The 56917-nt window shown below is 68.4% G+C and carries 56 protein-coding genes and 1 pseudogene (1 of these 57 cut by a window edge); 27 read left to right on the forward strand and 30 right to left on the reverse strand.

Features of this window, described 5'->3' with window-relative positions:
• Positions 1-22: 22 nt before the first annotated feature.
• Positions 23-484 (reverse strand): MerR family transcriptional regulator, encoded by a 462-nt coding sequence (locus A37U_RS0124295; protein ID WP_026197547.1) that lies wholly within the window; start codon positions 482-484, stop codon positions 23-25.
• A gap of 153 nt (positions 485-637) precedes the next feature.
• Between A37U_RS0124295 and rmuC the strand changes: the two genes are divergently transcribed.
• Complete coding sequence (gene rmuC / locus A37U_RS45135; protein WP_020499274.1) at positions 638-1618, forward strand: DNA recombination protein RmuC; 981 nt, start codon at positions 638-640, stop codon at positions 1616-1618.
• A 115-nt stretch (positions 1619-1733) separates the two neighbouring features.
• Complete coding sequence (locus A37U_RS51880; protein ID WP_157183009.1) at positions 1734-3053, forward strand: DUF6542 domain-containing protein; 1320 nt, start codon at positions 1734-1736, stop codon at positions 3051-3053.
• 108 nt (positions 3054-3161) lie between these two features.
• Here the strand turns inward: A37U_RS51880 and A37U_RS0124310 are convergent, their stop codons facing one another.
• Entirely contained in the window at positions 3162-4136 is a 975-nt protein-coding gene (locus tag A37U_RS0124310) for a 4-hydroxy-3-methylbut-2-enyl diphosphate reductase (RefSeq protein ID WP_026197548.1), read from the reverse strand.
• Positions 4137-4262: 126 nt separating this feature from the next.
• On the opposite strand from A37U_RS0124310, the gene A37U_RS0124315 reads away from it, so the two are divergent.
• The 3 genes from A37U_RS0124315 (at position 4263) to A37U_RS0124325 (ending at position 6455) form a co-directional block, all read left to right on the forward strand.
• Positions 4263-4913: a lipid droplet-associated protein gene (locus A37U_RS0124315; RefSeq protein WP_020499277.1), complete on the forward strand. Its 651-nt coding sequence runs from the start codon at positions 4263-4265 to the stop codon at positions 4911-4913.
• Positions 4910-6145 (forward strand): exodeoxyribonuclease VII large subunit, encoded by a 1236-nt coding sequence (gene xseA / locus A37U_RS0124320; protein ID WP_020499278.1) that lies wholly within the window; start codon positions 4910-4912, stop codon positions 6143-6145. Before A37U_RS0124315 ends, xseA begins: the two co-directional genes overlap by 4 nt.
• 70 nt (positions 6146-6215) lie before the next feature.
• Entirely contained in the window at positions 6216-6455 is a 240-nt protein-coding gene (locus A37U_RS0124325; protein WP_020499279.1) for an exodeoxyribonuclease VII small subunit, read from the forward strand.
• A gap of 7 nt (positions 6456-6462) precedes the next feature.
• On the opposite strand, the gene A37U_RS48530 is transcribed toward A37U_RS0124325, so the two are convergent.
• Positions 6463-7086, reverse strand: a complete 624-nt coding sequence (locus A37U_RS48530; protein ID WP_020499280.1) for a DUF4245 domain-containing protein — start codon at positions 7084-7086, stop codon at positions 6463-6465.
• Positions 7087-7162: 76 nt separating this feature from the next.
• On the opposite strand from A37U_RS48530, the gene glpX reads away from it, so the two are divergent.
• A complete protein-coding gene (gene glpX, locus A37U_RS0124335) occupies positions 7163-8206 on the forward strand; it encodes a class II fructose-bisphosphatase (protein WP_020499281.1) in 1044 nt (347 codons plus the stop codon).
• 24 nt (positions 8207-8230) lie between these two features.
• On the opposite strand, the gene A37U_RS50080 is transcribed toward glpX, so the two are convergent.
• The 4 genes from A37U_RS50080 to A37U_RS0124355 all read right to left on the reverse strand — a co-directional run bounded on the left by A37U_RS50080 (position 8231) and on the right by A37U_RS0124355 (position 11271).
• A complete protein-coding gene (locus tag A37U_RS50080) occupies positions 8231-8956 on the reverse strand; it encodes a hypothetical protein (protein WP_020499282.1) in 726 nt (241 codons plus the stop codon).
• Between the two features lie 146 nt (positions 8957-9102).
• Positions 9103-9507, reverse strand: coding sequence for an acyl-CoA thioesterase (locus A37U_RS0124345; RefSeq protein WP_020499283.1), 405 nt, complete (start codon positions 9505-9507; stop codon positions 9103-9105).
• Positions 9476-10279, reverse strand: coding sequence for a helix-turn-helix domain-containing protein (locus A37U_RS53885; protein WP_020499284.1), 804 nt, complete (start codon positions 10277-10279; stop codon positions 9476-9478). The genes A37U_RS0124345 and A37U_RS53885 overlap by 32 nt, the downstream gene beginning before the upstream one ends.
• Positions 10279-11271, reverse strand: a complete 993-nt coding sequence (locus A37U_RS0124355) for an NAD(P)/FAD-dependent oxidoreductase (RefSeq protein ID WP_026197550.1) — start codon at positions 11269-11271, stop codon at positions 10279-10281. The genes A37U_RS53885 and A37U_RS0124355 overlap by 1 nt, the downstream gene beginning before the upstream one ends.
• 103 nt (positions 11272-11374) lie before the next feature.
• On the opposite strand from A37U_RS0124355, the gene A37U_RS0124360 reads away from it, so the two are divergent.
• From A37U_RS0124360 to A37U_RS0124385, 6 genes are all read left to right on the forward strand, one after another.
• A complete protein-coding gene (locus A37U_RS0124360; RefSeq protein ID WP_020499286.1) occupies positions 11375-12766 on the forward strand; it encodes a class II fumarate hydratase in 1392 nt (463 codons plus the stop codon).
• A 24-nt stretch (positions 12767-12790) separates the two neighbouring features.
• Positions 12791-13768 (forward strand): aldo/keto reductase, encoded by a 978-nt coding sequence (locus A37U_RS0124365; protein ID WP_020499287.1) that lies wholly within the window; start codon positions 12791-12793, stop codon positions 13766-13768.
• A 245-nt stretch (positions 13769-14013) separates the two neighbouring features.
• Positions 14014-15510, forward strand: coding sequence for an ATP-dependent DNA ligase (locus A37U_RS0124370; protein ID WP_020499288.1), 1497 nt, complete (start codon positions 14014-14016; stop codon positions 15508-15510).
• Positions 15511-15618: 108 nt separating this feature from the next.
• Entirely contained in the window at positions 15619-16311 is a 693-nt protein-coding gene (locus A37U_RS0124375; RefSeq protein ID WP_026197552.1) for a TetR/AcrR family transcriptional regulator, read from the forward strand.
• Between the two features lie 12 nt (positions 16312-16323).
• Positions 16324-17499 carry a cytochrome P450 gene (locus A37U_RS0124380; RefSeq protein ID WP_020499290.1) on the forward strand — a complete coding sequence of 392 codons (1176 nt, stop codon included), beginning with the start codon at positions 16324-16326 and terminating at the stop codon, positions 17497-17499.
• A gap of 1 nt (position 17500) precedes the next feature.
• Positions 17501-18934 carry a GuaB1 family IMP dehydrogenase-related protein gene (locus A37U_RS0124385; RefSeq protein WP_020499291.1) on the forward strand — a complete coding sequence of 478 codons (1434 nt, stop codon included), beginning with the start codon at positions 17501-17503 and terminating at the stop codon, positions 18932-18934.
• A 4-nt stretch (positions 18935-18938) separates the two neighbouring features.
• Here the strand turns inward: A37U_RS0124385 and A37U_RS45155 are convergent, their stop codons facing one another.
• The 3 genes from A37U_RS45155 to A37U_RS0124400 all read right to left on the reverse strand — a co-directional run bounded on the left by A37U_RS45155 (position 18939) and on the right by A37U_RS0124400 (position 22176).
• A complete protein-coding gene (locus A37U_RS45155; RefSeq protein ID WP_205623011.1) occupies positions 18939-19577 on the reverse strand; it encodes an alpha/beta fold hydrolase in 639 nt (212 codons plus the stop codon).
• 191 nt (positions 19578-19768) lie between these two features.
• Entirely contained in the window at positions 19769-21049 is a 1281-nt protein-coding gene (locus A37U_RS0124395) for a PhoH family protein (protein WP_020499292.1), read from the reverse strand.
• Between the two features lie 344 nt (positions 21050-21393).
• Positions 21394-22176, reverse strand: a complete 783-nt coding sequence (locus A37U_RS0124400) for an isoprenyl transferase (RefSeq protein ID WP_026197553.1) — start codon at positions 22174-22176, stop codon at positions 21394-21396.
• 122 nt (positions 22177-22298) lie between these two features.
• Here A37U_RS0124400 and trhA point away from each other — a divergent pair, with 122 nt between their 5' ends.
• The gene (trhA, locus tag A37U_RS0124405; RefSeq protein ID WP_020499294.1) at positions 22299-22976 is read left to right on the forward strand and encodes a PAQR family membrane homeostasis protein TrhA; all 678 of its coding nucleotides are present in this window, start codon (positions 22299-22301) and stop codon (positions 22974-22976) included.
• A gap of 14 nt (positions 22977-22990) precedes the next feature.
• Here the strand turns inward: trhA and A37U_RS0124410 are convergent, their stop codons facing one another.
• A complete protein-coding gene (locus A37U_RS0124410; RefSeq protein WP_020499295.1) occupies positions 22991-23188 on the reverse strand; it encodes a hypothetical protein in 198 nt (65 codons plus the stop codon).
• 110 nt (positions 23189-23298) lie between these two features.
• Between A37U_RS0124410 and A37U_RS0124415 the strand changes: the two genes are divergently transcribed.
• Positions 23299-23877: a TIGR03086 family metal-binding protein gene (locus tag A37U_RS0124415; protein WP_020499296.1), complete on the forward strand. Its 579-nt coding sequence runs from the start codon at positions 23299-23301 to the stop codon at positions 23875-23877.
• Here the strand turns inward: A37U_RS0124415 and A37U_RS0124420 are convergent.
• From A37U_RS0124420 to mca, 5 genes are all read right to left on the reverse strand, one after another.
• Entirely contained in the window at positions 23874-24479 is a 606-nt protein-coding gene (locus A37U_RS0124420) for a GNAT family N-acetyltransferase (RefSeq protein WP_240437671.1), read from the reverse strand. The two genes, A37U_RS0124415 and A37U_RS0124420, sit on opposite strands and share 4 nt — an antisense overlap.
• A 30-nt stretch (positions 24480-24509) precedes the next feature.
• On the reverse strand, positions 24510-25043 hold the full coding sequence (locus tag A37U_RS0124425) for a hypothetical protein (protein WP_020499298.1): 534 nt from the start codon (positions 25041-25043) through the stop codon (positions 24510-24512).
• A gap of 71 nt (positions 25044-25114) precedes the next feature.
• Positions 25115-27097: a thioredoxin domain-containing protein gene (locus A37U_RS0124430; protein WP_020499299.1), complete on the reverse strand. Its 1983-nt coding sequence runs from the start codon at positions 27095-27097 to the stop codon at positions 25115-25117.
• 22 nt (positions 27098-27119) lie between these two features.
• A complete protein-coding gene (locus tag A37U_RS0124435) occupies positions 27120-27443 on the reverse strand; it encodes a hypothetical protein (protein ID WP_020499300.1) in 324 nt (107 codons plus the stop codon).
• Entirely contained in the window at positions 27440-28318 is an 879-nt protein-coding gene (gene mca, locus A37U_RS0124440; protein WP_020499301.1) for a mycothiol conjugate amidase Mca, read from the reverse strand. Before mca ends, A37U_RS0124435 begins: the two co-directional genes overlap by 4 nt.
• Before the next feature lie 117 nt (positions 28319-28435).
• Here mca and A37U_RS0124445 point away from each other — a divergent pair, with 117 nt between their 5' ends.
• Positions 28436-28864 carry a DUF4307 domain-containing protein gene (locus A37U_RS0124445; protein ID WP_157183011.1) on the forward strand — a complete coding sequence of 143 codons (429 nt, stop codon included), beginning with the start codon at positions 28436-28438 and terminating at the stop codon, positions 28862-28864.
• 165 nt (positions 28865-29029) lie between these two features.
• On the forward strand, positions 29030-29518 hold the full coding sequence (gene greA, locus A37U_RS0124450; RefSeq protein ID WP_020499303.1) for a transcription elongation factor GreA: 489 nt from the start codon (positions 29030-29032) through the stop codon (positions 29516-29518).
• A 47-nt stretch (positions 29519-29565) separates the two neighbouring features.
• On the opposite strand, the gene A37U_RS0124455 is transcribed toward greA, so the two are convergent.
• Positions 29566-30033, reverse strand: a complete 468-nt coding sequence (locus A37U_RS0124455; RefSeq protein WP_020499304.1) for an Lrp/AsnC family transcriptional regulator — start codon at positions 30031-30033, stop codon at positions 29566-29568.
• A gap of 141 nt (positions 30034-30174) precedes the next feature.
• On the opposite strand from A37U_RS0124455, the gene hppD reads away from it, so the two are divergent.
• The gene (gene hppD, locus A37U_RS0124460) at positions 30175-31359 is read left to right on the forward strand and encodes a 4-hydroxyphenylpyruvate dioxygenase (protein ID WP_026197557.1); all 1185 of its coding nucleotides are present in this window, start codon (positions 30175-30177) and stop codon (positions 31357-31359) included.
• 3 nt (positions 31360-31362) lie between these two features.
• On the opposite strand, the gene A37U_RS0124465 is transcribed toward hppD, so the two are convergent.
• The 4 genes and pseudogenes from A37U_RS0124465 to A37U_RS45160 form a co-directional block, all read right to left on the reverse strand.
• Positions 31363-31983 (reverse strand): GTP-binding protein, encoded by a 621-nt coding sequence (locus tag A37U_RS0124465; RefSeq protein ID WP_020499306.1) that lies wholly within the window; start codon positions 31981-31983, stop codon positions 31363-31365.
• A pseudogene (locus tag A37U_RS53890) lies at positions 31964-32365 on the reverse strand (DUF742 domain-containing protein); the annotation flags it as partial. The pseudogene A37U_RS53890 and the gene A37U_RS0124465, both read right to left, overlap by 20 nt.
• A gap of 121 nt (positions 32366-32486) precedes the next feature.
• The gene (locus A37U_RS0124475) at positions 32487-32900 is read right to left on the reverse strand and encodes a roadblock/LC7 domain-containing protein (protein ID WP_020499308.1); all 414 of its coding nucleotides are present in this window, start codon (positions 32898-32900) and stop codon (positions 32487-32489) included.
• A 2-nt stretch (positions 32901-32902) separates the two neighbouring features.
• On the reverse strand, positions 32903-35665 hold the full coding sequence (locus tag A37U_RS45160; RefSeq protein ID WP_020499309.1) for a sensor histidine kinase: 2763 nt from the start codon (positions 35663-35665) through the stop codon (positions 32903-32905).
• Between the two features lie 318 nt (positions 35666-35983).
• Here A37U_RS45160 and A37U_RS0124485 point away from each other — a divergent pair, with 318 nt between their 5' ends.
• Complete coding sequence (locus tag A37U_RS0124485) at positions 35984-36898, forward strand: glutamate ABC transporter substrate-binding protein (protein WP_020499310.1); 915 nt, start codon at positions 35984-35986, stop codon at positions 36896-36898.
• A 149-nt stretch (positions 36899-37047) separates the two neighbouring features.
• Positions 37048-37284, forward strand: coding sequence for a hypothetical protein (locus A37U_RS45165; RefSeq protein WP_020499311.1), 237 nt, complete (start codon positions 37048-37050; stop codon positions 37282-37284).
• Positions 37285-37365: 81 nt separating this feature from the next.
• Here A37U_RS45165 and A37U_RS0124495 read toward each other — a convergent pair whose 3' ends face one another.
• The 4 genes from A37U_RS0124495 to A37U_RS0124510 form a co-directional block, all read right to left on the reverse strand.
• Positions 37366-38505 carry a cystathionine gamma-synthase gene (locus A37U_RS0124495; protein ID WP_020499312.1) on the reverse strand — a complete coding sequence of 380 codons (1140 nt, stop codon included), beginning with the start codon at positions 38503-38505 and terminating at the stop codon, positions 37366-37368.
• Positions 38506-38556: 51 nt separating this feature from the next.
• Positions 38557-39162: a hypothetical protein gene (locus A37U_RS0124500; RefSeq protein ID WP_020499313.1), complete on the reverse strand. Its 606-nt coding sequence runs from the start codon at positions 39160-39162 to the stop codon at positions 38557-38559.
• 115 nt (positions 39163-39277) lie between these two features.
• Positions 39278-40693, reverse strand: a complete 1416-nt coding sequence (locus A37U_RS0124505; protein WP_020499314.1) for a hypothetical protein — start codon at positions 40691-40693, stop codon at positions 39278-39280.
• A 95-nt stretch (positions 40694-40788) separates the two neighbouring features.
• Positions 40789-42156: a cystathionine beta-synthase gene (locus A37U_RS0124510; protein ID WP_020499315.1), complete on the reverse strand. Its 1368-nt coding sequence runs from the start codon at positions 42154-42156 to the stop codon at positions 40789-40791.
• Positions 42157-42266: 110 nt separating this feature from the next.
• Here A37U_RS0124510 and A37U_RS0124515 point away from each other — a divergent pair, with 110 nt between their 5' ends.
• From A37U_RS0124515 to A37U_RS0124535, 4 genes are all read left to right on the forward strand, one after another.
• Positions 42267-42509, forward strand: a complete 243-nt coding sequence (locus tag A37U_RS0124515) for a hypothetical protein (protein ID WP_020499316.1) — start codon at positions 42267-42269, stop codon at positions 42507-42509.
• Between the two features lie 40 nt (positions 42510-42549).
• Positions 42550-43284 (forward strand): YidC/Oxa1 family membrane protein insertase, encoded by a 735-nt coding sequence (locus A37U_RS45170; RefSeq protein WP_020499317.1) that lies wholly within the window; start codon positions 42550-42552, stop codon positions 43282-43284.
• Positions 43269-44489: an acetyl-CoA C-acetyltransferase gene (locus A37U_RS0124525; RefSeq protein WP_026197558.1), complete on the forward strand. Its 1221-nt coding sequence runs from the start codon at positions 43269-43271 to the stop codon at positions 44487-44489. Before A37U_RS45170 ends, A37U_RS0124525 begins: the two co-directional genes overlap by 16 nt.
• Before the next feature lie 237 nt (positions 44490-44726).
• The gene (locus A37U_RS0124535; RefSeq protein ID WP_020499319.1) at positions 44727-45560 is read left to right on the forward strand and encodes a hypothetical protein; all 834 of its coding nucleotides are present in this window, start codon (positions 44727-44729) and stop codon (positions 45558-45560) included.
• A 46-nt stretch (positions 45561-45606) separates the two neighbouring features.
• On the opposite strand, the gene A37U_RS0124540 is transcribed toward A37U_RS0124535, so the two are convergent.
• The 3 genes from A37U_RS0124540 to A37U_RS0124550 form a co-directional block, all read right to left on the reverse strand.
• Positions 45607-46818 carry an ABC transporter permease gene (locus tag A37U_RS0124540; protein ID WP_020499320.1) on the reverse strand — a complete coding sequence of 404 codons (1212 nt, stop codon included), beginning with the start codon at positions 46816-46818 and terminating at the stop codon, positions 45607-45609.
• Positions 46815-47732 carry an ABC transporter ATP-binding protein gene (locus A37U_RS0124545; RefSeq protein WP_020499321.1) on the reverse strand — a complete coding sequence of 306 codons (918 nt, stop codon included), beginning with the start codon at positions 47730-47732 and terminating at the stop codon, positions 46815-46817. Before A37U_RS0124545 ends, A37U_RS0124540 begins: the two co-directional genes overlap by 4 nt.
• A gap of 295 nt (positions 47733-48027) precedes the next feature.
• The gene (locus A37U_RS0124550; protein WP_020499322.1) at positions 48028-48843 is read right to left on the reverse strand and encodes a Bax inhibitor-1/YccA family protein; all 816 of its coding nucleotides are present in this window, start codon (positions 48841-48843) and stop codon (positions 48028-48030) included.
• A 472-nt stretch (positions 48844-49315) separates the two neighbouring features.
• On the opposite strand from A37U_RS0124550, the gene A37U_RS0124555 reads away from it, so the two are divergent.
• The 4 genes from A37U_RS0124555 to A37U_RS45175 all read left to right on the forward strand — a co-directional run bounded on the left by A37U_RS0124555 (position 49316) and on the right by A37U_RS45175 (position 54857).
• Positions 49316-50737 (forward strand): Ig-like domain-containing protein, encoded by a 1422-nt coding sequence (locus tag A37U_RS0124555; protein ID WP_020499323.1) that lies wholly within the window; start codon positions 49316-49318, stop codon positions 50735-50737.
• A gap of 5 nt (positions 50738-50742) precedes the next feature.
• Positions 50743-51477: a class F sortase gene (locus A37U_RS0124560; RefSeq protein ID WP_020499324.1), complete on the forward strand. Its 735-nt coding sequence runs from the start codon at positions 50743-50745 to the stop codon at positions 51475-51477.
• 120 nt (positions 51478-51597) lie between these two features.
• A complete protein-coding gene (locus A37U_RS0124565; protein ID WP_020499325.1) occupies positions 51598-53589 on the forward strand; it encodes an SDR family oxidoreductase in 1992 nt (663 codons plus the stop codon).
• Positions 53590-53723: 134 nt separating this feature from the next.
• A complete protein-coding gene (locus A37U_RS45175; RefSeq protein WP_020499326.1) occupies positions 53724-54857 on the forward strand; it encodes a coiled-coil domain-containing protein in 1134 nt (377 codons plus the stop codon).
• Here A37U_RS45175 and A37U_RS45180 read toward each other — a convergent pair.
• Positions 54832-55830: an alpha/beta hydrolase gene (locus A37U_RS45180; protein WP_083933823.1), complete on the reverse strand. Its 999-nt coding sequence runs from the start codon at positions 55828-55830 to the stop codon at positions 54832-54834. The two genes, A37U_RS45175 and A37U_RS45180, sit on opposite strands and share 26 nt — an antisense overlap.
• A 440-nt stretch (positions 55831-56270) precedes the next feature.
• On the reverse strand, positions 56271-56917 hold the 3' portion of the coding sequence (locus A37U_RS0124580) for a Gfo/Idh/MocA family oxidoreductase (protein WP_020499328.1). Its footprint extends 361 nt past the window's final position; the window shows 647 of its 1008 coding nt (coding positions 362-1008); its start codon lies beyond the right edge, outside the window — the gene reads right to left on this strand; the stop codon is at positions 56271-56273.

The following is a 56917-nucleotide window of genomic DNA, read 5'->3' on the forward strand; positions in this document are numbered from 1 at the left end:
TCGTACTGCGCGGCAGTGCTGGTCATGGCTGGTGTACCTCCTGATAGACAGCGATCTTGTACTCGGTAGCGGCAAGGGCGAGCTGCAGTCCGGCGATCCGGGACCGCAAGATGTCCCGGTGCTCCAGCAACAGGTCCATACGCTCGGACACGGTGTCCTGGCCGGAATCGACGAGGTCGATGTAGTGACGCAGATCGCTGATCGGCATGCCCGAGGTACGCATCCGGGTCAGGAACACCAACCGGCGCACCGCAGGCGCGCCGTAGCGGCGGTGACCAGCCGCATCACGGGCAACCTGAACCAAACCGATGCGCTCGTAATACCGCAGCGTGTGCGGACTCACCCCGAGATGCTTCGCCGTCGTGGCGATGTCCCACTCGGTCGCATCGTCACGCGCAAGCGCACGCAGCGCCTCGATCGAAACCCCGCCGGGCGGATCCACCGCCAGACGCAGGGCCCGGCGCAGCATCTCATCCTCTCCCATACCGACCGACCGTAGGGGTGTGAGCGCACTCAAACGCAAGGACGCGCTCGAGCAAGGCGCCGATCAGGACAGCCAGGGCTCGCCTGAACTGCGATTTCCGATTCTGTCGGTGCCATGGTGCACGCTGAACGTGACCGACCGAGGAGGGATTGCATGGCGACGACGGTGCTCGCGACGGCGAGCTCGGTGATCGCGATCGTGCTGCTCGTGGCGATCGCGCTGCTGTGGCGGCTCTACGCGCAGAGTGTCCAGCGGACCGATGCCGCGCTCGCCGCGGTCCGGGAGGAGCGCACCCGGGCCGATGAGCGCCAGGACGCGCTGCGCCGCTACGAGGTCGCCTTCGCCTCGGTCTCCGGGCGCGGCGAGCTCGGCGAGCAGGTGCTCGTGGAGACCGCGCGCGCACTCGGGCTGCGCGAGGGCGTGCACTTCACGCTGCAGACCGATGTCGCCGGTGGCGGTGCGGTGCGTCCGGACATGGTGCTCGCGGTCGGCGGCGGACGACAGGTCCCGGTGGACGCGAAGATGACCCTCGCCTGCTGGGCGGAGGCGGTGGAGACCGATGACGTCGCGGAACGCTACGAGGCGCTGCGGGTGCACGCGCGCAATATCCGTTCCCGCGCCGCCGACCTGGCCGGAAAGCAGTATCAGCGCTGGGCGGACGCCATCTACGGCACCATCATGTTCGTGCCATCGGACGCGGCCGTGGTCGCCGCTCTGGACACGGACACCGACCTGCTCCGCTGGCTGATCGACCGGCGGGTGTTCCTGTGCGGGCCGACCGGCTTCGCCGTCATCGCCTCGGCGACCCTGTTCGCGGCGACCGAGAGCGCGCTCTCCGCGGATGTGGACCGCATCCGGGAGCAGGCGGTCGGTGCCCACCGTGCGGCCTCGGGGGCGGTTGACGCGGTCAACCTCTCCAGCACCCATCTGCAGCGGTTCCTCTCCGCCCGGCGGCGAGAACTCGACGCGCTCGAGGGATTCCGCGCGGCCGTGACCCCACTCACCGAGACCTCGGGTACCGCGAGCCCGGTCGCCCAGGTCCGCCGCAACGACGAACTGGCCGCGCACCAGGCCACGAACGGGCAACAGGGCAGCGCGGCCACGCGTTCGGGAGAGGAGGCGCCGATACGCTGAACGGGCATAACACGATGGTCGTTCCATGTCCGAATGTGCCGTTCGTGAAGTCCGAGTGACCGCTGGGGCCTCCGACCGACTGCATTTTCACGAAGAACAGCTACCGTGTAGACCCGTGACCGCAGTACGCGATCGGCGAGACGCACTCGACAAGCCACGTGACGGTACATCCGCACGCCCGGGCAAGGGCGGCGATGCCCGCTCCTCGTGGGGCCAGCAGATGGCGTTCGGGCAGGCGAACGGGGTGCCCTGGTGGGGCGCCGTGATCGTGGCGCTCGCGCTCGCGATCGTCGGTGCGCTCATCAACCACGTGATGACCGGCGAGTTCGGCATCGTGTTCCAGGGTGCCTACTTCATCGGCTGCGTCGGGGCCATTTGCATGGCACGCCGGCAGAACATGTTCGCCCCGATGGTGCAGCCGCCGCTGATCCTGGCCCTCTCGGTGCCACTGGTCGGCCTGGTCGTCGGCGGCGGCAACGCCGGGATGAAGGCGAAGCTGATCACCATCGGCACCTCCCTGATCAACCAGTTCCCGGTCATGGCGATCACCACGGTGATCACGGTCGGGATCGGTATCGCGCGGGTGTACCTGCAGAAGCGCCCGACCACACGCGCCGCCTCCCCCAGGCCGACCGGCGGTTCCGGGCGCGCCCCCGCACGCCACGGGCAGCGCAGTGGGTCCACCACGGCGAGCCAGGCGCGGCCGGGAGCGGCGGCGGCCGGTGCCGCGGCTACCCGTGCCGCTGGTGCGGGCTCGCGTACGGGCCCCCCGCAGGACCGCCCGGCCCGCCCCCAGCAGCGCCCCGGTGACCAGCAACAGCGCCCCGGCGACCAGCAGCGGACCGCGGCACAACCACGGCCTGCCGAACAGCAGCGGCGCGCGCCGGATCCGACCCGCCGCGGGGCGGCCCCGGCACGCGGCCAGCAACCACAGCGCGGCCAGCAGCCACAGCGGGACCAGCAGCCACAGCGGGACCAGCCGACCCGTGCCCAACCGCAGCAGCCACGCCAGCAGACCACGGCGCGCAATCCGGTCCGCGGCGAGGACGAGCGTCCGCGCAGGCGGGAGCAGCCGCCCGGAAGGGAGCGCGCGGCCGGCGCCGACCCCAGGGCACGCGGTGATCAGGGCACCCGGCGCTCCCCCGCACCCGGCGGGCAGCCACCGCGGCGGGACCAGGGCACCCGGCGCGCACCGGACCCGCAGCGGGGCGGCGAACCGCCGCGCAGGCGGGCCCGCCAGGACGAGACCCAGGAGCCACCACGGCGGCGCAACCCCGGGCGGGGCGAGCAGCCGCGCGGACGAGGCGCGGAGTCGGCGAACAACGCCCGTGAGCGCGCCAGGCAGATCCGGGAGAACACCGAACGCGAGGCGCGCCGCCGGGCCGACGAGGGGCAGCGCCAGCAGCCACGTTTCCGCCGCCGCGACGACCAGTGATCCGGTACCGGCAGTGATCCGGTACTGAACGCGACAGCGGCGCCGGGCGAATCGGATCGCCCGGCGCCGCTGTCGTTCGTCTAGCAGCAGTCAGCTATGTGACACGACTCACTCCCGCGCGCCGCCGAGGTTCTTCCGCAGTTCGCGGGGCAGGGCGAAGGTGATCTTCTCGTTCGCCGTGGTCACCTCGGACACGTCCGCCCAGCCGCGCTCGGCGAGGTACCGCAGCACCTCCTCGACCAGCAGCTCGGGTACCGAGGCCCCGCTGGTCACGCCGACCGTGCGCATCCCCTCCAGCCAGGTCTCGTCCAGTTCGCCCGCATGGTCGACCCGGTGGGCGGTGCGCGCACCCGCATCGAGCGCGACCTCGACCAACCGCACCGAGTTCGAGGAGTTGCCCGAACCGACGACGATCACCAGATCGCACTCCGGTGCCATGGTCTTCACCGCGACCTGGCGGTTCTGGGTGGCGTAGCAGATGTCGTCGCTCGGCGGATCGGACAGTTCGGGGAACCGCTCGCGCAGCGCGTCGACCCTGCGCATGGTCTCGTCGACGGACAGCGTGGTCTGGGAGAGCCACACGACCTTGGACGGGTCCCGCACCTCGACCGAGGCGACGTCCTCCTCGGTGTCCACCAGCTGGACGTTCTCCGGGGCCTCCCCCGAGGTGCCCTCGACTTCCTCGTGCCCGTGGTGCCCGATGAGCAGGATGTCGTAGTCGTCCCTGGCGAACCGCTTCGCTTCCTGGTGCACCTTGGTCACCAGCGGGCAGGTCGCGTCGATCGCCCGCAGTCCCCGCTCGTTCGCGCTCTCCCGCACCGCGGGCGAGACCCCGTGCGCGGAGAACACCACGTGCGCTCCCTCGGGAACCTCCTCGGTCTCCTCGACGAAGATCGCCCCGCGCTCGGTCAGCGTGCGCACCACGTGCTTGTTGTGCACGATCTCCTTGCGCACGTACACCGGCGCGCCGTAGCGTTCGAGTGCCTTCTCCACGGTTTCCACTGCACGGTCCACACCTGCGCAGTAGCCACGAGGCTTGGCGAGGAGTACACGCTTGCCGGGGTTGTCCTGCTCGACGGTCATACCTTCAGGGTAGGGCGCAACGGCGAACAGGTCGAAGACGACCGCGAAGATCACGTCGGCACCGGCGGGCACGGTATCGCGGTGCCGGTGCGCCCGGCCGCGCGGACGAGGATACTTGGAGCTGTGATGAAACGACTGCCGTTCGGCGTACGCCTCGCCGCGGGGATCACCGCGACGATGGTCGAGAACGCCCGCACGCTGCCGACCAAGCTGCTCGGGCTTCCGGTCACCGTGGTCAGTGAGGCGCTGCAGTACACGATGCGGCTGCAGCAGGGCCTCACCGAGCTGGCGATCAAGGGCGATACCGCGCTCGCCGGGCTGCGTCCGGTCGAGACGGCTCCCGCCTGGGCGACCTTTGACGAGGATCTGCTCGACGACGAAGGCTCCGGCGACTCCTACGGCAGCGCACCGATCGAGACCGCGGGCATCGAGGAACGCGAGATCGCGAAACTGCGCGCCGACCTGACCCGCTATGACCAGCGCGACCCCTCGGCGCTGAGCGCCTGGGATGCGGTCGCCCGCCAGCTCGCCACCCAGACCGAGGAACGCCCCGAACCGGCCGAGCCCGAACCGCCGCGCGCCTTCCCGAACTACCCCGAGCTCTCGGTGGCACAGCTGCGTGCCCGGCTGCGCCGGTTCTCCGTCGAGGACCTCGGCGAACTGCTCGAGTACGAACTCGCCACCCTCGACCGGGCCGACTACGTGCGCATGCTGCGCAACCGGATCGAGACGGTGCGCCAGGACAGCGCCGAGAATCCGGGCGATTCCGCCACGTGAGCACTCCGACCACGACCGCGGAGAACCCGTGGCCGGTTCGCACCGTCGCACGCAAGATCGGCGACTGGATCGGCAGGCTCGGCGAGGTCTGGATCGAGGGCCAGCTCACCCAGGTCAACGCGCGCCGGGGCACTTCGACCGCTTTCCTGACCCTGCGCGATCCGGCCGCCGACGTCTCGCTCACCCTGACCTGCCCGATGCGGCTGCTGCAGGCGCTCGAACACAAGCCCGCCGACGGCGACCGCGTCGTCGTGCACGGCAGGCCCTCTTTCTGGGCGGGCCGGGGCACCCTGTCGATCAGGGTGGACGAGATCCGCGCCGTCGGCATCGGTGAACTACTCGCCCGCATCGAGCGATTGCGCAAACTGCTCGGGGCCGAGGGACTGTTCGATCCGCGGCGCAAACAACGGCTTCCCGTGCTGCCCCGGCGAATCGGCCTGATCACCGGGCGCGCCTCGGCCGCCGAACGCGATGTGCTCAGCAATGCGCACGCCCGCTGGCCGCAGGCGCGGTTCGAGATCCACAACGTCGCCGTGCAGGGCCCGAACGCGGTGCCCCAGATCAACCGCGCCCTTTCCACGCTGGACATGAGCGAGGACGTGGACGTGATCGTGCTCGCCAGGGGCGGCGGCAGCGTCGAGGACCTGCTTCCCTTCTCCGACGAGGCACTGTGCCGGGCGGTGTCCGGCTGCCGCACCCCGGTGGTCAGCGCGGTCGGCCACGAACCGGACTCACCACTCTGCGATCAGGTCGCCGACCTGCGGTGCTCCACCCCGACCGATGCGGGCAAGACGATCGTGCCGGACATGACCGAGCAGGTGCGCGCCCTCGGAATCCTGCGGGACCGCGCACGCCGGGCCTTGGCCGGATGGGTGGACCGCGAACGCAAGCTGCTCGAGGCGCTGCGCAGCCGCCCCGCGCTCGCCGATCCGCACGCCGGGCTGCGGCGCCGCGCCGAGGAGATCACCGGGCTGCGGATGCGCGGCCGCCAGGCCATCCTCACCAGACTGGGCGCCGAACGCACCCAGCAGGCGAACCTGCGCGCTCAGCTGTCCACCCTCGGCCCGGCCGCGACCATGGCGCGCGGCTATGCGATCGTCGGCGTGCTCGGGGCGTCCGAGCAGACCGTGCTGCGTTCGGTCGCCGAGGTCACCGAGGGTGCCGAGCTACGCATCCGGCTCGCCGACGGTGCACTGCGTGCCGTGGTGAACGAGGTGAAGAAGACGGAATGAGCGAACTCGCGAGCGAATCATCGACACAGTGCCTGTGCGAAGCACCGAGCTCCGTCAGGGAGCGAGGGGCATGAGCACCGAGGAAAACGAACCGGAACTCGACTACGAGTCGGCGCGCGACCAGCTCGCCGAGGTCGTCGCCAAGCTCGAGGCGGGCGGGCTCTCGCTCGAGGACTCGCTCGCCCTGTGGGAACGCGGGGAGGCCCTGGCCGCGCTGTGCGAGCGCCATCTCGCCGGTGCCCAGGAACGGGTGGATGCCGCGCTCTCGGTCGTGGTGGACGAGACGGCCGCGGAAACCGAAGAGTCCTGAGCGAACGCTACTTGGCCGGACGCGGGACCGGCTGCGCGGTGGCCATCGCCGTGGCCAGCGTGCGGAACTGAGCCTCGCTCGCGTTCCCGGTGATCAGGATCCGCACCGCCCCGGTGTCCCGGATCCAGGTCTGCTCGTTGCGCACCGCGGGGTAGGTCCGCCACGGCACCCCGCCCGCCTGCTGGGTCCCGGTCGCCGAAGGGGTGCTGTCCTTCGCTTCCGCGGCCTCGGCCACGAGCGGGCCGGTCGGCGCGTCGCTCTGCACCAGCCGCAGATAGCCGTTCTGCGGGGTGACCCAGCCCGTGCGCACCTCCGTCAGTCCGCCGAGTGGGCTGACGTCGCCGGAGTTGGACCACCAGTCCCCGGGCAGCTCGGGCACCCGGATCGGGAAGTGCATGTCCTGCGCCACCGTGGTCAGCTGCTTGTGCGCGTCCTGGCGTGGCTGCACCGACTCGTCCACCGAGGCGTGCCCCGGGGAGAACGACCAGCCGCCGAGCAGCCCGACGAGCACGAGCACGACCACCGCGAGTACCACCATCGTCAGCATCATGTCGCGGGTACCGAGGCGAAGACGCTGCGTCCGTCGATCCTGCGCTTGTGGGTTCTGCGCTCCCGGGTTCTGCTCGGTCACTTTTCCATCGTGTCACCCGAGGGGCGGCGCGGGCATCTGGGAGGATCAACGCCACAGACCGCAAGGAGGCCACAGGATGACCACACCGGCTGACCACAGGACAGAAGCACCGGATCGCAACCTCGCGCTCGAACTCGTCCGCGTCACCGAGGCAGCGGCGATGGCCGCGGGCCGCTGGGTGGGGCGGGGCGACAAGAACGGCGGCGACGGTGCGGCCGTCGACGCCATGCGCGAGCTGATCGGCACCGTGAGCATGCACGGAGTCGTGGTGATCGGCGAGGGCGAGAAAGACGAAGCCCCGATGCTCTACAACGGCGAGCACGTGGGCAACGGGGACGGGCCCGACTGCGATGTCGCCGTCGACCCGATCGACGGAACCACCCTGATGTCCAAGGGGATGCTCAACGCGATCGCCGTCATGGCCGTCTCCGAACGCGGCGCGATGTACGACCCGTCCGCGGTGTTCTACATGGAGAAGATCGCCGTCGGCCCGGAAGCCGCCGACGCGATCGATCTGAACCGGTCCATCGAGGAGAACATCCGCGCCGTGGCCGAGGCCAAGCATTCCGATGTCACCGATGTCACCGTGTGCATCCTCGACCGGCCCCGGCACGGCTCCATCGTCGAAGAGGTCCGCCAGGCCGGGGCGCGCATCCGGTTCATCTCCGACGGCGATGTGGCCGGGGCGATCTCCGCGGCCCGCCCGCACACCGGTGTCGACATGCTGCTCGGTATCGGCGGCACCCCAGAGGGCATCATCGCCGCCGCCGCGCTCAAGTGCATGGGCGGCGCCATCCAGGGGCGGCTGTGGCCCAAGGACGACGCCGAGCGCCGGCGCGCCATCGACGCCGGGCACGACCTCGACCGGGTGCTGCACACCGATGACCTGGTCGGCGGCGAGAACACCTTCTTCTGCGCCACCGGGATCACCGACGGCGACCTGCTCCGCGGTGTCCGCTACGGGGCGGGCGGCTGCACGACGCACTCCATCGTGATGCGCTCCAAATCCGGGACCGTGCGCATGGTCGACGGCTTCCACCGGCTGAACAAGCTGCGCACCTATTCCGCCGTCGATTTCGACCGCTCACGCAATTCCGAGGAGCCCCCTCCGCTGCCCTGATCATCCGGCGCCGATCACGCGGATTCAGCGTAGGCGCCCGGCGAACTCCCGCAGTCCGTCCGAGAGCAGCGGGACGCCGAAGGTCTCCAGCACCGGCTCACGAGCCGGGCAGGCCGCGAAGTTCGGGCAGATCAGCGGGATCAGCACCCGGAGCACACTGGTCAGCTGGCCCGTCGGCAGCGCGGCGGAGACCACGGCGTTGCGCCCGTAGGTACCGACCGCGGCGAAGGCCTCCGCGAGAAACGCGGGCGCGCCAGCGGCGAGCAGCGTCTCCCGCAACGGGTCGCGCAGCTTGCCCGCATAGGTGCCCGGGGTGATCGCCTTGGCTGTGCCGTCGAGCCGGCGGCACAGCCAATGCCCACGCCGCCGGTGCACCGGCAGGGTCGTGAGCAGCCGGTCGGCCAGGCGCGTGTAGAGCCGCTCCGGATCGAAGGCCAGCGCGACCGCGTCCTGGTACACCTCGCCGGACCGGTTCACCAGCTCCTGTCTCGCCCGGTCCCGCGCACGCGCCTGCCGTGGCCTCGGCCGCCTGCGCCATGGCTGGTCCGCCGACTGCTCCGGCGGCCGCATCCACCGCTGTTCCGGTTGCCGCGCACCGAGATGCGCGATCCGGTGCTCCCTCGGCCACGTCGTCGTGCTCGGGGTACCGCGCCGCGCGCATTCGGCGCCGCGCTGCGAATCGAAGCGATGCCGACCACCGCAGTACTCACACTCGTACTGGTTCCTCGGAAGTCTTCGATAGCTCGCCATGAACCGCTACGGTAAGCCCGGCCGGGGTGCTCGTCTGTCGGCCAAGCAGGTAGCTCCTCTCCCGATGATCATGCCTCAGTGTCAGTTCCCCGGCATGTGGGTGACCGCGGCACGGGCGGGGTGACTCACACGGAGCAGTGTGCGGCTCAGAGCCCGAGCAGTCCGGGTTCGGTCGCGAACGCTCCGATCCGCTCAGCGTCCGGAACCAGGCGGCGGGTGCGCAGATCGAGCAACCCCGTGACGCTGTGCACCGTGGCCAGCCGGGTGCCGTCCGCGCTCAGTTCCTGGTGCACCCGCCCGGTCTTGCCGTGATACGCGAACTCGGTAACCACCTCGATCTCCCCGCCGCGGATCTCGCGCTCGAAGCGGATGGTCGTCTCCAGGTTCACCGGACCGAGGTGAGCCCCGGCGAGCGCGTCGAGGCAGACTCCGGCGGCCCGTACGCATTCCCAGCGCGCGTGGTCGGCGTACTCGAGGTATTTCGGGCCGCACACGTGCCCGTTCGTGTCGAAGTCGGCGTTACGCACCTGAATCCGCACGGTGAACGTCATACAGCCCATGCTCACCGGCTCCGCGGCTCCGGTCTTGGATGTTCCGGCCAGCGCGCCGGATCCACGGCCGCCCGGCCAGCTCTCCGGGTCTCGCCGCGGCGAGCTCGGCGCATTCCCGTGCCAGGTGCGCCTGGTCGGCGTAACCGGCGAGCGCCGCGGCGTCCGCGAGCCGCTCCCCGCGTTCGGTCGCCGCCAGGAAGGCCTGGAATCGCAGTATCCGGTGCAGCTGCTTCGGTCCCAGCCCGAGCTGCTCGACGCACCTGCGGCGCAGGGTCCGCTCGCTGGTCCCCAGCCGCGCCGCCGTGGCAGCGGGCCCGACCGTGCCGAGCAGCCGCGCGGCACCGAGGACGAGGGCATCGACGCCGGTCAGCCGCTCGGACACCAGGGCGCACAGTGTCCCGGCCACATCCTCGGCGGTGGCGAGCCGCCACTCGGCATGGTCGGCGGCAGCGCCCCAGACCTCGCACAGCCGGAGGCTGGCCGGCATCCCGCGCGGGCTCTCCCCGAGCACGCTGGCCACGAGCCCGGGGCGCAACCGCACTCCGAGATGTATCGCACCGGCGGCGACCGGGAACCGCACCGGGTTCGCGTTCGGGACGGCCGCATGCAGTTCCGAACCGGTCCACACCAGATCCAGGCAGCCATCGGGCAGCACCCGCAACCTGCGGTCCCAGCCGCCGTTGCCGATCCACACGCACCGGACCGGGCCGGGTCCGGCCGGCCGCTCCCGATACCGGCTCGGCCCCGCGACCCGGCGGACGGGAACGCCCATCAGCCCGCGTTCGAGGAGTGCCCAGGGAACAGGTGGGCGTCCGGGTCGAGCAGGACGGCGATGTTGTTCACCGCGGTCGCCGCCTCGCCGAATCCGGTTGCGATCAGCTTGACCTTGCCCTCGTACTGGGCGACGTCCCCGGCCGCGTAGACCCGCTCACGTGCCGTCCGCATCGTCGTGTCCACCTGGACGGCGCGGTGGTCGATCTCCAGTCCCCAGTTCTCCAGCGGACCGAGGTCGGCGATGAACCCGAGCGCGGCGACAACCGTCTGCGCGGGAAGTACGTGCACCTTGCCCTTGTCCGGCCCGCGTTGCACGGTCACCTCGACCTCGTCGAGTGCCGCGTTTCCGCGCAGCGCGGTCACCTCTCCGTCGGTGATGATCGGCACACCGAGCTCGGACACCTGGCGGACCGTCGCGGGAAGGGCGCGGAACTTGGCACGGCGGTGCACGAGCGTCACACTCGCCGCGATGGGGTGCATGGCCAGTGCCCAGTCCAGCGCCGAATCCCCGCCACCGACGATCACCACGTCCTTGTCCGTGTGCTCGTCCAGCTTCGGCACGAAGTGCACCATTCCGTTGCCCAGCCAGCCATCCCCGGCCGGGAGCGGGCGCGGGCGAAACTCGCCGATCCCCGCGGTCAGCAGCACCGCGCGCGCACTGATCACGCTCCCGTCGTCCAGCGTGACCAGCAGGGCCTGATCGGTATCGGTGAGTTCGCGCGCCTGCCTGCCCAGCAGGTAGCGCGGTTTGGCCTGGTCGGCCTGCTCCACAAGGGATTCCACGAGATCGCGCCCGCGCACCGAGGGAAACCCGGCGACATCGAAGATCTGCTTCTCCGGGTACATGGCGGTGACCTGGCCACCCGGCTCGGGGAGCGCATCGACGATCGCGGTGCTCAGTTCGCGGAATCCCGCATAGTAGGCGGCGAACAAGCCGGTCGGCCCGGCTCCGATGATCAACAAGTCGACTTCTGAGTCCGGTTGGGACATGACACGGCCTCGTTTCACGGTGCAGGTGGTGGACTGCGAGACCGACATTACGCGTGTGGTAGGCAACGGTTCGAGTGCTCGATCGGAGTGCAAGACTGTCGCCATGGCTGAATACCGCATCGAGCACGACACGATGGGCGAGGTCAGGGTGCCCGCCGACGCCCTGTACCGCGCGCAGACCCAGCGTGCCGTGGAGAACTTCCCCATCTCCGGACACGGCCTCGAGCGCAAGCAGATCCGCGCGCTCGGCCTGCTCAAGGGCGCCGCCGCACGAGTGAACCAGCGGCTCGGCGTACTCGAGGCCGAGGTCGCCGGGGCGATCGCCGAGGCCGCGGACGAAGTGGCCGAGGGCCGTCACGATGAGCACTTCCCGGTCGACGTGTTCCAGACCGGATCCGGCACCTCCTCGAACATGAACGCCAACGAGGTGATCGCGACCCTGGCGACCACCAGGCTCGGCCGGGATGTGCACCCGAACGACGCGGTGAACGCCTCGCAGTCGTCCAACGACACCTTCCCGACCTCCGTGCACCTCGCCGCTACCGAGGCACTGGTCGCCGACCTGATTCCCGCGCTCGAGCACCTCGCCGCGGTGATCGAGGGGCGCGCCACCGAGTGGGCCGATGTGGTCAAGTCCGGCCGCACGCACCTCATGGACGCCGTGCCGATCACGCTCGGTCAGGAAGCGGGCGGCTGGGCCGCGCAGGTGCGCTATTCGATCGAGCGCATCAGCGGCACGCTGGCCCGGGTCGGTGAGCTCCCCATCGGCGGCACCGCGGTGGGCACCGGGCTGAACACCCCGGAAGGGTTCGGCGGCAAGGTCGCCGAGGAACTCGCCACCGCGACCGGACTTCCGGTGACCGAGGCGCGCGATCACATGGAAGCGCAGGCGAGCAGGGACGGGCTCGTGGAAGCCTCCGGAGCGATGCGCGCGACCGCGGTCTCGCTGTTCAAGATCGCCAACGATGTGCGCTGGCTCGGGTCCGGCCCGCGTACCGGGCTTGCCGAGCTCGCACTCCCGGATCTGCAGCCGGGCTCCTCGATCATGCCCGGCAAGGTCAACCCGGTGATCTGTGAGGCCACGATGATGGTCGCCTCCCAGGTGATCGGCAACGACTCGGCCGTCGGATTCGCGGGTGCGCAGGGCAATTTCGAGCTGAACGTGATGATCCCGGTCATGGCGCGCAACGTGCTCGAGTCGGCCCGGCTGCTGGCGAACACCGCGGTGCTGCTGGCCGACAAGGTGTTCGCCGGTGCGCAGCCGGACGCCGAGCGGGCCCGCGAGTACGCGGAGTCCTCCCCCTCGATCGTCACCCCGCTCAACCGGTACATCGGTTACGAGGAGGCAGCAGCGATCGCGAAGCAGGCGCTCAAGGAACGCAAGACGATCCGCCAGGTCGTCATCGAGCGTGGACACCTCGAGTCGGGCAAACTGACCGAGGCGCAGCTCGACGAGGCACTTGACGTGCTGCGCATGGCGGGCGGCGGGCACTAGGACGAACCACGTCAGGAGGTACGCATGCGCACGATCCGACTCGGCCGGTCGGAGCTGAACGTCTCCAGGATCGCCTTCGGCACCTGGCAGATCGGCGGTGACTGGGGCTCGTTCGAAATCGAGACGGTCAAACAGGCCATCCGGTACGCACGCGAGGCGGGCATCAACTTCTTCGACACCGCACAGGCCTACGGGTTCGGTGCCTCGGAGCGGTTGCTCGGCGAGGCGCTGCGCGAGGAACTGCGCGGCAATCGGGATGAGCTGGTGATCGCCACCAAGGGCGGCATTCTTCCCGGAGCCGAGCGCAGCAGGCTCGCCACCCGGGCGAACCTGCGGGACGGCGTGGAGCAGAGCCTGCGCGCCCTCGGTGTCGAGCACATCGACCTCTACCAGGTGCACTGGCCGGATCCGGACACGCCTGCCGAGGAGACCGCGAGCGCGCTGCAGGAGCTCGTGGCCGAAGGCAAGATCCGGCACGCCGGGGTCTCGAACTACGACGCCGGACAGCTCGCGGCCTTCGACGCGGTACGGCCGGTGGAAACCCTGCAACCGCCGTATCACCTGCTGCGCAGGGAGATCGAAGGTTCCGCGCTGCCGTACGCCCGCGAACACGACATCGGGGTGCTCGTCTACAGCCCGCTCGGCAGTGGCCTGCTCACCGGCTCGTGGACCGCCGAGATCAGCTTCGCCGATGACGACTGGCGGGCCAAGGCGAGCGCGTTCACCGGGGACGCGCTGCGGCGCAACCTCGAGGTCGTCGAACGGCTCAAGGAGTTCGGCGCCGCGCGTGGCCTCTCGGTGGCTCAGGTGGCGCTCGCCTGGGTGCTCGCCAAGGACGGCGTGCACGTTGCCATCGTCGGATCGCGGCGCAGGGAGAGCATTGCCGACAGCGCCGCAGCAGCCGAGGTCGAGCTCTCGGCCGCGGACATCACCGAGATCGAGCGCATCGCGGCGGATGGTGTACAGATCGAACAGCAGGCCACCCCGGAGGGCATCCTCTGAAGGTCCCACCCACATCTGTTCCCCAGGCGGTGGAGCGCTCCGTGTCACGGAGCGCTCCACCGTTTTCTCTGTTGCCCCACAGGTCTTCTCGCGCATATCGCTCCCCAGCGGTTCGTCTCCGGCACCCGGCCTGAGTCGAGAATAGGGCGCGGTTTCCGGGGATCGCACGGCGAAAAGCGCGTGAATGGTGCCATTCACGCGCTCGTGCCCGGGCATCTGTCGGTGTACCGGTTCACAATGGCGTTGTGTTGTTCATCGATGTCGTCACCGCGTCCGCCACGATCGCGGCCACCAGGTCCCGGCGGGCCAAGATCGCCACACTGGCGGAGCTGCTGCGCGCCGCGGCCCCGGAGGAGATCGCCGTCGTCACGGCGATACTCGCGGGCACGCCGGTGCAGGGGCGGATCGGCATCGGCTGGCGCACCCTCGCCGACAATCGGACCGCCCCGGTGGCCGCGCCGGGGATCACGGTTCTCGAGATCGACGCGGGGATCAGCGAGCTCGCCGGGCTGAGCGGTTCCGGGTCCGCCGCCCGGCGCAGGGAGGTGCTCGGGAAACTGTTCGGCCGGTGTACCGAAGCCGAGCAGGAGCTGCTGTTCCGGCTGCTCACCGGCGAACTGCGGCACGGAGCGCTCGAAGGGATCATGACCGAGGCGATCGCGGCGGCCGCCGAACTACCCGCCGAGGACGTGCGCAGGGCCTTCATGCTGTGCGGTCACCTGGCCGAGACCGCCCGCGCGGCACTGGGCGGCGGCGCACCGGCACTCGCCGCGTTCGGGATCGAGCTCGGCCGCCCGGTGCGCCCGATGCTCGCCTCCCCGGGCACCGGTATCGAAGAGGCGATCCAGGAACTCGGCGCGGTCAGCATCGAGTACAAGCTCGACGGCGCACGGATCCAGGTACACAAGGACGGCTCGGATGTCGCCGTGTTCACCAGGACACTACGGGAGATCACCGCATCCGTGCCCGAACTCGTCGCCCTGGTCCGCGATCTTCCGGGAAACCGGTTCATCCTCGACGGGGAATCGCTCACGCTCACCGAGGAGGGCAAACCGCGGCCGTTCCAGGAGACGATGAGCCGCTTCGGAGCCGAATCCGAACGGGATGTGTTGCTGCGCCCGTACTTCTTCGACGTACTGCACCACGATGGCACCGATCTGCTCGACGAGCCGCTCCGGCAACGTCAGTCCGTGCTGCGTGAACTGGCGCCCGGGGACGTCATCACCGGAAGCACCGACCCGGCTGCGGCCACCCGGGTGTTCGACGACGCGCTCGCCGCGGGGCACGAGGGCATCGTGATCAAATCGCTGGACTCGGTGTACGCGGCCGGTCGCCGAGGGGCGAGCTGGCGCAAGATCAAACCGGTGCACACGCTCGATCTGATCGTGCTCGCCGCTGAATGGGGGCACGGTCGCCGCACCGGCACCCTGTCCAATCTGCACCTCGGCGCTCGCAACCCGGACGGCGGCGAACCGATCATGGTCGGCAAGACCTTCAAGGGGCTCACCGACGAACTACTCGCCTGGCAAACCCAGGCGCTGCAAGAGATCCAGCGCTCCACCGACGGCTGGACGGTGACCGTCGCCCCCGAGCTCGTGGTGGAGATCGCGCTCGATGGAGCGCAACGCAGCACGCGCTACCCTGGTGGGCTGGCGCTGCGATTCGCCCGTGTCGTGCGCTATCGGCCGGACAAGACACCAGGTGAGGCCGACACCATCGACGCAGTACGTGCCCTGCGCTGACCTGGCATTCCACTCCCTCTTGCCACCGCCCCAGGGAAGGCGTAGCTTCGGTCGTGACCAGATGAACGAATTTGGTCATACAGTCAGAAAGCGGGAATGGACACCGAGATGAACGCCAAGAGAGCCCGCGCCGATCAGATACTCGACGCCGCGGCCGAACTGCTCGTCACCGTGGGACATCGCAAGGTGACCATCGATGAGGTGGCCGAACGGGCGAACGTCGGTAAGGGCACCGTGTACCTGCACTGGCGCAGCCGCGACGAACTCCTGCTGGCCACGCTCGCGCGCGAAGGCGCCACGCTGATGGACGAGATCGTCGCGGCGGGACGAACCGATCCGGCGACCTTCCTGCCGCACCGGTTCTTCCGGCTGATCCTGCGCAGGGTACTCGACCGTCCACTGCTGCACGGCATATACACAATGGACAGTCAGGTACTCGGGAAGCTGTCCAGCACCGCGAGCGGAACGAACATCCGGAATATCAAGATCCTCACATTCGATGAGTACTTTGGTCTGCTCTCGGACAACGGGATCCTCCGTGCCGATCTGTCGGTCACCGCCATCACCTACGGCGTCACCGGAATACTCCTCGGATACGTGACCATCGATCCGATGCTCCCCGAGGAATGGGAGCTGACACCGGACGACAAGACCGACATCCTCGCCGAATCGATCCGCTCCGCATACGAAAACGAGCAGCCGGATCATGGGGCCCTTGCCGCTCTCGCGCCGAAACTACTCGTCCAGTTCGACGAGCTCGCCTCGTCCTACCGGGAATTCGTATACCAAAAGGCCAATTGAGAAAGGCCCGAAATGACCACCACAACGATGAGCTACCAGCAGATGCACGAATGGATGCACGGGATGCGCGAAAAAGCGCCCGTGCACTTCGATCGGGAATCGAATGTGTACGCCCAGGTTTTCGGTTACGCCGAGGCGTTCACCGCTCTCACCGAATACAAGGACTTCTCCTCGGACCTCAGCGACCTCAGCCCCGAGAAGCCGGAATTCGAACTGTTCCGGGAGGGAAGTTTCATCAACCTCGACCCGCCCGTGCACGACCAGCTGCGCGGCACCGTGAGCAAGGCGTTCACCCCCAAGGTGATCGCGGACCTCGAGCCACGGATCGCCACGGTCACCGACGAACTGCTCGAGCAGGCGGGCACCGAGTTCGACCTTGTCGAGCAGCTGGCCTATCCGCTGCCGGTGATCGTGATCGCCGAGCTGCTCGGCATCCCGACCAGCGACCGCCCGCTGTTCCGCAAGTGGGCCGATACCCTGCTCTCCCAGAACATCGCCGCGGACGATGTGGTCGACGATGCCCTCGTCGAGGCCGTTCTGCCGACCATGCACGAGATGAACGAGTACCTGCTCGACCACATTCGCAGCCGCCGACGCAATCCGGGAACGGACCTGACGAGCCACCTGACCCTCGTCGAGTCCGAGGGGCGCACCCTGACCGACAGCCAGATCGTCGGTTTCGTGGGGCTGCTGCTGATCGCCGGGCACATCACCACCACCGCCCTGCTCGGCAACAGTGCCATCCTGCTCGACGAGCGTCCGGAACTCCTGCCCGAACTCCGCGCGAACCGCGAGCTCGTTCCGCAGGCGATCGAGGAGTTCCTGCGCATCCGCTCACCGTTCCCCCGACTCGCCCGCAAGGCGCGGCACGACCTCGAACTCGGTGGCGTGACCGTGCCCGCCGGAACTCCCCTGCTGCTCTGGATCGCCTCGGCCAACCGGGACACCGCGCAGTTCAGCGCCCCGGACGCGCTGGACATCCACCGGCACCCGAACCGTCACCTGGCCTTCGGTAAGGGCATCCACTTCTGCATCGGCGCACCACTGGCCCGCCTGGAAGCGCGGGTGGCACTGAACCGCCTGCTCGACAAGTACTCCGGCCTCGCGGTCGCGGGCGAACCGCAGTTCTTCAACCCGATGAGCATCACCTCCGCCAAGTACCTCCCGGTCTCGGGTAGCCTGGCATGACGTGCAGCTGATTCAACGGCCAAGCCACGAGCTGACCTACGACGACGTCTTCCTCGTGCCGAACCGCTCCGCGGTCGCGTCCCGCTCCGATGTGGACCTCGCGACCTCCGACGGGACCGGCACCACCATCCCGATCGTGGCCGCGAACATGACCGCGGTCGCCGGGCGGCGCATGGCGGAGACGGTGGCCAGGCGCGGTGGCATCGTGATCCTTCCCCAAGACGTCGATTCCGAGGCGGTCGCCGAGATCGTGTCCTGGGTGAAGGCACGCGACACCGTCTGGGACACCCCGCTCACCCTCGCCCCCGGCGACGCGGTCGCGGACGCGCTGAACCTGCTCCCCAAACGCGCGCACGGAGCGGTCGTGCTCGTCGACGAGGGGAGCCGTCCGGTCGGCGTGGTCACCGAGGCCGCATGTGCCGGAGTCGACCGGTTCGCCCGGCTGGGCGATGTCGCCGATACCGACCTGCTCACCCTCGATCTGTCCACCAAACCGCGCGAGGTGTTCGAGCATCTGCACGGGCGCACCAACCGGATCGCGCTCGGGGTGGACACCGATGGCCGGCTCGCCGGGGTACTCACCGAGGTCGGTGCGCTGCGCGCGGAGCTGTACCGGCCTGCGCTCGACGCACGGGACCGGCTCCGGGTCGCCGCGGCGGTCGGGGTGAACGGCGATGTCGCGGAGAAGGCAGGCGCCCTGCTCGAGGCCGGAGTGGACACCATCGTGGTGGACACCGCGCACGGCCACCAGGAGAAGATGATCACCGCGCTGGGCGCGGTGCGGTCCTGCGCACCGACGGTTCCGGTGGTCGCGGGCAATGTGGTGACCGCGGCGGCGACCCAGGACCTCATCGAGGCCGGGGCCGATGTGGTCAAGGTCGGTGTCGGTCCGGGCGCGATGTGCACCACCCGGATGATGACCGGGGTCGGCAGGCCGCAGTTCTCCGCCGTTGCCGAATGCGCCGAGGCCGCCCGCGAACTCGGCAAGCACGTCTGGGCCGACGGCGGGGTGCGGCATCCGCGCGATGTGGCGCTCGCCATCGCCGCGGGTGCGGCGAACGTGATGATCGGCTCGTGGTTCGCCGGAACCTACGAATCCCCGGGCGACCTGCAGCGGGACGCCGAGGGACGGCTGTACAAGGAGTCCTTCGGCATGGCCTCCAAGCGGGCGGTCAGCGCGCGCACCAGGACCGACAGCGCCTTCGACCGGGCCCGCAAGGCCCTGTTCGAAGAGGGCATCTCGGCCTCCCGGATGAAGCTGGACCCCACGGCCCCCGGTGTCGAGGACCTCATCGACGGCGTCTGCTCCGGGGTGCGTTCCGCGTGCACCTACGCGGGCGCGGCCACCCTCGACGAGCTCACCGAACGCGCGGTGGTCGGGGTGCAGTCGGCGGCCGGGTTCGCGGAAGGGCGCCCGTTGCCGGGCGGCTGGTGACCCCTCACCCCGGGTGAAAGGCCAGGAGCACCTCGGCGATGGCTTCCGGATCGGCGACGTGTCCCTGACCGGCGAATGTCCTGTGCCTGGAGTGCGGGACGCTGCCGGCGATCGCGTCGGCGGCCGGGCCGAAGAACCCCGCGCCGAGTTCCCCATCGAGCACCAGGACCGGTCGGCTGATCGTGGCAAGCCGTTCGGTGGCGGGCGCCCCGGTGCCGAGACAGGTCACGTCGTAGACGAGCGTCGGGGCCAGTTCGAGCAGGCCCGGCCACATCGGGGTGTGCCGCGCCGCCTCGATCTGGTCCTCGGGTGAGCCCCAGTTCCGCATGGCGTGGACGAGCGCGCCTTCGGAGTCCCCGCTCTCGACCAGGGCGCGCAGCCGTTCGGCAAAGGCGTGCTGGTGGCGGGGCGCTCCCCCGGTCATGTCGTACGGCACCTCGTACACCGAGAGCGTGCTGACCGGAAGCCCCGCGGCCACCGCCTCGAGTGCGAGCGCACCGCCTGAGGAGACGCCGGGCAGGTGCGCGCTCCCACCCGCCTCGGACACCAGCGCGGGCAGGTCCTCGACCTCCCTGGCGAGGGCGTAGGGCGCGGTGTCCCCGCTCCCCCACGGCCCCGGCGCGCGTAGTTGAACACGGTGCACGAGCGCGCCGGTTCCTCAGCGAGCGGCACGTTCTCGGATCCGTCGTCCAGTGCCCGCCGACCAGGATCACAGCCGGACCCGAGACGGTGCGCACACAGCTGATCCGGGTGCCGTCCTTCGAGATCACCGTTGCCCTATCGATCCATCCCCCGTCCGGTCCCCGCGGCGCCGCGGGGACCGGACGGCGATGATCAGGGCGCGTCGTGCTCGAGCATCTCGGTCACCAGCGCGGCGACCGGGGAACGCTCCGAGCGGGTCAGCGTGATGTGAGCGAACAGCGGATGCCCCTTGAGCTTCTCGATCACCGCGGCCACCCCGTCGTGCCTGCCGACGCGCAGGTTGTCCCGCTGTGCCACATCGTGGGTGAGCACCACCCGCGATCCGGTTCCCAGCCGGGAAAGCACGGTGAGCAGCACATTGCGCTCCAGCGACTGGGCCTCGTCCACGATCACGAACGCGTCGTGCAGCGAACGGCCGCGGATGTGGGTCAGCGGGAGCACCTCGAGCATGCCGCGGTCGATGACCTCGTCGACCACGTTCTGGCTGACGAGCGCGCCGAGCGTGTCGAAGACCGCCTGTGCCCAGGGAGCCATCTTCTCGTTCTCCGCGCCGGGCAGATACCCGAGATCCTGGCCACCGACCGCGTACATCGGGCGGAACACGACCACCTTGCGATGCTTGCCCCGCTCGAGTACCGCCTCGAGACCGGCGCAGAGGGCGAGTGCGGACTTCCCGGTGCCTGCCCTGCCGCCGAGCGAGATGATGCCGACCTCGTCATCGAGCAACAGGTCGAGCGCGATGCGCTGCTCCGCGGACCGCCCGTGCAGGCCGAACGCCTCCCGGTCGCCGCGCACCAACCGCACCTGCTTGTCCGCGGTCACCCTGCCGAGTGCGCTCGAGGTGCCCGCGAGCAGCCGCACGCCCGTGTGGCACGGCAACTCGATCGCGTCCTCGAGGTCCACATTCCCCTCGGCGAAGAGGTCGTCGACGTCCTGCGGGGACACCTCCAGATCGGTCATCCCGGTCCAGCCCGAGGAGATCACGTCCTGTGCGTGGTACGCATCGGCGGACAACCCGACGGCGGCCGCCTTCACCCGGAGCGGGACATCCTTGGTGACCAGGGTGACCTCGGTGCCTTCCGCCGCGAGGTTCAGCGCGCAGGCGAGAATCCTCGTGTCATTGCCGTCGGTGCGAAAACCCGGCGGCAACACGGTCGGATCGGAATGATTGAGCTCCACCTGGACAGTGCCGTCCTCGTCGCCGATCGGCACCGGCGTGTCGAGGCGCCCGTAGCGCACACGCAGGTCGTCGAGCAGGCGTAGGGCCTCGCGTGCGAACCACCCCAGTTCCGGGTGGTGTCGCTTGGCCTCCAGCTCACCGATCACCACGAGCGGGAGCACGACAGCGTGTTCGGCGAACCGCTGCGGCGCCCACGGATCGGAAAGCAATACCGAGGTGTCCAGCACGTACATGTGCCGGGGCACAGGGGTTTCGGAAGCGTGCGGAGCAGTCACGAGCTCTCCCTTGCGAACGCGGCACCACGTCCGCTGATCGTTGGGGCGAGGCAGGCTCCGCAAGTCCGGGCGTCCCATCGAGGACACCCGGCCAGAGAGCCGGTGCCGGCCCCCTCGCGCTCGCTTGCACGTTTGCGGGCCTCCCGGCGAACCGATCTGGGCATCGATCCGTCACCCGCAAGCTACCCGTGATACGGGCCGTTCGGTACGTGCCACACAGGTGATTTCCCAATTCGTCATGTTCGGCTGCACTGTGTGTAACCTGACACGCGGAATTACCCTGGGTCACGCCCCGGAAAAGCCTAGGAACCGAAGCGACGGTGCCTGATCGCGTAATCGCGCATCGCACGCAGGAAATCGGTGCGCCGGAACTCCGGCCAGTAGGCCTCGGTGAACCAGAATTCGGAGTGCACCGACTGCCAGAGCATGAACCCGGAAAGGCGCTGCTCACCAGAGGTTCGGATGAGCAGATCCGGATCGGGCTGCCCGGATGTGTACATGTGCTCGGCGATGTGGTCCACGTCGAGCACCTCGGCGAGCTCCTCGATCGTGGTGCCCGCCTCCGCGTGCTGCTGGAGCAGTTTGCGCACCGCGTCCGCGATCTCCTGGCGGCCGCCGTACCCGACCGCGATGTTGACCTGCATCCCCGGCTTGTCCTGGACGATGTTGACCGCCTCGATGAGCCGGGTCGCGATCTTGGTCGGCAGCACATCCATCGCGCCGACCAGACGCATCTGCCACTGGTTGCGCGAACCGGACAGATCGTCGACCACGTCCGCGATGGTGTCCAGCAGCGGGCCGACCTCGGCCGAGTCCCGATTCAGGTTGTCCGTGGAAAGCAGCCAGAGGGTCACCACCTCCACCCCGGCCTCGTCACACCACTCGAGGAACTCCTCGATGTGCGCGGCACCGGCGCGGTGTCCATCGGCTACATCGGTCAGTCCGGCGCGGCGGGCCCACCGGCGATTGCCGTCGAGCACGATGCCGACATGCCGCGGCCGACGACTCGCCCCGTTGATCTGGGCGTGAAGACGCCGTTCATACAAGCCGTAGACGACATGCGCAACCCGCGATCGCAAACTCACGTCCGACGAGCTTACACCGCGCACGGCAAGCCGGGTCGAGAAATGGTTATGAAAACGTTCACTTTTGTAGCCCGGGTTGAATCCACAGGTGGCTCTCAGCATCGTTTCGTAGCCTTGTTCCCGTGACCGCAGCCTTCCCGTCGCGCACCCCGATCGCCTTCGAGCGCCCCCGCATGCGTGGCGTACTGCATGCCTGGTCGTTCTTCATCAGCATCGCCCTCGGTGCGACACTGATCTCCCTCGCCGCCGCCACCGTCTCCGGACTCGCCGCGCTGGCCACGTCCATCTACGGCGTCACCGTGCTCGCCCTGTTCGGCACCAGCGCTCTCTACCATCGGCGCACCTGGCGAAGCGAATTCGCCTACACCTGGATGAAGCGCCTCGACCACTCGATGATCTTCCTGTTCATCGCGGGCACCTACACCCCGTTCACCCTGCTCGCGATGGACCAGCCGACCGGATACATCATCCTCGGCATCGTCTGGGGCGGCGCACTCGCCGGGGTCGCGCTGAAACTCGCCTGGCCCACCGCTCCACGCTGGCTCGGGGTGCCCATCTACATCGCGCTCGGCTGGGTCGCCGTCTTCGTCTTCCCCCAGCTCGTGGAACACGCCGGGGTCGGTGCCCTCGTGCTGCTGCTCGTCGGCGGAGCCTGGTACACCCTCGGCGCGATCTGCTACGCCACCCGCTGGCCCAACCCGTGGCCACGCACCTTCGGCCACCACGAATTCTTCCACGCCGCCACCGTCATCGCGGCAATCTGCCATTACATCGCGATCTGGCTGGCCATGTACTCCTAGACAGAGGCTCCGCTCTAGGGACGGTTCCAGTGCTTGTCGGCCGGGACCAAAATGACCGCGAGGGCCAGGAAGATCGCGGCTCCCACGAAGAATCCGCCCACCGCGCACAGGATCGCGAGCAATGCCAGTGCGGCCAGCGCGAACCAGCAGAACGGGTCCAGTTTCCCGAATCGCTTTCTCCCGCTGCGTGTGCCGGTGGGTGTAGCCGCCATCTGTTTTCGCCTCCCGAAGCAGTCTGTCGCAAAAGGGGACGCGGCGACAGCTTTTGCGTGACGTGATTCGGCACCCGGTTTTTGTCGGTCACCCGGCCTACGATGCGCGCATGATCGACACGATGAACCGAATCGGCGCGGCGGCCACCGAGGCATTGGACCTGTTCATCGCGGCGGTGGAGCAGATCCCACAGGAGAACTGGGACAGGCCGTCGAATCTGGCGGACTGGACCGTTCGCGAACTGGTGGGCCATGCGACCGGGAGCGCGGCGAAGGTGGTGACGCTCATCGAGGGCGGGAAGCTGTGGAATCGGCCTTCGGAGCCCGCGGACTGGATCTGCGCGGACCTGGCGGCACGACTACGAGAATTGGCCGCCCGGCTGCGGGATGCCTTGCCGCACGCGGAATTGGACGCGCCGCGACCGTCCCCGGACGGCGAGGCTCCGCTGCACCGGGCGCTGGCTTTCCCGGTCGCGGACCTGGCCATGCACAGCTGGGATGTGCACCGCAGTCAGGGCAGGTCGGTGGAGCTCCCGGACGATCTCCTGGCGTTCTGCCGTGCCCTGACGGAGTCGATCCCGGAGGAGGTACTGCGCCAGCCCGGCAAGTTCGGCCCCGCGCAACCGGCCCCCGCGGACGCGTCCCCGACCACGCTGCTCATGACCGGGCTCGGCCGCACGGCAGGCTAACCGCGGCGGGGCGACCAGCCAGGCCCGCCGTCCGGGGAACCACGCAGCACGACCCCGGGAGCCCTGCCCAGCTCCAGGCCCATGCGCACATCGTCGAAGCGCTGTTCGCCCACCACGATGACGTTCGGATGCCGCCCCCATTCGCGGAAACCGAGCCGTTCGTACAGTTCGATGGCGCCGTGGTTGTTGCCGCGCACCCCGAGTGCGAGGGTTTCGAGGCCCGCGGTCCGCGCGCCGGCGATCAGCTCGGTGACCACGCGATCGCCGAGCCCGAGCCCGCGCACCCCCGGCCCGGCCATGATCTGGGCGAGATCGGCGGTGTACCGGAACGCGGGATAAGGACGCCGCCGCCAGCTGCCCATGGCCTCGACCCGCGCACCCGCGTGGGCGAGTACGAGTTCGGCGTCCCCGCGGGCGATGGCGGTATGCAGGTCTTCGAGCCAGTCGCGGGTCTGTTCGCGGCTCGGCGGCGCGGGGTGACCGACCGCGCCGCCGTCGAGCACGACCTCGCGGATGAGCCGGTTGACCGCGCCGACGAGTTCCCCGCCGAACTCGGCCGCGCCGTGAGCACTGTGCCGGGACAAGTGGATTTCCGTTGTCACACAAGGCATTCTGCCTCGGTGCACCGACAGTCAGTCGGCTTCGGGTCCCCGGTTGCGCAGTTCGTCGACCCGCTGCATGGCCTCGCGCAGTTCGGCGAGCCAGGATTCGGTGTGCTCGCCGACCAGTCGCACCGCCCAGGAAAGGGCATCGGAGCGGGATCGAGCGACCCCGGCGGAGACGAGCGTGTCGAGCACGATGCGTTCGGGCTGGCGCAGCCTGGTCATCACGGGCACGGCGAGGGAGGTGAACACTTCCTCGGTACCGCCGAGCCGCGCGCCCCAGGCGACCTTGCGGTGGAAACGGTGCTCGGCCTGCCGCGCGATGGAGATGCGCTCCTCGCGGGTCTGCTCCCGGAACCGGCTGACCCGCCCGGATTCCGCCGAGCTGCGGGCCGCCTCGTCGCTGAAGGTGTCCTCGAGCCCGGGAAGGGTGCCGAGCACGGTGATCTCTTCCCGGTCGACGGTGACCTCCGGGGTTCCGGTGAACCATTCATCGGGCAACCGACCGGCGAACCACGCGGCGACATCCTCGGTCGAGGGGGCTTCATCCCGTCTGCGTCCCATGCCAACCACACCCTTTGATTACATGATTACCGTGTAACAACCACGGTACTCGGTTTTCGGGCGTCCGGCGTTCACTCCTGGCGGACGAGCTGGTCACGCAGCTGCGCGGGGTCGGTGACGGGGCGGTCGCACACGAAGCCACGGCACACGTACGCGGTGGGGCGCCCCTCGAGCAGCGGCCGGTCCGCGAGCAGCGGGGTCTGGCCCGGCGCGCCGTGCACGACGACCGAGCCGCCGGCGGCCGTCTCGACCGCGGTCCGGTAGAGCTCCCGGTCCGCACCGACCACGGCGACCTGCACCGGACCGGCCAGCATCGCCTCGGCGACGCTCAGCCAGTGCCCGGCGAACCGGGGTGCCCGGCGCGCGAGCACCCCGGCCCCTTGCACGGCCTCCTCGGCGAGCCCGCGGTATCCGCGCTCCGGATCGAGCGCGGACGCGGTGAGCAGGGCCTCGGTGACCGCGGCCGCCCCGGACGGCGAGGCGTTGTCCCCCGGGTCGGCGGGCCGGGTGATGAGCCGTTCGGTGTCATCGGCGGTGTCGAACCAGGCGCCCTCGCCGTCCCGGAAATGCCGCACCGCGATATCGAGCAGGGCACCGGCCCGCTCGAGCCAGCCGGTCTCCCCGGCAACTTGGTGCAGGGTGAGCAGCGCGGTGGCCAGGCACCCGTAGTCGCCGAGCACACCGGCCGCGGTACCGGCGACCCCGTGCCGGGAGGTGCGCACCAGGCGGCCGTCGATCAGGTGCACCCGCATCAGGAACTCCGCGGCCCCAGTGGCCGTGGCGATCAGGTCGTCTCGCCCGAAAGCGGCCCCGGCCTCGGCGAGCGCGGTGATCGCGAGACCATTCCACTCGGTGACCACCTTGTCGTCGCAGGCCGGTTGCGGCCGGTTCGCGCGCGCGGCGAGCAGCGCGGTGCGCACCCGCTCGAACCGGTCCCGATCGGCGGGTTCCTCGGCAAGGCACAGGGTGGAGCTGCCCGCCTCGAAGGTGCCCTGTTCGGTCACCCCGAACAGTTCCGCGGCCCAGGCACCGTCCTCGGCCCCGAGCACCTCGACAAGCTGGGCGGGCGTCCACACGTAGGTCAGCCCCTCCACGCCATCGGTGTCCGCGTCGAACGAGGCCGCGAAGGCGCCTTCGGCGGTGCGCATCCCGGTGACCAGGAAACCCGCGGTCTCCTCGGCGATCCTGCGGGCCTGCGCCGAACCGGTCCGGCGCGCCAGATGGGTGTAGGCACGCAGCAACAGGGCATTGTCGTAGAGCATCTTCTCGAAGTGCGGGACCACCCAGTTCGCGTCCACGCTGTACCGCGCGAACCCCCCGGCGAGCTGGTCGTAGATACCCCCTTGGGCCATGGCTGAGCCGCAGCGCTGAACGAGGCGCAGTGCGTCCGCGGATCCGGTGCGCTCGTGGTGGCGCAGCAGGAACTCGAGCACCATCGAGGGCGGAAACTTCGGCGCGCCACCGAACCCGCCGGTCTCCGCGTCGAACTCGGCGGCGAGCGTGCCGAGCGCGGCGTCCACCGCTGCCTCGTCCACCTCGGCGCGAGGCAGCGGGGACGCGTGTTCGGCGAGCTTGCCGGCGATCGTGGCCGCCGACTCGCGCACCTCCGCAGCACGTTCCCGCCAGGCGTCCCGCACGGCCTCGGTCACCTGGCGGAACGAGGGCATACCCCGCATCGGGGCGGGCGGGAAATAGGTACCACAGTAGAACGGCTCCCCCTCCGGGGTGAGGAAGCAGCTCATCGGCCAGCCACCCTGACCGGTCATCGCCTGGGTCGCCGTCATGTACACGGCGTCCACATCCGGGCGTTCCTCCCGGTCCACCTTGATGCTCACGAAATGCGCGTTCAGGAAGGCGGCGAGATGTTCATCCTCGAAGGACTCGTGCGCCATCACGTGGCACCAGTGACAGGCGGCGTAGCCCACGGACAGGAACACCGGAACGTCCCGGCGCGCCGCTTCGGCGAAGACCTCGGGGCACCACGGCCACCAGTCGACCGGGTTGTCGGCGTGCTGGCGCAGATAGGGACTGGTGGCATCGGTGAGGCGGTTCATCTGCCCACCGTCCCATGAATGCCTAGGCGCCGCCGTTGTGCGCCGACTCCGGCTTGCCCGATTCCGCGGTCTCCTCCGGCTCGGCGGCGCTGTCCGACTCGGAGCCCGGGTCCGGCTCCGCACCGGACCCGTCCGCCTGCTCCTCCGGTTCGGCGAGGTTGCGCTGCGCCCGCCGCAGGTGCTTGGTCATCGAGCGCACCAGGAACACCACCGCGATGAGCAGCAGCAGCACGACGAGCAGGGCGACCGGGGATGCCTTGCCGAAGTCCGGCCCATTGCCCCCGGTCTGGTCGCCTGGCTGCTTGCCCGCGAGCACCAGCGCGGCGCTCATCGCGAGTGGGGTCATGCGCTCACCTTCTCCTCGATGCCTTGGAACAGATCGTCCTCCGGCAGCGTGGTGTCCACCACGGAGCGGGCGAGCTCGTACTCCTCGGTCGGCCACACCTCGCGCTGCAGGTCGTCGGGCACGGCGAAGAACCGGCTGTCCGGGTCGATCTGGGTCTCATGCGCGAGCAGCGCCTTCGACCTGGCCTCGAAGTAGTCCGCGCACTCGACCTGCGTCGTTACCCGTTCCATGATATCCGGCTTATCCGGATCCCACTTCGCGAGCCACTCCGCGTAAGGAGAGTCGACTCCCTTGCTGGTCAGGACCTCGTGAAAGATCTCGAGCTTCTTACGGGCGAAGCCGTGCGAGTAGTAGAGCTTCAGCGGCTGCCACGGCTCCCCGGTGCCGGGGAACCGCTCCGGATCGGCCGCAGCCTCGAAGGCCGCGACGGAGATCTCGTGGCAGCGGATGTGGTCCGGATGCGGGTAGCCACCGTTCTCGTCATAGGTGATCAGCACGTGCGGACGGAACTCCCGCACGATGCGCACGAGTTCCCGCGTGGACTCCTCGATCGGGACCAGCGCGAAGCACCCCTCCGGGAGCGGGGGCGGCGGGTCACCCTCGGGAAGGCCCGAGTCTTCGTATCCCAGCCAGCGGTGCTCGACCCCGAGGGCCGCCGCGGCATTGGCCATCTCGGTCTTGCGCAGCTCCGCCATGTTCTCCAGCACGCCCGGTTTGTCCATCCTCGGGTTGAGGATGTCCCCGCGCTCACCTCCAGTGCAGGTGACGACCATGACGTCCACGCCGTTCGCCGCGTACTTGGCGAGCGTGGCAGCGCCCTTGCTCGACTCGTCGTCGGGATGCGCATGCACCGCGAGCAACCGCAACTGCTCCATACCTACCTCGTATCTCCCTCGTCCCCAGGCTCGTCCATAATCACGGGACTTGCGGAGCAACGCCCGTGACCGCGTCCATTGTTCCGCACGCATCCGACAAGCAGTGTGGAGTCCCCCGTGAGTGAACAGCTTATGGCCGAGCGCTACGGCGTGAAAGCCAAGCACCGGCCGCGCTGGGTCCGCTCCCTCGTCGTGGTCCTCGTGCTGGTCCTCGGCCTGCTGGTGGCCTACATCGCCTACCGCAATCTCGGCGCGGACCCGATCAGTACCGAGGTGAAGAGCTTCTCGGCGAGCGGGCAGGACACGATGAACCTCACTTTCACCGTGACCCGCGACCAGGCGGACAAGGCGGTGGACTGCATCGTGACCGCGAACCTGCAGGACGCCACCGAACTCGGCCGCAGGGAGGTTTTCATCCCTTCCGGGGACAGCTCGCGGACGGTCACCGCGGCCATCACGACGGGCACCCGGGCGGCGACCGGCAAGGTCTATGGCTGCTCATACACCGTCCCCGAGTACCTCGGCAAGACCGGTCCGGATCGGTGAATCGATTACCGAAAACAAGCGACCGCTCGCGCGGTGCGTGCTATCCTGTCCGTTAACGCACGGCCCCAGAGTGGGCCGTGTTTTTGTAGTTCCTGGCTAGCTGGAACCGGGAACCCCGCTCATCCGCCCGGACGAGCAAGCACGCAAGAAAGAGGAGTGGTGACCATGAGCGACGAACAGGTGACCTGGCTGACCCAGGAGTCCTACGACCGTCTCAAGGCGGAACTCGACGAGTTGGTCGAGAACCGTCCGGCTATGGCCGCCAAGATCAACGCCAGCCGCGAAGAAGGCGATCTGAAGGAGAACGGCGGGTATCACGCCGCTCGGGACGAACAGGGTCAGCAGGAAGCCAGGATTCGTCAGCTCCAGGAGCTGCTGCGTACCGCGAAGGTCGGCGAGGTTCCCACGAAGAGCGGTGTCGCCGAGCCGGGTTCCGTGCTCACCGTTCGCTACGAGGGCGACAAGGACACCGAGGACTTCCTGCTCGCCACCCGGGAAGAAGGGGCGCACGACGGTATCGAGGTGTTCTCGCCCAGCTCGCCGATCGGCTCCGCGTTGCTCGGTGCCAAGGACGGCGAGACCAGGGAGTACGCCCTGCCCAACGGCAAGTCCATGAAGGTGACGCTGGTCAAGGCCGTGCCCTACAAGGGATAGGTCCACAGGGAAACACGGGTGTCCGGGCGGGCACCCGTGTTCTCTGTTCACGGCCCGCGCAGCCGCTCCAGCAGGGGCCGCACCCGCGGCGGGACCGGGGTGGACAACGCGATCGAGGTCGCGAGCCGTTGCACCCCTTCCACGTCCACGATCTCGTCGATCACCCGTTGCAGATCCTCGTTCGACCGCGCCACGAGCCGGACGAGCAGATCGGCCTGCCCGGTCGTCGCGTGCACCTCGCAGACCTCGGCGATGGCGCGCAGTCGTTCGGCGACCACCCCGCGCCTGCCCTGGGCGATCTCGCAGCTGGCGAACGCGGTGAGCCCGTAGCCCATGGCGGCGAGATCGACCGCGGGTGGGAATCCGGTGAGCACCCCGCCGGCGAGCAGTTTGTCCAGCCGCGCCTGCACGGTGCCCCGCGCGACGCCGAGCCGCCGGGAGCATTCGAGCACCCCGAGTCGCGGTTCATCGGTGAGGAGCAGCAGCAGTTGGCCGTCGAGCTCGTCGAGCGTCATCGCGGGCGACCTCCGAGTACCGGGCGAATACTAGCCGATCTGCGCAATCTGACCGCACAGATCGATGATCAACTGTACATTCTGCCCAGCCGATCAAGAAACTATTGCACAGTCTGCGCTGGCGCTCGCATGCTCTTGTCCATGACGGAGACAACGGAAACAGCGACAACGGACCCTGGACTCGCCGCCCTCGTCGGCCTTGTCGAGTACGACGCGTCGGAAGACCCCTTCCCGGTCAAGGCGCTCGACGCGGTGGTCTTCGTCGCGGGCAACGCGACCCAGACCGCGCACTACTACGAATCGGCATTCGGGATGCGACTGGTCGCCTATTCCGGGCCGGAGCACGGTAACCGCGACCACAAAGCCTTCGTGCTCGAATCCGGTTCCGCGCGGTTCGTGATCACCGGCGGTGTCGCACCCGACTCTCCCCTGCTGGATCACCACCGCCGCCACGGGGACGGGGTCACCGACATCGCACTCGAGGTCGAGGATGTGGACAAGTGCGTCGAGCACGCCCGCGACCAGGGAGCCACCGTGCTCGAGGAACCGCACGACGTCTCCGATGAGCACGGCACCGTGCGCCGCGCGGCGATCGCGACCTATGGGGAGACCAGGCACTCACTCGTCGACCGCTCCCGCTACTCGGGCCCCTATCTTCCCGGATTCGTTGCCAGGCAACCACTTGTCACCAGGCGCCCGGATGCGCCGAAGCGACTGTTCCAGGCGGTCGACCACTGCGTCGGCAACGTCGAGCTGGGCAAGATGGATTACTGGGTCGACTGGTACAACCGCGTGATGGGCTTCGTGAACATGGCGGAGTTCGTCGGCGACGATATCGCCACCGAATACTCGGCACTGATGTCGAAGGTCGTCTCGAACGGCAATCACAAGGTCAAATTCCCGCTGAACGAGCCCGCCGTCTCGAAGCGGAAATCCCAGATCGACGAGTACTTGGAATTCTATACCGGGGCCGGCTGTCAGCACATCGCGCTCGCCACCGGAGACATCGTCGCCACGATCGAGAACATGAGCGCGAACGGCGTGGAATTCCTGGCCACTCCCGATTCGTACTACGATGACGCGGAGCTGCGTGACCGTATCGGCCAGGTACGGCTGCCCATCGGGGAACTCAAGCGGCACGGCATTCTCGTGGACCGGGACGAGGACGGCTACCTGTTGCAGATCTTCACGAAACCGATCGGCGACCGGCCCACGGTTTTCTACGAACTGATCGAACGGCACGGCTCGCTCGGTTTCGGAAAGGGGAATTTCAAGGCCCTTTTCGAAGCGATCGAGCGCGAGCAGGAACGCAGGGGGAACCTCTGACGATCAGGAAGCAGGTGACGGTGTCGCGGCCTGCACGCGCCGGTCGTGTTCGATCGCGTGCCGCACAACCGAAACCAGCACCTGCTTCGCCGATTCCCGTTCCCGCGCATCGCAGAGCACGATCGGCACCGAGGGCCGGATGGTGAGCGCATTGCGGATGTCCTCGACCTTGTGGTGCAGCAGCCGGTCGAAACAATTCACCGCGATGACATAGGGAAGGCGTGCGTTGTCGAAGAAATCGATGACCGGGAACGCGTCCGAGAGCCGCCGGGTGTCCACCAGGATCACCGCGCCGATCGCGCCGAAAACCAGGTCGTCCCACATGAACCAGAACCGTTCCTGGCCCGGGGTCCCGAACACGTAGAGCACGATATCCGAATCGAGCGAGAGCCTGCCGAAATCCATCGCCACGGTCGTCGTCTGCTTGTCCGGCGTCACCGTGGTGTCGTCGACATGTTCGCCGAGCTCGGTCATCGCCGCCTCCGTGGTGAGCGGCTCGATCTCCGATATCGCACTGACAAGAGTCGTCTTTCCGGTGCCGAATCCACCGGCGACGACGATCTTCGCGGAAGACGTCGGTCCGAGCGCTGCCGAATCCGTACCGTCAAACCGTCCTAAGACCACTGAGCACCCTCTCCATGAAATCGATACTCGGCCGGTCACCAGCCATGTGCGTCGCCGTGTGCACGACGACGAGTTCAGCGGCGGCGACATCGCCGATCAGTACCCGCGCCACGCCGAGTGGCAGCCGCAGAAACGCCGCGACCTCGGCGACCGAGCGGGTGTCGACGCAGAGTTCGCAGATGCTGCGGTGTTCCGGGACGGCGAGATTCGCGCTGTCCAGTCCCCGGTGGCTGGTCGAAACGAGCGCTTCGATGGACAGCTCGAGCCCAGGACGTGTTCTGCCTTTGGTGCGGAAATAAGGGCGGACCAGTTCCGGATTCCCCGATGGCTCGTCGAGGAATTCCTGTGGACCGGGTTCGGCGTGCGCGAACGGCTCCTTGGCTTGTTCGGGCACCGTCTGGCCGCCTGTCGGTTCGAGCGCGGCCGGGTCCACATCAATACGCCCGGCGAGCGTACCGAAATCCCGTCTATCTATTTCGTTCACCGCGAGCTCCCATTCCCGACTACTTGATATTCCGCCTTGGTTCGACGGACAGCACCCTGCCGACCCGGTCGACAAGCAAGGTCATCTCATAGACCACGAGGCCGATATCGGCGTTCGCGGAGCCGAGCACCGCGAGACACGACCCGGTCGAGATGGACATGAGGAACAGATATCCGTTGGCCATCTCCATGATCGTCTGTGCGACGGGGCCGCCGCCGAAGATGCGTGCCGCTCCCCTTGTCAGGCTGTTCAGCCCGGAGGTGACCGCGGCCATCTGGTCGGCTTTGTCCTTCGGCAATCCCTCCGAGGAAGCGAGCAACAGGCCGTCGGCCGAGACCACGGTCCCGTGGGTCACCCCCGGGACCCGGCGCACGAAATCCGCGATCAACCAGTCGCAGTTCTGCCCGGAATCCGTTCGCTGTGCTTGTGTCACCCTCACTCCTTGTCCGTGAGTCCGAACGGGTTGCCCTGCTCGGCCCCCTCCGAGCCGCGCACCGAATGCCCGACCGCCCTGCGGCCCGCGACGAAGCCGGACTGGAACCGGGCCATCTTGTCCCGTGCCGTGGTCGCCGCCTGTTCGGCATCCTCCGGTGACTGTCCGGCCGCCAGGCGGTGCTGCCCGCTGTCCAGCGAACCGGGAACCAGATACGCGTTCGGCACCCGTTTCGGCAACGCGGACTGCCCGTTCTGTTCCGGCTCGATGTCCCCGAGCAGTGCGGCCGCCTGCCACCCGGAATCGGATTCCTCGCGCCACTCGATTTTCGGATTACCCGATTCGTCGAGGGCGGTGAACACATCCGTTTCCGTCGTTTCGGAAAGCCACCTGGACATCATTTCCTGATAAATAGGCGTTCCCTTGCGCACGAGCTCCTCATGGCGTTTTCCGGTGCTGTCGTCCAGCGCACCGGAATATCTGCCGTTTCCGGTGCCGCCATTGCCATTGCCGTTGCTCGTCGCTTTCGCCCCGCTGCCGTCCTCGGCGACGCTCGCCGGCTGATCCGTGTATATCGGTCCGCTGCCGAGCGTGTCCAGGTGCAGTGGTGCGTCGAGCGCGGGCAGTTCGGCCTTGTTCTCCTCGAGATTCCGTTTTCCGGGCAGATCAGCGGGAACGACCATGGAATGCGCGTCCTCATCCGCATCACGTTGGGCGGGCACTGTCTCGAATCCGGTGCCCCCGATCTCCGCGGGCTCCCATTCGGCCCCGGTATCGTCCGCTCCGAATTCCGCATCCTCTTCCTCGAACCCGGAACGGGACAGCTGCCGGACACTGACCTGCGGCGGCAGCCCGGAGCTCGCCCGCGCCTTGTCGGTGAGCAGCTTCGCGGGCACCTTGATGCGCGCGACCAGACCGCCCTCGATGTCCTCGTTCTCCGCGAGCCGCACCTCGATACCGTGCCGCTTGCCGAGGCGGGCGACCACGTAGTGCCCCATTCGCCTGGTCACCGCGACATCCAGGTCCGGCGGCTCGGACAATGCCTGGTTGGCCGCCACCAGCTGTTCCTCGGTCATCCCGACCCCGGTGTCGGTGATCTGGATGGCCAGTTCGCTGTGCCGGTTCATCGCGGCCCGCACCCGGACCGTTGTCGATTGCTCGGAGAAGAAGGTCGCGTTGTCCAGCAGCTCGGCGAGCAGGTGCACCAGGTCGTGCACCGCCTGGCCGTGTACCGAGACATCCGGGACCGTGCCGACGTCGACCCTGCGGTAATCCTCGGTCTCCGAGACCGCGGCGCCGATGATGTCCGCGGCCCTCGTCGGCCGGGTGATCTGGTTGGCCGGACCGGAACCGGACAGCACGAGGAGGCTTTCACCGTTGCGCCGCAACCGGGTGGAGAGGTGGTCGAGCTCGAACAGGTCGGTGAGCCGGTCCGGGTCCTGTTCGCGATCCTCGAGCCGGTCGATGACGCCGAGCTGGCGCTGCACGAGCACCTGGCTGCGCCTGGAGAGGTTGATCAGGATCCGGTTCAGGTTGTCCCGCAACAGGGCCTGTTCGGTCGCCAGCCGCACCGCCTGGCTGTGCACCTCGTCGAAGGAGCGCGCTACCTGACCGATCTCCTCGGTGGTGTGCACCCCGACGGGTTTGATCCCGGTCCGCGCTGCTTCCCGCGGGTCCGGGTCGGAGAGGATCCGGTGCACGGTCGCGGGCAGCTGCTCGCTCGCCACCTGCAGCGCGGTGCGCCGCAGGGTACGCAGCTGACGGAGCATGGTGCGGGCCACGAAGAACATCAGCATCAGCGTGATGAACAGGGCGACGGCGAGCACGCTCGCGGTGACGATCAGCGAGGTGCGTGCACTGCTGAGCATGCCGCTCGCGGTGCTCTTCAGGTTCTCGAAGGCCCGGTCGAGTACCGTGGCGAACTTCTGGCTGATCGCGTCCGCGTTGGAGACGACCTGGCCGGTGTCGATCGCGGTCGGCAGGTTCGCCCCGGCACGCTGCACGGCGAGCTGCTGCAGCTGGAACTGGTTGTTGACCGCGACCCCGGTCATCTCGCCCGCGTAGGCGCGCTTGTCGTCATCGGGGCCGATGTCGTTGAACCGCGAGATCGAGGAGACCAGATCGGCCCCGGCCTCATTGAGCAGCTGTCCCTCGTCGTCCGCGAACCTGCCGCGCATGGCACCGAGGGTGAGATAGAGGTTCTGGGTGGACGCGTCTTCCTTGGCGTGCTCGAGCGCGTTGACGGCATTCTGGTTGTCCCGCAGCTCGGCACTGCTTCCGGCATAGGTCGGCTGCAACAGCGTGTCGATCACCGAGCCGTACGCGGAGTTCATCGTCGAAACCGAGATCGCGGCCGCGTCCGCGCCTCCCGGTTGCATCGCCATCTTGCGCAGCCGGTCGAGCGCGGTCATCCGCGGCTGGATGCGCTGAATGGCGGGTTCGGCGACGTCGACTTCCTGATTGGCTCCCTTGACCCGGTCCCAGGTGCCGTCGGTGGTGGAGATGTCCTTGTCCAGCTCGCCGTGACCGGGGGTGCGACCGCCGACGATCCAGCTCGCCATCGCCACCCGCTCGTGCTGCAGGGCGTGCGTGACCGCGGTGGCGTCGTAGTCGAAGCCTATGGCGTCGACCGAGCGCTGGTAGCTCGAGGTCTCGGCGACCCCGTCGTATATTCGTGCGGCTGCGAGGGCGACCGCGGCGATCGTCGGCAGCGCGAGCACTGCCAGCAGTTTCGCGCGGAGCGGCCAGTTAGCGAGTGTCCGCATCGTCGGTCACCTCGCGGCCGATCCATCCGGGCGTACCGGCATCCGTTGTTCCTTGCGGTGTCGGTAGGCGGCAGATCGCCACCTGATTCCTTCTAGCAAGCCAACCTTGATGCCCCGATCGGGTGCAAAAAGGTGATTCTCCGTAGTTCGCGCCGCACACTACCCTACAACTGTCGGGGGATAAAGACTTCAGACGAACTAGCCGATTGCAGAGGGCAACCGGGCTGCCGGCGCCCTTGACGAACTGCGTCCACCCAGACACCATCTCGCATGTTCACTCACAAGTGCTACCCCCGTTAACTAGAGGACAAATGTGACATGAGTCTCCGGCCGCCCGCCCGCAAGACCGTCACCGCACTCGCCGTCACGGCAGCGCTCGCCCTCTCCGGCTGTTCCGGCGAGTCCCCCTCGCGAGCCGAGCGGAAGACCAACTTCATCGACCGCGCCCCGGTCGCCACCGAAGCACAGATCAACTCCTCCCCGACCGCCGCGGCGATCCGGGCCCGCGGACAGATGTTGATCGGCAGCGACAAGAACCTGCCCCTGGTCTCCCAACAGAATCCGACGACCGGGCAGACCGAGGGCTTCGACGCCACCCTGTCCCGCATGCTCGCCAAATACATCACCGGTCAGTCCACGCCGCGAATCGTCTCGGTCACCCCGGAGAACCGCGAGCAACTACTCGAAGCGGGCACCGTGGACGCGGTCATCCGCATCTACTCGATCACCGAGAAGCGCGCCCGGCAGGTCACCTTCGCCGGGCCGTACTTCGACTCCGGGCAGACCATCGCCACGCTGCGCACGAATCACGCCATCCAGACCGCCGACGATCTGCGCGGCAAGAAGGTCTGCGTGGTCAAGGACACGACCAGTGAAAAGGCCGTCACGCAGAAGGAGCCGGAGGCCGCGGTCACCCCGGCCGCCGACTCCTCGCAGTGCGTATCGGCGCTCGAACAGGGCAAGGCCGAGGCCTACGTGCACGACCTGACCGTCGTCGCGGGCGCGGCCCAGCTGAACAACAAGATCAAGATCGTCGGCAACCCGTTCACCTCGGAGCCGTACGGCATCGGAATCCGTCACGGTGACGACTCGTTCAAGAACTTCGTCGATGACTGGCTGCGCAGTATCGAACGCTCCGGGTTGTGGCGCCAGGCGTGGCAGCAGTCGCTCGGCACGGTCGTCCCCGGTGGTCCGCCGAGCCCGCCGAACATCGGCGGCGCCCCCGGTACCTGACCGGGTTACCCCGGCCGATCAGGCACTGAGCCGAAACTGTGGATATCCTGGCAGTCTCCTGAGAAGGCCGCTGAACGCGGACCAGCCGGGGTATTGTCTGTCAAGGGGACGACATCACAGGAATTTTTCGCGGTAGGAGTTACAAGCGCATGGCGAAGCTGAGCCGGATAGCGGCGATCGTTCCGGTCATCGGTGCGACCGTCGCGGCGAGCGCGCTCGCCGGGGCCGCCGTGTACACGGTCGCGCAGACCGACTGCGACGGTGGCCAGTACATCCGGTCCGGTCACCAGGTCGAGCTGATCGGCAGCTGCGTGAACCGCGGTGAACTTCCTTCCGGCGTGCACCCGGCACCCCGCGAGTCGCACAAGACGAACAAGCGGGGCTGAGAAGCACACCATGCCCTGCTGCGCGCGGCCAGATCGGCGCCTCGCGGCGTTGTCGCGCACTCTGACCGGGCCTTACGCCATTCAGCGGAGCGCGCTGTGCAGATCCTCGACGAGGTCCTCGACGCGCTCGATGCCGACCGAGAGCCGGACGAGGTCCGCGGGCACCTCGAGCGCGGAACCGGAAACCGAGGCGTGGGTCATCGCCGCGGGGTGCTCGATCAGCGATTCGATCCCGCCGAGCGATTCGGCCAGGGTGAACAGCTTCGTGCGCCCGCACAGTTCGCGGGCCGCTTCGGCGCCGTCGACGTGGGTGAACGAGACCATCGCGCCGAACGCGCGCATCTGCTTGGCCGCGATCTCGTGTCCGGGGTGCCCGGGAAGGCCCGGGTAGTAGACGGTGCCGACCTTGGGGTGATCCACCAGCAGGCGGGCGATCTCCTCGGCGTTCGCGCAGTGCCGCTCCATACGCACCGCGAGGGTCTTCACTCCGCGCAGGGTCAGCCAGCTGTCGAACGGCCCCGGGGCGGAACCGGCGGCGTTGCGCATGAAGAACAGCTGCTCGGCCAGTTCCTCGTCCCCGGTGATCGCCGCGCCGCCGACCACATCCGAGTGCCCGCCGAGGTACTTGGTCGTCGAGTGCACGACCACATCCGCACCGAGCTCGAGCGGGGACTGCAGGTACGGGGTGGCGAAGGTGTTGTCCACGACGAGTTTCGCGCCCGCCGAACGCGCGAGACCGGCGAGCCCGGTGAGGTCCGCGATCCCCAGCAGCGGGTTGGTCGGGGTCTCACACCAGATCAGGCTGGTCTTGTCGGTCAGCGCGGCGCGCACCGCGTCGAGGTCCGAGAGCCGGACCGGCGTGTAGTCGATCCCCCAGTGCGCGAGCACCTTGTCGACCAGCCGGAAGGTGCCGCCGTAGGCATCGTCGGGGATCACGATGTGCGCGCCCGGCTCGGTGAGCACCCGGAGCACGGCGTCCGAGGCGGCCATTCCCGAGGAGTACGCGACCGCCCGCGCCCCGCCCTCCAGCGAGGCGAGACATTCCTCGAAAGCGGTGCGGGTCGGGTTGGCGGTGCGCGAGTACTCGTAGCCCGCGCGCAGACCCCCGACGCCGTCCTGGGCGAAGGTGGAGGTCTGGTAGATCGGCGTGATCACCGCTCCGGTGTGCGGATCGGGCTCCTGACCCGCATGAATAGCCCGTGTTTCGAACCCGTGTGCCATAGACCGGAGCCTACCCGCGCGGCATTCGGCACGCGCGGGCGGCAACCGTGCTCACCAGGGCTGCCGGCCTCCCATCGGCGGGTACGGCGGCTGCTGCGGCATCCCGCCGTACATTGCGCCCTGTCCCGGCTGCCAGGTCACATAACGCGTGGTCAGCGGCACGATCGCGAGCACGAAGGTGGCGATCGCCGGAACCGCGAACACGAACAGCACGCCGACCACCGCGCCGGCCGCCCGGCTGGTGGAACCGTTGAAGGTGGCACCGACGGCCGCGACACCCTGCATGGCGAGCACGCCGAGGGCGATCCAGCCGATGATGGCCAGCCCGGAACCGATCAGGGTCAGGATCTGGCCGAGCCGCTTGCGCATGAACAGCAGGATCGGCCCGGCGATGAGCGTGGCGCTCCAGATCACGAAGCCGATCGTCTCCCCGACGAGGATCCCCATGACCGAGGACGGTGCGTCACCGAGCACACTGATCACGCTGATCAGCATGTAGAGGCCGAACAGGCCACCGAGCAGGCCGAGCACACCCGCGGTGATCGCGGTTCCCCCGCTCGGTGGGCGGGTCTGCGGGTCGATCTGGACCGGGTGCTGCGGCATCGGCTGGAACCCACCCGATTGACCGTAGTTGGGCGGTTGCGGTGGGTAAGTCATGGCGTTCCCTCGTTTGGTCCGGTGTGTCCGTTACACGGATTTGACGCCGAACAGTAGCGAACGGCTCCCGTGGTCTGCACCACGGGAGCCGTTCGCTACTAGGTCGCTTTTCAGGTCACCACTGCTGGGGAGGGAACCCCTGCTGACCGGGAGGCGGCCCCTGCGGGGGCTGCTGCTGACCGGGGTATCCGCCGCCTTGCGGAGGCTGGCCGGGGAACCCATCGCTGGGCGGACCCTGCGGGGCCTGGCCGGGGAACCCGCCACTGGGCGGACCCTGCGGAGCCTGACCCGGGAACCCGCCACCGGGCTGGCCCTGCGGAGCCTGACCGGGCCCACCCGGACCGAACTGACCGGGAGCACCGGGGCCGCCAGGGCCACCCGGGCCGCCGAACTGACCAGGACCGCCGGGGCCACCGGGACCACCGAAGCCGCCACCGGGACCGAACGGGCCACCCCCGCCGACCTCCGCGGCCTTGGCCTGCATACCGGCCGTGGTCGAGGGCAGCCACCAGAGCACGATGACCGCGATGTAGATGATCACACCGACGATGCCCGCCGCCGAGGAACCGCCGATGAGGGCGAGGACACCGGCGATGATGCCGAGCCCGGCGCCCACGGTGACCGTGAGCCGCCCCCAGTTCTTGCCCTGACCGCCGAACCAGGCACTGATCCCGACGACGACCGTGATGATCATCAGGACGATGATCACGATCATCGCCATGGTCAATGCCGAGTTGAGCTTGTCCATCGACTGGCTGAGCTGCCCGGAGTAGGGGTTGTCCGCACCGCCGAACGAGGTCGAGTTGCTGCTCAGGTAGCTCTTCGCGTTGAGGGTGTTGACCAGCCCGAGGATCGTGAAGATCAGCATGATCGCGGAGAGGGCGATCGTGGTCCACATCGCCGCGGGCAGCGTGTTGCCCTGCTGCGGACCGCCCTGCTGCGGACCGCCCTGCTGCGGACCGCCCTGCATCGGGCCGCCCTGCATCGGACCGCCCGGACCCGGCTGGCCGAACTGCGGCTGGCCCTGCTGCGGCGGCATCCCGGGCTGGCCGTACGGCGCACCCTGGGCACCGGGCGGCGGGAAGCCCTGCTGCGGCTGGCCACCGAAGGCACCCGCGTTCGGGTCGCCCTGGGGCACGTAACCCTGCGGCTGGAAACCCTGCTGCCCGCCGAACCCGCCGGAGGGGTCGCCCGCGGGCGGGGTGTACTGGCCGTAGTTCGGCTGCGGCGGGGCGCCGGTCGGCCCGACCACCTGCGTGGAGTCCGGTCCCTGCTGCCCTGGTCCGCCGAGCACCTGCGTGCTCTCCGGAACATCGCCCTGCGGGGCGCTGCCCGGCATGACCGCCTGGGTCGGTTCGGCGCCGTCCTGCGGCTGATTGACCGCGGGCGGCTGCTCGCCCGGCCGGATGGCCTGAGTCGGTTCGGCCGTGGAGAACTGGTTCTCCCCGCCCTCTTGTGGCGGCTGCACGCCGCCCTGATACGGCTGCTCGCCCTGGCCCTGCTGGCCATCCGGCGGCTGCGGAGCACTCATCGGGTGAACTCCCTCGGATAATTGGCTGACTGTCGTCCGCTGCGTGGTGGCCTACGCTATCTGATCACGACGAACCTGGCAGTACGGCCCGCCGATTAACCGCCGAGGTAGGCCAGCACATCCTGCCGGGTGACCAGGCCCGCCGGCTTGCCTCCCTCGAGCACGAGCGCGCCGTCGGCTCCTTCGAGTGCCCGCATCGCCGCGCTGACCGGTTCACTGGAACCGATGGTCGGCAGTGGCGCGGACATGTGCGACTCCACGCTGTCGGTGAGCGCCGCCTTCCCGGAGAACAACGCGTCGAGCAGGTCGCGTTCGTTGACCGCGCCCTTGACCTCGGCGGCCATCAGCGGCGGTTCCGCGCCCACCACCGGCATCTGCGAGACGTGGAACTCGCGCAGGATCGCCACCGCCTCGGCCACGGTCTCGTTCGGGTGGGTGTGCACCATGTCCGGGAGCGAACCGTCCTTGCGGCGCAGCACATGACCGACGGTCGCCCCGGTCGAGTCCGGCGGGAGGAACCCGTAGGAAGCCATCCAGGAATCGTTGAACACCTTGGACAGGTAGCCACGGCCGCCGTCCGGGAGCAGCACCACGATCACGTCCTCCGGCCCGCAGCGCTTGGCGAGCTCGATCGCCGCGGCCACCGCCATCCCGCAGGAACCGCCGACCAGCAGCCCTTCCTCGCGCGCGAGCCGGCGCGTGGTGTGGAAGGAATCAGCGTCCGAGACCGCGATGATCTCGTCGCAGACGCCCCGGTCGTAGGTCTGCGGCCAGAAGTCCTCGCCGACCCCCTCGACGAGATAGGGCCGCCCGGAACCGCCCGAGTACACCGAGCCCTCCGGGTCCGCTCCGGCAATGCGCACCCCGCCCGCGGAGATCTCCTTCAGGTAGCGCCCGGTGCCCGAGATGGTGCCGCCGGTGCCCACCCCCGCCACGAAGTGGGTCAGCTTGCCTTCGGTCTGGCGCCACAGTTCCGGACCGGTCGAGTGATAGTGCGATGCCGGGTTGTTCGGGTTGCTGTACTGGTTCGGTTTCCAGCCGCCCGGCAGTTCGCGCGCGAGCCGGTCGGAGACGCTGTAGTAGGACTCGGGGTGTTCCGGGGCCACCGCGGTCGGGCAGACCACGACCTCGGCCCCGTAGGCGCGCAGCACATTGCGCTTGTCCTCGGAAACCTTGTCCGGGCACACGAAAACGCAGCGGTAGCCCTTCTGCTGGGCGACCATGGCCAGCCCCACCCCGGTGTTGCCCGAGGTCGGCTCCACGATCGTGCCTCCCGGCTTCAGCTCCCCGGACTCCTCGGCGGCCTCGATCATCCGCGCGGCGATCCGATCCTTCACCGAGCCACCCGGGTTGACGTACTCCACCTTGGCGAGCACGAGCGGTTCGACCTCGGCGGCCAGGGCATTCAGCTTCACCAGCGGGGTATTGCCGATCAGATCGGTCACGTGCTCCACGTATTCCACATGGCAAGACTAACTCTCGGATAAAGTGGTTCCGTGACCGAGCTTGCGAGGTCACGATCAGACACAGCACCGTTGGTCACGGGACCGACGAGCGTCAGCGAGGAGGGACCGTGACCGTCCTCGCGCTGCTCACGTCGAACCCGGAGGCCCTCGGGTTGCTCGCCGTGCTGCTCGCCGCGAGCCTGTTCGTGACGGCCGGTTCGCGCGCGGTGCGCACGCTGGTCATCGGCACCCCGGCGGGTCTTCGCCCGGTCGCGCGCCATCACATCGGCGCCCCGGTCATCCCGCCGCGGATGAGCAACCCCGCAGCGAAGGGACATCCGCGCCCACGAGCTCCTTCGACGATCGGCTGATCGCCGGTCCCTGTTCACCCCGTCGAAGGGTTGCTTCGTCATGCTTTCTTTTCTCGATCCCATCGTGCGCGTGGCCGCGCACGCCCTTTCCTGGCTCGTCGATCTGCTCACCCCGATCCTGCCCGCCGCGGCGCCCGGGCTCGCGGTCGTGCTGTTCACCCTCGCCTTCCGATTGCTGCTGCATCCACTGGCCCGCATGCAGGTGCGCGGGGAACGCGCCCGCGCCGCACTCGCCCCGAAGCTGCGTGCGCTGCAGGCCGAGCACACCGGGGACCGGGAGAAGCAGGCCGCGGCGACCATGGCCCTCTACCGCGAGCACGGGGCGAGCCCACTCGCCGGTTGCGGGCCGACGCTGCTGCAGCTGCCCGTGTTCTCCGTGCTGTACCGCACGTTCACGGTGACCACGATCGGCGGTGCGGCCAATGAGCTGCTCGGGCACACCGTGTTCGGTACCGCGCTCGGCGCCCACTTCGATCCGGCGAACCCGGTGTTCTGGGGGCTGCTCGCCTGTCTGGCGGTCACCGCGGGCTGTTCCTCGCTGTTCGCGGCGCGGCAGTCGAACGGCCAGGTCAGCGGGGTCATGGCGAAGCTGGTCCGAGTATTGCCCTTCGGCACCCTGTTCTTCGCGCTCTTCGTTCCGCTCGCCGCCGGGATCTACCTGCTGACCACCACGGCGTGGACGGTGGCCGAGCGCTGGTACCTGCATCGGCAACCAAGCAAAAGCTTGCTTGAGAACGAAAAGGTCGTAGAGTCAGGTCCATGCCAGAAGCCGTGATTGTCGCGACCGCCCGCTCTCCCATCGGGCGCGCCAACAAAGGATCCCTCGTCGACCTGCGCCCCGATGACCTGACAGCCAGGATGGTGCGCACCGCACTGGACAAGGTGCCCCAGCTCGATCCGGCCGAGATCGATGACCTGATGCTGGGCTGCGGGCTACCCGGCGGTGAGTCCGGGTTCAACATGGGCCGGGTGGTGGCCGTGCTGCTCGGCTACGACCACCTGCCGGGCACCACGATCACCCGGTACTGCTCCTCTTCGCTGCAGACCACGCGGATGGCGCTGCACGCGATCCGCGCGGGCGAAGGGGATGTGTTCATCTCGGCCGGTGTGGAGACGGTGTCCCGCTCGGGCAAGGGGTCCTCGGATTCCTGGCCGGACACGCACAACCCGCTGTTCGCCGAGGCCAAGGACCGCACCGCGCGCACCGCCGAGCAGGGCGCCGATTCCTGGGCCGATCCGCGCGAATCCGGTGACCTGCCCGATGTCTACATCGCCATGGGGCAGACCGCGGAGAACCTCGCCCGGCTCAAGGACGTCAGCCGCGCCGAGATGGACGAGTTCGGTGTGCGTTCCCAGAACCTCGCCGAGAAAGCCAGCGCGGACGGGTTCTGGGCCAAGGACATCACCCCGGTCACCCTGCCCGATGGCCGCGTGGTCGATGCCGACGACGGCCCCCGCGCCGGAGTAACCCTCGACGGGGTATCCGGGCTCAAGCCGGTGTTCCGCCCGGACGGCCGGATCACCGCGGCCAACTGCTGCCCGCTCAACGACGGCGCGGCCGCGCTCGTGATCATGTCCGACACCAAGGCCAAGCAACTGGGCATCACCCCGCTGGCCCGCATCGTGTCCACCGGGGTCACCGGACTGTCCCCGGAAATCATGGGTTACGGGCCGGTCGAAGCCTCCAAGCAGGCGCTCGCCCGCGCCGGGATGGGGATCGGCGACATCGACCTCGTCGAGATCAACGAGGCCTTCGCCGCCCAGGTCATCCCGTCCTACCGGGACCTCGGAATCGACCTCGACCGGCTCAACGTCAACGGCGGGGCCATCGCGGTCGGCCACCCCTTCGGCATGACCGGTGCGCGCATCACCTCGACGCTGATCAACTCGCTTCGGCACCACGACAAGCAGTTCGGCCTCGAGACCATGTGCGTGGGCGGCGGCCAGGGCATGGCCATGGTGCTCGAACGCCTTTCCTGACCACGGTCCCGGCCCGCAACGAGCGGGCCGGGATCTCACAGGACGGCACCGGCGAGCACACCCAGAAACAACACCGACACGATTACTTCGACCAGGAATTTCACCGTGCAGAAAACCTTCATGGCACACCTCCGGTGATCGCGTTCCGCAATCCTTGATACGGCAGTCGCTGGTGACCGGACAGGTCCGTGCGGGAGCATCTCCCCCGGAGCACCGAGACCGGACCTCCGGACAGGGATGAGGAACCGTGGACGAAGATCTCAGCAGTGTGGTGCGAAACGTGCACCGGAGGCCACGAGCAGGCTCGCCAATCACCCGCTCACCCGTGCCTACCTCGAAGCCGGGGTTCGGCTGCTCGATCGCGAGTTCGATGCCTCGCTCGACGGGACCGATCGGTTCGTCCGTCCACTCGGGACACTGACGAGAGACACGGTGATCGCCGAGGTCGGCAACGGCCCCGCCGAGCTTCCACGACAGGGCACCGTCGGATCGTTCCGCGATCGGTGGTCCTATTTTCCGGACTACGTGGCGGATCCGGCCCGCTATACGCTACGCGAGTACCATTCCGCGCCCGCCAATGTGCTCGCCAGGACGGCGGCGGGGAAACTACTCGACAAGGAATTCGCGGCGGCCGTGCACGAAATCGGCTACGAGAGCACGGTCATCGCGCGCGATTCGACGGCACTGCGATTCCGGTTCCTCGCCGTCGCGCTCGCCGCCCAGGACGAACACATCCGGGAAACGATGACCAGGCTGTACCACGACATCACCGATACCTGGCAGCAACTCTGCTCGGATGTGTTCGCGGCCCGTGGACTCCGGCTCCGGGACGGCATCGGTTTCACCGATCTGGCGACGATTCTCACCGCGCTCAACGAAGGACTGGCACTGCGTGACGCACACAGTCCGGGTACCGGAATCCTCGACGACGAACGGCGGCGCAGTCTCGTCGGACTGGCGGCTCTTGCCCTGTTCGCGGGCGCCGCGGACACCGGGGACGGCCGCTCGGTCGCGGGAAACGCCGAACACATCGCCGGAAAGAACGACTCTCGAGCCGCCGATCGCGAATAGGACCGTGGTGGGTGCACACCCCCGACAGCGCACCCACCACGGAACTTCATGCGGCGCGCAGGGCGTCGCGGAAACGCACCTTCGTTCCGGTGCGCACGATCGCGTTGCGGTAGATCCGCGCGGAGAGCCAGAGCAGCCCGGGAATGAAGGCGACCAGCAGCACGAGCGCGAGCACGATCTCCCATACCGGCACCCCGCCCATACCGATCCGCATCGGCATCAGGGTCGGCGAGAAGGTCGGGATGATCGACAGGATCTCCACGAAACGGCTGCCCGGGTTGCTCGGCAGGACCGAGATCCCGACGACGTAGCCAGCGATCAGCAGCATCAGCGGAAGGCTGATCACCTGCCCGATGTCCTCCTGCCGCGAGACGAGTGCGCCGAGCCCGGCGAACACGAGCGCGTAGGCGAGGAAGCCGAGTACGAACCAGACGACCAGCCACACCACGGTGCCCGCTGCGGCGCCGACACTGGGCAGCAGCCCGGTGAGCGCGGCAGGTATCACGGCGGCTGCCCCGATCAGCACCATTTGGGCGAGCCCGAGTGCGCCGATACCGAGGATCTTGCCGAACAGCATCTGCCACGGTTTCACGGTGGCGAGCAACAGTTCGACCACCCTGCTCTGTTTCTCCTCGACCACGCCCTGCGCGATGGCCTGGGCGTTCATCATCATCACGAGGTAGATCAGCACCCCGGCCGCGGCACCGAGCACCAATTGCGCGACGTCATAGGGGTACGGCGGTTCGAGCGGTTTCACCGTGGCCTTGGCCTGGCCGACCTGAGTGGCGACCTGCCCCGGGTCCCCGCCGAGCTTGTGGATCTGGTTGTTCAGCGCCTGCTGGCCCGCGAAGCTGTCGAACACCGTCTGCAGCTTGCGGTCGAGCTCCTTTTTCACCACGACCTGCACATCGGAGCCGGTGCCCACGAGCAGCGCGTCCAGCTTGCCGTCGGTGATCTGCTTGTTCCCATCGGCCTCGGAGGCGACCTGCCTGGTGGCGATGTTCTCGCCGATGCCCTTGGCGGTCGCGGTGACCGGGGCGGCGAGACCGGCGGTCTGTGCGGTGACCCCGATGGTGGCGTCCGGTCCCGAGGACATCCCGCTGATCAGCTTGACGATCAGCACGCCGATGATCATCAGGGCCATCATCAGACCGGTGAAGACTCGGAACGCCTTGGAGCGCATCCTGGTGGAGATCTCCCGACCGGCGACCAGGCCGACCGCCTGCCGCGAGCCGTAGTCGATGTTCGCCTGCGTCATCGGTTCGCCCCCTGGTTCTCGGTAACGACATTGCGGAAGAGTTCGGTCAGCGAGGGCCGGTGCCTGGCGAACTCGCGCACCGGGCCGGTCGCCAGCGCGGCCTGCAGCACCTGCTGGTCGTCCGCGCCCTCGGCGAGTTCGACGATGGTGCGGGTGCCCGCGCGCTCGAGCACCGTGACGCTCGGCATCCCGTCGGTCCACCCGTCCCGTGCACCCGGCGCGTCCACGCTCAACCGGGTCCGGCCGCCCGCGCGCAGTTCGTCCACCGGGCCGCAGGCGACCATCGAACCGCTGCGCACGATGCCGACCCGGTCGCAGAGCCGTTCCACGAGGTCGAGCTGGTGCGAGGAGAACACGACCGGAACCCCGGCGCGGCACTTCTCGACCAGCACCTCGCTCATCACCTCGACCGCGACCGGGTCGAGGCCGGAGAAGGGCTCGTCGAGCACCAGGATCTGCGGATCATGCAGTAGCGCCGCGGCCAGCTGCACCCGCTGCTGGTTTCCGAGCGAGAGGCTCTCCACGTTGTCCTCACGGCGGCTGGCGACCCCGAGGCGTTCCAGCCACTCGTCCACCGCCTTGTGCGCCGCGGACGCGGACCAGCCGTGCAGCCGCGTCAGATAGACCAACTGTTCGCCGACCTTCATCTTCGGGTACAGGCCACGCTCTTCCGGCATGTACCCGACGTGCCTGCGATTCTGCGCGGTGATCGGCGAACCGGCCCAGCGGACCTCGCCCCCGTCCGCGGCGAGCACGCCGAGCGCGATGCGCATAGTCGTGGTCTTGCCCGCGCCGTTGCTTCCGACGAACCCGAACAGTTCGCCCGCCCGCACGTCGAAAGTCATCCCGTCGAGCGCGACGACATCCCCATATCGCTTGGTCAAGTGATCGATCTCGAGCGCCGGCTCGCCCATCGGTCCTTCTCCGTTCGTTCCACCTCGTCCGCACGGCCGCGGACCCTCGATACTGACGGTACCAAAAATTGATATCAGAATCATAGCAGATACCTTGGAGGGTATCGCCTGGGTGATCCATTTTCTGGCCGAATGGTCAAATATCAGCACGAGCGGTCGAACAAGTCAACCCGGAAACCTCCCCTAAGGGAGACGACCGGACCGGGAAAGCAGAACGGGGTGCACGGGAAAGCTCCCGTACACCCCGCCTTGGCGAGTCCCGCCGAATCCGGCGGAACGAAGAATCAGCCGCGCGCTATCGCTGCCCGCCCATGAAGTAGGAGGCGAGCCGCAGCACCTCGAGGTAGAGCCACACGAGCGTGGTCATCAGGCCGAACGCCGCGTACCAGGCCATCTTGGCCGGGGCACCGCCGCGGACCATGCGCTCCGCCGCGTCGAAGTCGAGCAGGAAGTTGAACGCCGCGATCCCGATGACCAGCAGGCTGAACACGATCGAGAGCGTGCCGCCGTCGCGCAGCCCGCCGTTGATGCCGAACAGGCCGAGCAGCAGGTTGCCGAGCATCAGGACGAGCGCGCCCACGGTCGCGCCGATGATCCACTTGGTCAGCTTCGGCGTCACCCGGATCGCCCCGGTCCGATAGACCACGAGCATCGCCACGAACACGCCGAAGGTGCCCAGGATCGCGGGGAACGCCACCCCGGGCGCGATGGTGTCGAACACCCGGGTCAGCGAGCCGAGGAACACCCCCTCCGCGAGGGAGTAGACGACCACGAGCGCCGGGCTGACCTTGCGCCGGAAGATGATCACGAGTGCGGTCACGAGCCCGACCAGCATCCCGGGCAGCGCGAGCGCGGGGATGGCGAGCCAGAAGGTCAGCGCACCGGTCGCGAGCGCGAGGCCGATCGTGATGGCGGTCTTGGTGACCACGTCATCGATGGTGATCGGGCGCTCGGCGGCAGCGGTGCGCTGATCACCGCCGAATCCCGGGGGCATCCCGTAGCCCTGGGCCCCCTGGGGCGCCGCGGTCGCCGTGGCGCCACCGAAACCGACCGGGGTTCCGTAGCCACCGCCCGGCAGGTTGCGGAACACGGGGTTCGAACTGCTGCGCACACTGACCTCCTCGGGATCCTTCCTCAGCCGTACAACGCCGCACGGGGGAAGCGAGTTCCCGGGCCGCCCGGCAGCATGATCGTAAAGCCAGCTTTACAATCACCCACTGGTGGTACACACAGTAGAGCGTTCAGCTGACTTGTGGGTGAATGGGGCGATCAGATTCCATACATAGTGTAATCAAGTACCGCGTTTGCCCTGGCGAAATTCGCAGTCGAACATACTCCCCATGGCGGATTGTGTTTTGCCTTCCGACCCGAGAAGCTCTCACGCAGTGTCGTAACGGACTTGGGCGCGCCAGGCTGCCGTTACGAAGCTGATCAGGGCACGACCAACAGGGCAACGACCAACACGAAGTTTCGGGCGCGGAAGTTCTCGGGGCACAGGACGCGGGAACGCGGCAGCATTGTCGCGGGGGTACGCGCGTGCGCATGAGCCTGGGTGCAGCGCCTGTCGGAGGGATAGCACCGTCATGCGGCTCAGAAAGATCCTCGCAGGCATACTCGGCGCCGGGCTGGTCAGTGGACTCACCCTCGTCGCGACCCCGCAGCTGGCCTCGGCGGCGGGAATCGACGAGGGGGCCGGCATGTCCGTCGGCCCGACCCCGGGGGGCAACCCCGCGGGCACCTGGCTCGGCCAGTACGTGGTCGGCGGCAAGAAGGTGTTCTGCGTCGACTACGCGCTCCCCGCGCCCGGCTCGGACCAGCCGTACAAGCCGGGTGACGCGCTCAAGACCAAGTGGGGAACGGCGATCCCCAAGTCCCAGGCATCGGACATCTCCTACCTGCTGCTCAAATACGGCAACACGAAGGACAACCTGACCGCGGCGGCCGTCGCGCACCTGCTGCACAGCTGGACGGCCCCGGTGGTCAAGGGTCACCCCGGTGATCCGCACGACCCGATCTTCAAGGGCCACGACACCAAGTGGATCCAGCAGAACCTCGCCTACGACAGCGGCTACTACGCCTCGAAGATGAACGCCTCGCTCAAGCAGAAGGTGGCCGAGGTCAAGAAGGACGCCGCGGCGAACAGGGCGCCCTGGGATCTGCAGCTGACCCCGCCGGAGCAGCCGCAGATCAACAAGCCGGGCACCTGGACCCTCAAGCTCACCTCCGGCGCGAAGAACCCGGTCTCCGATGTGCCGATCTCGCTGACCAGCAGCCAGGCCACGATCGACGGGGCGAAGTCCACCAAGGTCACCACGGACGCGAACGGGACCGCCCAGGTCAAGGTGACCCCGACCGGCGCGAAGCCGACCCTGCAGGCGAGCCTGAACAGCCCGAACGCGCTGCCGAGGGTGCAGGAACCGCTGAACAACCCGAACGTACAGAAGGTCGTGCTCGGCGGTGGCGAGCAGAACCTCTCCAAGACCTTCGAGATCCAGGGTGGCGGGGTCAAGGTCACCAAGACCGATTCGGAGTCCGGTAAGGGCATCTCCGGGGTCTCGCTGCGGATCACCGGCGGCGACAAGAAGTCGCCGGCGCAGACCTTCGACGGCAAGGAACTGCTCGGCGCGGACAAGCAGCCCGCGGTGGTGCAGACCGGGGACAACGGGCTCGCGAGCGTCGGCGACCTCGCCGCCCCGCAGCAGATCTGCGTGATCGAGACCGCGCCGGCCAAGGACTACGACCAGTCCTACGACGCGAAGAACCCGCCGTCGGCCTGCGGCACGATCCAGCCGGGCAAGACGCTGGCCCTCTCGCTGTCCAACAAGAAGAACAAGGCCATCATCCCGGTCGTGATCCCCGCCGGCGGTAGTTCGCCGACCGTGACGGCCGCCTCCGCGACCAGCACGCTGCCCTCCTCCTACGGCCTGCTCGGCTTCGGCGGCGGGATCGTGGTCCTCGCCGGGGTCGGCGGCGTCCTGCTCACGCGCAAGCTGCGCAGGAGGTAACGAGAGTGCGTGAACCGAGCAAGCGGCAGGGTTCGCGCCTCGGCGCGGGTCTTGCCGCGAGCGGGGTCGCCGTGGCCGGGGTCGGGATCGTGGTCGCCGGGGTCGTCCTCGGCGCCTCGGGCAATGTCGTCCCCGGGCATGCCATGGCCGCCGCACACGCCTCCGGAGCCGGATACGAACACCAGGCCAAGGGCGCGGACAAGGAACCGAAGACACAGGTCAGCCCGGCCGCGAAGGAGGAACCGGAACCGGACAAGCCGCGGCCTCCACGGGCGACCGGCAAGCCCAAACCCCCTCCCGGACAGAGCCCGGGCACGATCCGCCTGCCCAAGGGCGGCACCGCCAAACTGGTGCGCTCCGAGGTCACCGCGAACCGCACGCTGCCCATTCCGAACGGGGTGCGCGAAGCGACCTGGTGGGGTTCCGGGCTGGACGCGAAGCAGGGCGCAACTCTGTTCGCCGGGCACGTGAACTGGGCAGGCCAGACCGGACCGTTCAACGAACTGTGGAACGACAAGACCGGCGATGTCGTCACCGTCAAGGACACCGCGGGCACCGAGTACCGGTACCGGATCGGCAAGGTCGTCACGCTGCACAAGAACGCCCTGCCCGACCAGGCGGAGCAGCTGTTCGGCCAGTCGGGCCCGCACCGCATCGTGCTCGTGACCTGCGGCGGCCGCTGGGTCGGCGGGGACGAGGGGTACGCATCGAACCGCATCATGGTCGCGAATCCGATGTAGCCGTCCGCGCACCGAGTCCCCCGCAGCGGGATTCGGTGCCCAGTGTGCAGACAGCTTCGCCACCCGCCCAGTAACCTACTGCCATTCGAAAACCGACCCGCGGCAGTTGAGGGGCGCAGGATGACCACTTATCTCGTAACGGGCGCGACGGGATTCATCGGCCGTCATGTCGTCCGGATGCTGCTCGAGCGCGAATCGACGACCGAAGTACTCGTGCTGACCAGGCCGGATTCCGCGGAGAAGCTGGCAAGGACCACGCTCGGCTGGCCGCAGGCGGTCAAGGTGCGCCCGGTCGAAGGCGATGTGCGCTCCCCCGCGCTCGGCGTCGGCGAGGCGACCGTGGCGGAACTGCGCGGGAAGGTCGACCACGTGGTGCACCTCGCTGCGCTCTACGACATGACCGCGAGCGAGGAGGACAACCAGCTCGCGAACGTGGACGGCACGAAGCATCTGCTCGAGCTCGCCGCGGCGATCGAGGCGGGCCGGGTGCACCACATCTCCTCCATCGCGGTCGCCGGGGACCACGCGGGCAAGTTCACCGAGGACATGTTCGACGTGGGACAGTCCCTGCCGAGCCCCTATCACCGCACGAAATTCGAGTCGGAGAAGCTCGTGCGCGAGGCAACCGAGGTGCCGTGGCGGGTGTACCGGCCCGCGATCGTGGTCGGCGATTCGAAAACCGGCGAGATAGACAAAGTGGACGGGATCTACTATCTGTTCCCCACGATCGCCCGGCTCGCGCGGCTGCCCGAGGTCCCACTCGTGGCGCCCGAGCTCGGCAACACGAACGTGGTCCCGGTCGACTACGTGGCCGCCGCGATCGTGCACCTGATGCACGAAGCCGGACTGGACGGGCGAGCGTTTCACCTGGTCAACCCGAAGCCCCAGGCACTGACGGATGTATACAACGCGTTCGCGCACGTCGCCGGGGCCCCGCAGATCGCGGTGCGGCTCGGCGACACCCTCTCCAACCCGGCGCGCGCGATCGGCAAGCTCGCCGAGCGTCTGCCCGGCGCCGGGCTCGTGCGTGACGCGGTGCTGCACCGACTCGACATCCCGCCCGAGGTGTTCGAGTTCGCCGGTCTGCCCACCGTGTTCGACACCCTCGCCACCAGGGAGGCACTGCGCAGCAGCGGCCTCGAGGTGCCGAGGCTGACCGACTACGCCGAGGTGCTCTGGCGGTACTGGCGCGAGCACCTCGACCCGTACCGCGCGCGCAAGCACGGCCCGCGCGGAGAGCTCGACGGGCGCCGGGTCGTGGTGACCGGGGCCTCGAGCGGGATCGGGCGGGCCACCGCGCTCAAGCTCGCCGCCGAGGGCGCCATCCCGCTGCTCGTGGCGCGCCGGGCGAGCGAACTCGAGGAGGTGCGCAGGGACATCCTCGCCGCGGGCGGCCAGGCAGGCGTGTACCCCTGCGATCTGACCGATGACGAGGCCGTGGCGAAGACGGTCGAGCAGATGCTGCACGAGTACGGCGGGATCGAGATGCTCGTGAACAACGCGGGCCGCTCCATTCGCCGTTCGGTAACTCTCTCGTATGACCGTTTCCACGACTACGAGCGCGCGATGGCGATCAACTACTTCGGCTCGGTCCGGTTGATCCTCGCCTTGCTGCCGCACATGACCGAGCGGAAATTCGGCCATATCGTCAATGTCTCCTCGATCGGAGTACAGGGCATCGCGCCCCGGTTCTCCGCCTATGTCGCCTCGAAGGCGGCGCTCGATTACTTCGCACGGATCGTGGCCACCGAAACACACGGCAAGGGAGTCACGTTCACCACGGTGCACATGCCACTCGTGCGCACTCCGATGATCCGCCCCACGAAGATCTATGACGCGTTCCCCGCGAAATCTCCGGAAGCCGCCGCGGACATGATCATCACGGCACTCAAGAAACGCCCCAAACAGATGGGAACGCCCTACGGCGCGGCGATCGGACTCGCTTACTCGCTCGCGCCCGGTTTCGTCGACGCGGTGGCATATCAGGGATACCAAGTGTTCCCGGAATCCGCGGCCGCGGGCGGTGAACGTGGCGAAACGAACAAGAAGGATCGACGCGTAACGCAATTGGCCACTACACTGATGAAACTAACGCGAGGATTTCACTGGTAGCCGCGCCCGTCCCGTTATCTGTCCACAATGGACAATGACGGCTGAGAAGGCCCGAGGTTGCGTCCGTGTGGCTGCCGTAAAAATCACCGCACCGTTTTCCCCATCCGCCCCGGAAAACGCGTACCGTCGACTGCATGGAGAACGAGTTGATCCCGTTGAAGGTTGGCTTCGATGTAGCACTGCGCGGTTTCGACCGGAACCAGGTGACGCAGTACCTCCAGGACGTGCAGGAGGAACTGCGCGTCCTGCAGACGGATCGCGACTCGGCCCTGTCTCAGGTGGACCGGCTCACCGAGCGGCTCAACATGGCGCGCTCCGAGATCGACTCACTCAAACAGAAGATCGACGAACTCTCCAAGGCTCCGGTCAGCGCCACCGATCTCGGTGAGCGACTCAACCGGATGATCACCCTCGCGAACGCCGACGCGAAGGACATCATGACGCGCGCCGAGACGGCCGCGGCGAACACGCGCACCGAGGCGGACAACGACGCCAAGCAGCTGCGCCAGCGCTACCAGGACATGCTCGCCGACCTCGACAAGACCCGCGAGGACCACGAGAACGAGCACAAGGAGACGATGCGCAAGGCGCACGCCGAGATCGAGCGGCTCTCCACCGAGGCCAAAACCGAGCGGGACCGCCTGGACAGCGAGTCGACCAAACGGCGCACCAAGACGGAAACCGACTTCAACGAGGAGCTCAAGAGCAAGAAGGAGAAGCTCGCCAAGGAAGTCGCCGACCGCGAGGCAAGCAGCAAGCGCGAGGCCGAGAAGCGGATCAAGGACGCCACGGACGAGGCGACCAAGCGCGTGCGCGAGGCCACCGAGGAAGCCGCCAAGCGGGTCCGGGAGGCCACCGAGGAAGCCGCCAAGCGGGTCCGGGAGGCCACCGAGGAGGCCAACCAGCGCATCGAGCAGGCGACCGCGCAGGTCGGGGCGCTGCGTGGGCTGCGCGGCCAGCTGCGTGACCAGCTCGGCGGCGCGCTCGAGCTGCTGCAGAAGGCCGGCCCGGCACTCGACCCGGAGACCGACGAAGAGGACACGCTCAAGGCCAACTCCGCCCGGATCGGCGAAGACCAGCAGGTCAAGCAGCCGGTCAAGGGATCATGGTCGCAGAACGGCGAGGTGCCGACCCCGCATCCGGCGCGTCAGCACAACACCGCCGCCAAGCAGGAGCAGAAGGCTCAGGACCACAAGGCGGAATCCAACCAGGAACGGACGAACCGGATCCCGAAATCGCACGTCACGGCGGGGTCGAATCACCGCTGAGCTGCGCTCGGCCCGCCTTCTGAGCAACCGGCTCGCCGAGCCGCGTCCGGATGTAGTGGCCCGCGTGCGCGAGCGCGCCGCGGGCTTCCGGCAGCAGCCGGTACAGCGCCTGGAACACATGTACCTGACCAGGCCAGATTTCCAGCGTGCAGTTCCCGCCCTCGGTGTTGACCAGGCTCGCCAGCGCCCGCGCGTCCCCGGACAGCATCTCCGCGTCCCCCGCCTGCAACAGGATCGGCGGCAGCCCGGAGAGATCACCGCGTAACAGCTCGAGCCCCGGTTCCCCGCTGCGGCCGTAGAGCGGGAGCATCCGCTTCGCCAGCCGCGCGCTCAGATACGGATCCCGGCGATGCTCATCGACCGCCGCGGCCGTGTTCGCCGAGAAATCCACCAGCGGGGAGAACAGCACCAGCGCCGCGGGCTGTGGCAGACCCTGCTCACGGGCCGCGATCGCCAGCCCGAGGGCGAGGTGGCCGCCCGCGGAGTCCCCAGCGACCACGATCCGCTCGGCCGGATAACCCCGCGCGAGCAGCAGCCTGAACGCGTTCAGCACATCCTTGGCGGCCGCCGGGTAGCGGTATCTCGGGGCCAGCCGATAATCCAGGGAGAACACGGGCAGACCTGCCCGCGCCGACAACTGCGCGATCAGCCCCCGGTGACTGCGTGGCGAGCCGCAGAGGAAGGCGCCGCCGTGCAAATACAGCACCACCGCATCGCTACGGAGCGGCACCGGGCCGTGCACCCACTCCCCGCGTACCGGTCTTCCCTCGTGATACGCCCGCTCCGCACGGATCCGCGCACGGCGGGACGGGGCGAGCGCGGGCAGCACCGTGTCGAGCAGGCCACGCGCCGCGAGTACCGAAAGGCTCGTCGCGGGCAGGAGATCGACCGCGGGGCGCACCACCACCCGCAGCGTATTGGCCACATACCTGCTCGAACGGCTCTGCGTCGCCGGGATCCCCATCGGCTCCATCGCCCGCACCTCCCCGCTGTCACACCCGTGCTCATCATGATCAGCGGTTCGTGACCCGGTCAAGCCGCCATGCGTGGGCGGACCCGGGAATGCCGCCCCGCTTCCGGAACACCGCTCTGGTTCCGGAACGCTGCTGTACTTCCGGGGTAGCCGATCCACTCCACGAACATCGCTCCGCTTCCGGAACGCCGATTTGCTCCGAGAACATTGTTCTGTGTCGAGAACACTGCTCTGCGCCGCGAGCGCTGTTCTGGTCCCGGAATGCCGATCTTCCCGAGAACACTGCCCCGTCCCGAGAACACTGCTCTGGCCTGCGAACACTGCTCTGCCTCGCGAAACAGCGTGCCACTCCGAGAGCACCGCTCCACCTGCGAACAACAGTCCAATCCGAGAACAGTGCTCTCTATCGTGAACATTGCCCTGCTGCCGAGTCGCGCGGGTCAGTCCCGATACAGCTCCGGTTTCTCGGTCAGCCGGACCTCGACGAGCTGTCCCGATTCGAGTGCCTGGACCGCAGCATCGCTGGACACCGCCACGGCATAGCCGTCCCAGGCGCTCGGCCCGCACAACCGGCCGGCGTGCACCGAGTCGATCCATTCACGGAGCTCGCGGTCGAAGGCCTCGACGAACCGGGTCGTCCAGTCCTGCAAGACCCCCGTTCGCAGCTGCCCCGCCTTCCGCACCACCACATCCGGCGGATCGGGCAGCCGCACGGCACCCAGTTCGCCGACCGTCTCGCACTGAATGTCGTAGCCGTACTGGCAGTTCACGAACACCTCGAGGTCGATGTGCACCCCGTCCTCGGTCTCGAACCGCATCAGCTGCGGGTCGCGCAGGTGCGGGAGCCGGTTCCCGGTGCTGCGCGGGACATGCACCTGGGTGCGCGCGATCTCGGTGCCGAGCAGCCAGCGGATGGTGTCCAGCTCGTGCACGGCGGTGTCCTGCACAGCCATCGCCGAGTGATACGAGTCGGGAACGGAGGCGTTGCGGTGCACGCAGTGCATGATCAGTGGCGCACCGATCTCCCCGGCATCGATGACTCGCTTCATCGCGCGATAGCCAGCGTCGTAGCGGCGCATGAACCCGA

It is taken from the genome of Sciscionella marina DSM 45152, from assembly GCF_000379465.1.
GTDB classification, from domain to species: domain Bacteria; phylum Actinomycetota; class Actinomycetes; order Mycobacteriales; family Pseudonocardiaceae; genus Sciscionella; species Sciscionella marina.

Coding starts and splice junctions, on each gene's coding strand:
- A37U_RS0124295 (WP_026197547.1), bottom strand. CDS start 484: ATGGGAGAGGATGAGATGCTGCGCCGGGCCCTGCGTCTGGCGGTGGAT.
- rmuC (WP_020499274.1), top strand. CDS start 638: ATGGCGACGACGGTGCTCGCGACGGCGAGCTCGGTGATCGCGATCGTG.
- A37U_RS0124310 (WP_026197548.1), bottom strand. CDS start 4,136: ATGACCGTCGAGCAGGACAACCCCGGCAAGCGTGTACTCCTCGCCAAG.
- A37U_RS0124315 (WP_020499277.1), top strand. CDS start 4,263: ATGAAACGACTGCCGTTCGGCGTACGCCTCGCCGCGGGGATCACCGCG.
- A37U_RS0124325 (WP_020499279.1), top strand. CDS start 6,216: ATGAGCACCGAGGAAAACGAACCGGAACTCGACTACGAGTCGGCGCGC.
- glpX (WP_020499281.1), top strand. CDS start 7,163: ATGACCACACCGGCTGACCACAGGACAGAAGCACCGGATCGCAACCTC.
- A37U_RS50080 (WP_020499282.1), bottom strand. CDS start 8,956: ATGGCGAGCTATCGAAGACTTCCGAGGAACCAGTACGAGTGTGAGTAC.
- A37U_RS0124345 (WP_020499283.1), bottom strand. CDS start 9,507: ATGACGTTCACCGTGCGGATTCAGGTGCGTAACGCCGACTTCGACACG.
- A37U_RS53885 (WP_020499284.1), bottom strand. CDS start 10,279: ATGGGCGTTCCCGTCCGCCGGGTCGCGGGGCCGAGCCGGTATCGGGAG.
- A37U_RS0124355 (WP_026197550.1), bottom strand. CDS start 11,271: ATGTCCCAACCGGACTCAGAAGTCGACTTGTTGATCATCGGAGCCGGG.
- A37U_RS0124360 (WP_020499286.1), top strand. CDS start 11,375: ATGGCTGAATACCGCATCGAGCACGACACGATGGGCGAGGTCAGGGTG.
- A37U_RS0124365 (WP_020499287.1), top strand. CDS start 12,791: ATGCGCACGATCCGACTCGGCCGGTCGGAGCTGAACGTCTCCAGGATC.
- A37U_RS0124375 (WP_026197552.1), top strand. CDS start 15,619: ATGAACGCCAAGAGAGCCCGCGCCGATCAGATACTCGACGCCGCGGCC.
- A37U_RS0124380 (WP_020499290.1), top strand. CDS start 16,324: ATGACCACCACAACGATGAGCTACCAGCAGATGCACGAATGGATGCAC.
- A37U_RS0124395 (WP_020499292.1), bottom strand. CDS start 21,049: ATGTACGTGCTGGACACCTCGGTATTGCTTTCCGATCCGTGGGCGCCG.
- A37U_RS0124410 (WP_020499295.1), bottom strand. CDS start 23,188: ATGGCGGCTACACCCACCGGCACACGCAGCGGGAGAAAGCGATTCGGG.
- A37U_RS0124415 (WP_020499296.1), top strand. CDS start 23,299: ATGATCGACACGATGAACCGAATCGGCGCGGCGGCCACCGAGGCATTG.
- A37U_RS0124425 (WP_020499298.1), bottom strand. CDS start 25,043: ATGGGACGCAGACGGGATGAAGCCCCCTCGACCGAGGATGTCGCCGCG.
- A37U_RS0124430 (WP_020499299.1), bottom strand. CDS start 27,097: ATGAACCGCCTCACCGATGCCACCAGTCCCTATCTGCGCCAGCACGCC.
- A37U_RS0124435 (WP_020499300.1), bottom strand. CDS start 27,443: ATGACCCCACTCGCGATGAGCGCCGCGCTGGTGCTCGCGGGCAAGCAG.
- mca (WP_020499301.1), bottom strand. CDS start 28,318: ATGGAGCAGTTGCGGTTGCTCGCGGTGCATGCGCATCCCGACGACGAG.
- greA (WP_020499303.1), top strand. CDS start 29,030: ATGAGCGACGAACAGGTGACCTGGCTGACCCAGGAGTCCTACGACCGT.
- A37U_RS0124455 (WP_020499304.1), bottom strand. CDS start 30,033: ATGACGCTCGACGAGCTCGACGGCCAACTGCTGCTGCTCCTCACCGAT.
- hppD (WP_026197557.1), top strand. CDS start 30,175: ATGACGGAGACAACGGAAACAGCGACAACGGACCCTGGACTCGCCGCC.
- A37U_RS45160 (WP_020499309.1), bottom strand. CDS start 35,665: ATGCGGACACTCGCTAACTGGCCGCTCCGCGCGAAACTGCTGGCAGTG.
- A37U_RS0124485 (WP_020499310.1), top strand. CDS start 35,984: ATGAGTCTCCGGCCGCCCGCCCGCAAGACCGTCACCGCACTCGCCGTC.
- A37U_RS45165 (WP_020499311.1), top strand. CDS start 37,048: ATGGCGAAGCTGAGCCGGATAGCGGCGATCGTTCCGGTCATCGGTGCG.
- A37U_RS0124495 (WP_020499312.1), bottom strand. CDS start 38,505: ATGGCACACGGGTTCGAAACACGGGCTATTCATGCGGGTCAGGAGCCC.
- A37U_RS0124500 (WP_020499313.1), bottom strand. CDS start 39,162: ATGACTTACCCACCGCAACCGCCCAACTACGGTCAATCGGGTGGGTTC.
- A37U_RS0124505 (WP_020499314.1), bottom strand. CDS start 40,693: ATGAGTGCTCCGCAGCCGCCGGATGGCCAGCAGGGCCAGGGCGAGCAG.
- A37U_RS45170 (WP_020499317.1), top strand. CDS start 42,550: ATGCTTTCTTTTCTCGATCCCATCGTGCGCGTGGCCGCGCACGCCCTT.
- A37U_RS0124525 (WP_026197558.1), top strand. CDS start 43,269: ATGCCAGAAGCCGTGATTGTCGCGACCGCCCGCTCTCCCATCGGGCGC.
- A37U_RS0124535 (WP_020499319.1), top strand. CDS start 44,727: ATGAGGAACCGTGGACGAAGATCTCAGCAGTGTGGTGCGAAACGTGCA.
- A37U_RS0124540 (WP_020499320.1), bottom strand. CDS start 46,818: ATGACGCAGGCGAACATCGACTACGGCTCGCGGCAGGCGGTCGGCCTG.
- A37U_RS0124545 (WP_020499321.1), bottom strand. CDS start 47,732: ATGGGCGAGCCGGCGCTCGAGATCGATCACTTGACCAAGCGATATGGG.
- A37U_RS0124555 (WP_020499323.1), top strand. CDS start 49,316: ATGCGGCTCAGAAAGATCCTCGCAGGCATACTCGGCGCCGGGCTGGTC.
- A37U_RS0124565 (WP_020499325.1), top strand. CDS start 51,598: ATGACCACTTATCTCGTAACGGGCGCGACGGGATTCATCGGCCGTCAT.
- A37U_RS45175 (WP_020499326.1), top strand. CDS start 53,724: ATGGAGAACGAGTTGATCCCGTTGAAGGTTGGCTTCGATGTAGCACTG.
- A37U_RS45180 (WP_083933823.1), bottom strand. CDS start 55,830: ATGGAGCCGATGGGGATCCCGGCGACGCAGAGCCGTTCGAGCAGGTAT.